The organism is Devosia sp. 2618 (genome assembly GCF_040546815.1).
In the GTDB taxonomy this organism is placed as follows: domain Bacteria; phylum Pseudomonadota; class Alphaproteobacteria; order Rhizobiales; family Devosiaceae; genus Devosia.
Genome location: NZ_JBEPOO010000001.1, coordinates 1517840 through 1573367 on the forward strand (window position 1 = coordinate 1517840; position 55528 = coordinate 1573367).

A 55528-nucleotide genomic window follows, 5' to 3' on the forward strand; every position below is an offset into this window, starting at 1 on the left:
CCAACGCGCCTCCGATGGCTTCACGCATCGCCGGCACGTGTTCAGCGATCCTCGGCGCTTCGCAAACAATTGTCACGTCCAGATTTACTATTCGGCCGCCGATCTTTGAGACGAGTTCGCCGGCATGCTTGAGAAATACTGTAGAGGCGACGCCGCGCCACTGCATATCGGTCGGCGGGAAGTGTGTTCCGATGTCGCCTTCACCGATTGCACCAAGAATAGCGTCGGTCAGCGCATGCAGCGCAACGTCGGCATCGGAGTGCCCCTTGAGGCGGGCATGGTGCGGAATCCGCACGCCAGCCAGCCAGACGGCATCGCCGGGCTCAAGCGGGTGCACGTCGTAACCGGTGCCAATGCGCGTTTCCATCAAGACGTCTCCCTGCAGAATTCGCTCCGCGCGCGCAAAATCCTCGGGATGAGTGATCTTGAAGTTGTAGGGGTCACCCATGACCGTCATGACCTTGAGGCCCGCCCATTCGGCGATCTCGGCGTCATCGGTGAAGTCGCGCCGGATATTGGCGGCGCGCATATGGGCTGAGAAAATCCGCTGGAAGCGGAAGCCCTGGGGTGTCTGTGCGGCGACAAGCTGGCTGCGATCCTCAGTCTCGACGATTTGTCCGTCGCGGAAGCGCTTGATCGTGTCGGTCAGGGGCAGAGCGGGAATCGCGCCGTCACTTTGCGCCAGCGTCGCCACCACATCGCCGATAAGGTTTGGCCGGGAGAACGGGCGGGCCGCATCCTGAATCAGCACGAGGTCGGGCTGGCGGGGGGCGAGTGCCTTGAGGCCTTCCAGCACCGATGCCTGTCGCGAGGCACCGCCGACCACGGGCGGCAGGATGCGCTCATCTGTCAGGTTGAGCGCAGCAAAGCGGTCGGCATGATCTGCATGGATCACCGGCAGAACCAGATCGACATAGGGGAGGTCCAAGAAAGACGAGATGGTCCGCACGGTCACCGGAACGCCGCCGATGGGCCGATACTGTTTGGGATCTGGGGAGCCATCGGCGCTGGCGCGCTCACCTTTACCGGCGGCGACGACGATGACAGCAATTGACTTTTTAGACATGGAGATCAGGGGCACTCGATACTTGAAACCGTCATATCTCCGTGGTCTAGCCCCGGTGCGGTCATGCGGCAAGTGCAGGTCTGCCCAACAGTGGTTTAGGCCAGATAAGCAGTTGCGCCAGCGGTGCTTTTGACTATTGTGCGGGCAGATTTATCAAACTGACCATTTCTGGTGCAATTCGTGTCCGACCCTGCCTGCAAGTTGAGCATCGGTAGCCATTTGGTCCAGAATAACGCCTTTCTGGCGCCGATGGCTGGCATTACCGACCGCCCATTCCGCAAGCTGGCGGAGCGTTTTGGCGCCGGTATGGTGGTGTCCGAGATGATTGCCAGCAATGCATTGGCGGTCGGCAATCAGGATATGGCCCGCAAATTGGGCAGGCCGGGCTTTTTGCCGCATATGGTGCAACTGGCCGGCTGCGAAGCCGAATGGATGACTCGCGGCGCCAAGATTGCCCATGATGCGGGCGCCGATATCATCGACATCAATTTCGGCTGCCCGGCCAAGCGCGTCACCAATGGCTATTCGGGCTCCGCGCTGATGCGCGTGCCTGACCTTGCCATGTCGCTGGTCGATGCCGTGGTCAGTGCTACGCCGCTGCCGGTCACCGTCAAGATGCGGCTCGGCTGGGACGATGACAGCCTCAATGCCGCCGACATGGCGCGCCGCGCAGTCGATGCCGGTGTGAAGATGATTACTGTACACGGCCGCACCCGCCAGCAGTTCTACAAGGGTACCGCGCGCTGGGAACTGGTGCGGGCGGTCGTTGAGGCCGTGGATGTGCCCGTAGTGGTCAATGGCGACATCATCGACCTGGCGACAGCCCGCAAGGCGTTGGCGCAGTCCGGCGCCGCTGCGGTCATGCTCGGCCGTGGTGCGCATGGCCAACCTTGGGTGGTCGGACAGATCGGGGCAGGGCTGGATGGTGAGCAAGGACCCACTGCGCCGACCGGCGACGCGCTGGTTGCCCTGATCAGCGAGCACTACGAAGACATGCTGATCGAGTATGGCGTTGCCGTTGGCCTGCGGGCCGCGCGCAAGCATCTCGACTGGTACATGGAAGCGGCGGGCGTGGCGCTCGATAAGCCCACGCGCAATGGCTTCCTCAACAACGACACTCCTGCCGACGTCCTTCGCCAGATCGCCGTGCACTTTTCCAGCGAACAAAGGACCGCCGCATGAGCGCGAAAGCGTCTGCCGCCGCCATCGACCAAGTGCCGGCCACAGCCGTGCTGCAGGCCCTGCCGCAGCCGATCCTGATCTGTGGCGACAACCGCCAGATCATCTTCGTAAACTACGCCGCCGAGGCTTTCTTTGGTGCTTCGCTGAGCGTGTTGACCCGGCAGCGTCTTGATGACCTGATTGCCTTCGGCTCGCCCATTATCGGCCTGGTTGAAACCGTGGCGATCCGCAAGGCGCCGATGACCGAATACCGCGTCCGGATCGGCTCGTCGCGCTTTGGCGATGAGCGTGTCGCCGACGTCTTCGCCAGCCCGCTTTCCGATAGCGACGATCGTGTGGCCCTGTTGATCCAGGAACGCACCATGGCCGACAAGATCGATCGGCAGATGGTGTCGCGCGGCGCAGCGCGCTCGGTGACGGGCCTCGCCTCGATGCTGGCCCATGAGATCAAGAACCCGCTATCTGGCATCCGTGGGGCGGCTCAGCTGCTGGAACAGACGGTCAGCAGCGACGAAATCCCGCTGGCCCGGTTGATCCGCGAAGAAACCGACCGCATCGTCCATCTGATCGACCGGGTGGAAGTGTTCGGCGACGAGCGTCCGCTGGAGCGTGAGCCGATCAACATTCACGTCGTGCTGGACCGCGTAAAGCTGTTGGCGCGCAACGGTGTAGCGCGCGGCATTGGCTTCTCGGAAGAATACGATCCGTCGCTGCCGCCGGTCTTTGGCAACCGTGACCAACTCATTCAGGTGTTCCTAAATTTGGTGAAGAACGCCTCGGAAGCCCTTGAACGCACACAGAAACCCGAGATCAAGCTATACACCGCCTTCCGCCCCGGCATCCGCATCAGCGTAATGGGTGTGTCCGAGCGCATCTCGCTGCCGCTCGAGATTGTCATTGAGGATAATGGCCCCGGCGTTCCGCCCGATATCCTGCCATTCCTGTTCGATCCGTTCGTCACCACCAAGACCAATGGCTCGGGCCTTGGCCTGGCGCTGGTGGCCAAGATCGTGGGCGACCATGGCGGCGTTATCGACTGCGATAGCCGTCCCGGCCGCACCCGTTTCAGAATTCTCCTCCCCGTCGCGAGTGGGGCCTTCCAAGCACCTATTGAAGAGGAAATGGCACAATGAGCCATGTTGTCCTGCTCGCCGATGACGATGCCGCAATCCGCATGGTGCTCAACCAGGCGCTAACCCGCGCTGGCTACGAGGTGCGCCCGACGGGCAATATCTCGACCATGTGGAACTGGGTCAGCCGTGGGGAAGGCGACATCCTCATCACCGACGTGGCAATGCCCGATGGCAATGCCTTCGAAGTGATGCCCAAGATCAAAAAGCTCCGTCCCGATCTTCCGATGATCGTGATGAGTGCGCAGAACACCTTCATGACGGCCATCAGGGCGTCGGAAGTCGGTGCCTACGAATACCTGCCCAAGCCGTTCGATATCACTGAAGTGCTGTCAGTTGTGGCGCGGGCTTTGGCCGATGCGAAGAAGCCGACCACGGCGGACCGGCGTGCCGAAGAACCGGGCGAGACCATGCCGTTAGTGGGTCGTTCCACCGCCATGCAGGACATCTATCGTGCGCTGGCGCGGCTGATGCAGACCGACCTTACGGTGATGATCACCGGCGAGAGCGGCACCGGCAAGGAACTGGTGGCGCGCGCGCTGCATGACTTCGGCAAGCGCCGCAATGGGCCGTTCGTTGCCATCAACATGGCCGCCATTCCGCGCGACCTGATCGAGGCCGAGCTGTTCGGGCATGAGAAGGGGGCCTTTACCGGCGCCAATACGCGGTCGTCGGGCCGCTTCGAGCAGGCAGAGGGTGGCACGCTGTTCCTCGATGAAATCGGCGACATGCCGATGGATGCCCAGACCCGCCTGCTGCGCGTGTTGCAGGAAGGCGAATATACGATGGTTGGGGGGCGATCCTCGATCAAGACCAATGTGCGCATTGTCGCCGCGACGCACCGGGACCTCAGCCAGATGATCCGGCAGGGTTTGTTCCGCGAGGATCTCTACTACCGCCTCAACGTCGTGCCGATCCGCCTGCCACCCCTGCGTGAGCGCGTCGACGACGTCGGTGATCTGGCGACGCACTTCCTCAAGGCAGCGCAGCGCGAAGGCGAGCCGGTCAAGTCGATCTCGCCCGAAGCCATCCGGCTGATGCAGAACTACTCCTGGCCGGGCAACGTGCGCGAGCTGGAGAACCTGGTTCGGCGTCTGTCAGCGCTCTATGCCGATGAAAGCATTTCGGCCGAGATCGTGCAGAACGAGCTCAATATCACCGAACGCCCGTCATCGAATGGCGCCAGCGGTCCGGTGGATGTGTCGATGGCCGTGGAAACCCATGTCGGGCAGCTGCTGCGCGAATATGAGCCCAACCTGCCGCCGGCGGGGCTCTACCAGCGCGTCATCGACCGGGTGGAAGCGCCACTGATCGCCATGGCGCTCAATGCCTGTGGCGGCAATCAGATCAAGGCGGCGGACCTGTTGGGTCTCAACCGCAATACGCTGCGCAAGAAGATCCGCACGCACAGCATCGAGATCGTCAAGCACAGTCGGCGCAACTAGGGCGCGTCGATGATTTCCCGCCGGTTCCGATGCTCGCTCAAGGCGAGCGTCAGGCCGGCGGCGACGACGAGGAACGCACCGATATAGACGGTGGTGACCGGCATCTCACCCCAGAACAGATAGCCGAACACAAAGCTCCAGATCAGCGCGCCATATTCGACGGTGCCCAAAACGCTGGCGGGCACTGAGCGCGCCGCTTCGACCAGCATGAATTGGGCGATACCGCCCACGAGACCTGCCGCGACGCAGAGCACGACTTCCCGAACGCCCATGCCCTGCCAGAATGGCAGTGCGAAACCGCCCATCACCACGACGTGGATCAGGTTTTGCGCAAAGACCTGCACGATGGTGCGGTCGCTCTTGGAAATGGTGCGCATCAGGATCATCGAGATGGCCCAGAACAGGGCGGCGCTCAGGACCATGATCACCGGCCAGCCAATGGTGAACCCGGTGGGATTTGCCGCCACGACAATGCCGAAAAAGCCGATGGCCGCGCCGCCGATGCGCGCGAGGGTCAGCTGCTCCTTGAGGAAGATGACGGCCAGCACCGTCGTCATCACCGGCGCCACGTAGTAGAGCGTCGTCATTTCGGCCAACTGCAGCTCGCGGCCGGAGCTGTAATACATCACCCAGGCGGCCAGCGTCATGAGCCCGCGCCCAAGGATCAGCGTCCGGTTTTTCGATCGCCACAGATCGACGATAATGCCGGTGCGGCCGATGGCGAGGCAGAGCACGATGACGACCACGCCGCGCACGAACAGAATCTGTGGTGCGGGCAGGGCCATGATCACGCCCTTGATCATGGCGTCATGGGCGGAGAACAGGGAATAGGCACCGATGCCGAGAACCATACCTGTGAGGCTGGCGGATTCGACGCGGGCGGAAGCGGGGGATGACACGGAGGACTCGGAAAATGAGGGTGTAAATGCTGGTGTGCCCGGAGCCGAGAGGGTTGTCTAGTGGGGGAATTTTAGGAGGTTGTGAGGCGAGTGCGCGCTGCACATCTGGGCCCTGCGAGCATAGCTCTTCGGGCGTCCGGGTCTAAAAATGCTCCACCGGAGCATTTTTGCGGCGCAGCCGCCTCGCTGCCCTGCGAGCATAGCTCTTCGTGCCTGATCGCCTGAAAACGCGCCACTGGCGCGTTTGCCCGCCGCAGGCGGCAGCGATCAGTGTCACATTTTGGCAACAATTATCTTGAAGGGTCCGCCAAATTGCGTCAGACTCCGCAGACGTGGCGGAAATGGAGTGCCTCCCGGCATTAATGACTGAGTTAACTGCGGCCAACGAAGAGACCCCACGGGGCATGACAGGTGATGCGGCCAAGCCAGCCAAATCGCTGTTTTCGGCTGTCCATGTTAATCGTCCGCTGCGCGTTCTTGGCTTCATCGTCGTCTTCGCGTCGGTTCTGATGTCGTCACTCTCGTTCCTGATCCTGTCGGGCACGACCAATATCGAGCCATCCACCACCGTCTGGACCGTGATCTGGATCGTCACCGGCGTTCTGGTGTTGCTGGTGATCGCACTGGTCGTCACCGAGGCCGTGCTGCTGATTCAAGCGCGTGTGCAACGGCAGGCTGGCTCGGGCATGCAGATCCGCATGGTGACGATGTTCGCGCTGGTCGCCGCCATTCCGGCCGCGCTGGTTGCCGTTGTGGCCTCGTTCTCGCTCAATCAGGGGCTTGACCAATGGTTCTCCGAGCGGACGCGCGCCATGGTGGAAAGCTCACGTCTCGTGGCGCGCTCCTATATGCTCGAACACGCGCAGGTGCTGCGCGACGATGTCATCTGGGTGGCATCCGAGCTGGAGCAGGCGCGTACAACCTATGATGAGGATAGCGAACGCTTCCAGCGCATCCTGACGGCCCTGGCTGTGACTCGCTCTTTGCCGTTCACCTCGCTGGTCACGGCCGATGGCCACACCATTCTGCGCGCCCAGATCGCGGTGCAGGGCGCCTATCCGCAGCTGCCACCGGGCATCACCGACGGACTGGTCGAAGGCATCCCTGCCGCGATTGCGCCCGGTCGCATCAACCTTGTCGGCTCGGTTATCAAGCTGCGCGGCTACGAGAATACATATCTGTTCGTCGCCCGACCGGTTGAGGCCGAGGTGCTCGAATATATGCAGCTGACCGACGAGAACGTCACCGAGTATCGACAGTATGCGTCGAACCGGCTGGTGTTCCAGATCACCTTCACCATCATGTATGTCGGCCTCGCCGTGGTGCTGCTGCTGGCCGCTTTGTGGATCGGAATTGCGCTCGCCAACCGGTTCGTCGATCCGATCCGAAACCTGATGATTGCCTCGAACCGCGTCAGCGGCGGCGATCTGGATGTGCGCGTGCCAGTGCAGGAGGGCAGGGGCGATCTGCGCGACCTGTCCAACGTGTTCAACCGCATGACGCAGGAACTGAAGACGCAGCGCGAAGCGCTGATTACAGCCAGCGAGATGAACGAAAAGCGCCGCCAGTTCACCGAAGCTGTGGTGGAAGGCGTGTCGGCCGGCATTATCGGGCTGGACCCGTTCGGCGCCGTCACGCTGGTCAATGCGCGGGCCTGTGAAATGCTGGATCGCGATGAAATCGACCTGATGGGCGAGCGCATGGAAAAGGTCATGCCGCTGCTCGAGCCGACGCTGGAGCGTGCGCGCTCGGCAAGGCGCGGCCAGGTCCGCGACCAGATCCAGCTCGGCAACGAAACAGACCGCCGCACCTATCAGGTGCAGGTGACGCGTGAGGGTTCGATCACGGAATCCAAGGGCTACGTGCTGACATTTGACGATATTACCGATCTGGAATCAGCGCAGCGCACCAGCGCCTGGGCCGACGTTGCCCGTCGCATTGCGCATGAAATCAAAAACCCGCTGACGCCGATCCAGCTGTCGGCCGAGCGCCTGCGCCGCCGCTATGGCGCAAAGCTCGAAGATGACCGTGAAGTCTTCGACAAATGCATCAACACCATCGTGCGTCAGGTGGGCGATATCGGCCGCATGGTCGACGAATTCTCGGCTTTTGCCCGCATGCCCGAAGCCGCACCAGAAATGGCCGACCTGTCTGATACTGTGCGTCAGGCAGTGTTCCTTGAAAGCGTGCGCCTGCCTGAAATCACCATCGAGACGACGCTGCCTGATGATGCAATCTATGCCTGGTTCGACAATCGACTGATCGCCCAGTCCCTGACCAACCTGATCAAGAACGCGGTGGAAGCGTTTGAATCGGTCGAAAAGACCGACGACCTTTACCCCTTCATCAAGGTCGAGGCACAGATCGAGGGCAGCCATGCACGCGTGTCCATTTCGGATAATGGCAAGGGCTGGCCCAAGGACAACCGCCAGCGCCTGCTGGAGCCCTATATGACGACGCGCGAGAAGGGCACCGGCCTTGGCCTTGCCATCGTCGCCAAGATCATCGAGCAGCATGGCGGCATCGTCGAGCTGATCGACGCGGAGCCCGACGCCAATGGTCGCGTCGGCGCCTGCGTCACCTTCACACTCCCACTGCAATCCCCCACGACGTCCGCAGCGGCGGAAGGCGCCCCACAAATCGAGCCTACACCCGCCCAACAGGAGGAACCGCTCTACGGAGCGGTCGTTCATAAGTAATGGCACTCGACATTCTCATCATCGACGACGAAGACGACATTCGTGACCTGATCGCGGGCATCCTTGAGGACGAGGGGTTTGAAACCCGTCAGGCTCATGATGCGGATAGCGGCCTCAACGAAATCGCCCGCCGGCGTCCAAGTCTGGTGTTTCTCGACATCTGGATGCAGGGCTCGCGCCTTGACGGGCTGCAGCTGCTCGACGTGTTCCAGAGCCAGCACCCCGACATGCCGGTGGTGATGATTTCGGGGCACGGCAATGTCGAAACCGCCGTCTCGGCTATCCGCCGCGGTGCGTACGACTATATCGAGAAGCCGTTCAAGATCGACCGGCTGTTGCACATCACCCAACGGGCGATGGAAGCGACGCGCCTGCGCAGTGAAGTCGCCGAACTCAAGGAACGCTCGGCGTCCAAGAGCTCCGATATGGTCGGCACCTCGCCAAGCCTGCAGCAAGTGCGCGGTATCATCGAAAAGTCCGCGCCGACCAATTCGCGCATCTTTATCTCGGGTCCATCCGGGTCAGGGAAGGGGCTCGTGGCGCGCCTAGTGCACACGCGCAGCCCACGCGCCGACTCGCCCTTCGTCGAGATCAACGCGTCGCTCTATGCCCCTGATGAAGTGGCCGTGGTGCTGTTCGGCCGCGAGGCCCGCGAAAAGAGCGGCATCCTCAAAGTCGAAGTCGGTGCGCTCGAAAAAGCCCATGGCGGCACTCTCTATCTGTCCGAAGTGACGGCGCTACCGGCTCAGGCTCAGGCAGCCTTGCTGCGCACACTGGTCGAGAACCGCTTCAACCGTGTTGGTGGAACGCAGGCGGTGCCGATTGACGTGCGCATCATATCGTCCAGCTCGCAGAATGTTGCCGCGCAGATCGAGGCGGGCGAGTTCCGCTCTGACCTGTTCCATCGCCTGTCTATAGTGCCGCTGCCTCTGACGCCGCTCAAGGAGCGCCGCGAGGACGTGCCGCCGCTGGTCAATGTGTTCATCGAGCAGGTGTGCCGCATGCACAACCTGCAGCGCGTCACCATTGGCGACGACGCACTGGCTGTGCTCCAGGCGCAGGAATGGCCCGGCAATGCCCGCCAGTTGCGCAATTCCATTGAGCGCCTCCTGATCCTGATGAAGGACCAGCAGCCCGAGGACGGGGTGATCACTGCCGCCATGCTGCCATCCGATATTGGCGAAGTGCTGCCGACGGTTGGTGACACCGACGCATCGGCCCATCTGATGAGTCTGCCGCTTCGCGACGCCCGCGAAGTGTTCGAACGGCAGTATCTGCTGGCCCAGATCGAACGGTTCGGTGGCAATATCTCAAAAACGGCGGAATTCGTCGGCATGGAGCGCAGCGCATTGCACCGCAAGATCAAATCCCTAGGGCTTTGATCCCACCCGGAAAAATCTCACGTGCCATGCAAAGGGCGCGGTAGGCACGAAAAATCATCTGTGCCATAGTGATGACTGCAAGTTGACTTCATGCCCATTCGGACTGTGCGGCAGTTCAACCGGCGAATAGAAGCAAATTGTAATGACAACAGCGACAAGAAATGCCGCGAAAAGAGGCCTGAATGCCCAGCGAAAAGCAACAAAACCTACAAGATTCATTCCTCAACCACGTCCGTAAGCAGAAAGTACCGGTTACGATATTTCTCGTGAACGGCGTCAAATTGCAGGGCGTCATCACCTGGTTCGATAATTTCTGCCTGCTGCTGCGCCGCGATGCTCAATCGCAGCTGGTTTATAAGCATGCTATTTCGACCATTATGCCCGGCGCCCCGATCCAGCTGTTCGATCCCGAACAGAACCAAGACAGCGACTGACGAGCTGCAATGACAGATTTTGACGACGACGAGGTCGCCCACAAAGGCGGCCCAAAGGCGTTTATAGACCAGCGCGAGCACCCAACTCGCGTTGGCCTGGTCGTGCCCGACGTGCGCGGACATTTCTCCCAGCATTCGCTTGATGCGCGACAGGCCGAGTTCGAAGGCCTGGCCGGAGCTATCCATCTCGACATCATTTTTTCCGAAGTGATGAAGGTGCGCGAGATCAAGCCGGCCACCTTCATCGGCGGCGGCCACACCGAAGCGCTCGCTGAGCGCGTCAAGGCCGACAAGATCGACCTTCTGCTGGTCGATGCGGCTCTCTCCGCCATCCAACAGCGCAATCTGGAAACCGAGACCGGGGCCAAGGTGCTCGATCGCACCGCCCTGATCCTTGAGATTTTCGGCGAACGTGCAGCCACCCGCGAAGGCGTGCTGCAGGTTGAGCTGGCGCATCTCAACTATCAGAAGGGGCGTCTCGTGCGCTCCTGGACTCATCTTGAACGCCAGCGCGGCAGCGGTGGCAGCGGTTTCATGGGCGGCCCGGGTGAAACCCAGATCGAAAGCGACCGTCGCCAGATCATGGACCGGATCGTTTTCCTTGAAGACCGGCTCGACAAGGTCAAAAAGACGCGCGCGCAGCAGCGTCAGAAGCGCGATGGCACGCCCATCGTTGCACTTGTCGGCTACACCAATGCCGGTAAATCCAGCATTTTCAACGCCCTGACGGGTTCGGAAGTGTTCGCCAAGGACCTGTTGTTCGCGACTCTCGACACCACGGTCCGCAAGCTGGCACTGCCACACGGCCGCGAAGTCATGCTGAGCGATACGGTGGGTTTCGTCGCCGACTTGCCGACCGATCTCGTGGCCGCCTTCCGCGCCACGCTGGAAGAAGTGCTGGACGCCGACGTGATCCTCCATGCCCGCGACATCGCCAATCCGGACCATCCGGCGCAGGCGCTGGACGTGCTCAAGGTGTTGTCAGAGCTGGGCGTGTCCTCGGAAACCATTCCTGTCATCGAAGTCTGGAACAAGGTTGACCTGGTGCATCAGGACGATCTGGTTGGCACGACGCCGGCCGGCAAGGTGGTCGCCGTGGTGCAGGCGTCGGCGCTGACCGGGCAGGGGCTCGATGAGCTCAAATTGGCCATCGAAAAGGCGCTCGGCGAACAGAGCCGCACCTATCATGTCCATGTGCCGCACACAGCCGGTCAGGATATCGGCTGGCTACACGCCCATTCGGAAGTCATTTCTCGCGACGAGCCCACCGAAGCGGGCTCAGGCTTTGTCGTGCGGGTCGAGCCGCGCCACAAGACGGAGTTCCTCGAACGCTTCAATGGCCGTATCGAAAGCTCGGACGCCTAGGCTTTATCGGCCGCGCGAACTTCATTCCAATAGCCGTCGAGCCTCTCAAGGCCGGCGGCTTTTGGCTCTATACCGTCCTCGCGGCAGCGTTGCTCGACATAGTGGAACCGTCGGGTGAACTTGTAATTGGCATCGCGCAGCGCAGCTTCCGCATCGACACCGGCGTGCCGCGCCAGATTGGTCACGGCAAACAGGAGATCGCCGATTTCTTCCTGAATCGCCGCCTGATCGCCCGACGCCTGCGCCTCGACGACCTCGGCCAATTCCTCATCGACCTTGGCCTTCACGGCCGCAAAGTCCGGCCAATCAAAGCCAACCTTGGCCGCGCGCTTGGTCAGTTTCCCAGCCCGTGCCAGAGCGGGCAAAACACTCGGCACATCATCAAGCAGGGAAGGGGCGGCGTCACCCTTCCGCTCGGCCTTCGCCGCCCGCTCTTCCGCCTTGATGGCCTCCCAGCGGCGTTCACTGGCAACAGAGTCGCCAGCATCGACATCACCAAACACATGCGGGTGACGTCGGATCAACTTGGAGGTAATGGCGAAAATCACATCGCCGATATCGAAGTGTCCGGCCTCGCTGGCCATCTGTGCGTGATAGATGGGCTGCAGCAGCAAATCGCCCAGTTCCTCACGCAAATCCCCAAAATCCTGCCGCTCGATGGCGTCGGCCACCTCATAGGCTTCCTCGATCGTGTAGTGCCGGATCGTCGAAAAATCCTGCTCCAGATCCCACGGACACCCACCATCCGGATTGCGCAGAGCGGCCATGATTTCAATCAACCGGGAGATATCGCGCGAAGGCTGCATGTCGGCTCGCTGGGGTCAGAATCGTGGGGTTGGTGGAGCTTATCAGCTGTGGCATCGATTCCTCCGCCGAATACGGGGTTGGGAACGTCTAACTGAACTGAGTGGCGCTTATAGTTTCGCATAATATATATTATGGAACCGATGGGATTGCCTGTCAGGCGATCCTTATGATTTCCAGCTCGTGCTCGGCCACGCTGGCAAAGTCCCCGACGGCCTTGCCCATCAGCGACCGGGCGATTGGGGACACATAGGAGATAGACCCAGCCTTGGGGTCGGCTTCATCTTCGCCAACGATACGATAGGTCTGCACCCGCCCGTCGTCTCGGCTGAACGTCACCGTGTTGCCGAAGGCGACGATGTCCGTTGCGGTTTGGACCGGAACCAATTGCGCCGTGCGCACGCGTTCGGCGAAGTAGCGCAGGTCACGCAGAGGATTGGCCGCCTGCCGGCGCTTTTCGTTGATGTCTTCGATAATCATCGCCGCATCATAGGCCGTGCGCGCTTCAACCAGTTGCTGCTCCAGCGCATCAAGGCCAGCCTGCGTCACTAGATTGGGTTCGGGCGAAATCGGGCGATCGGGAAGCAGGGTTTCCGAAGCGGTTTCGGCACTGTCTTCCTTGGTGAAAGCGACGCTCACTCAACATCTCCATTTCGGTGCGGGCTTGGGGCATAGCCCCAATCTGTCTATCGTTGCAAATACCTGGCGGCGGTCAGCGGTTTTCAAGGCCGTTGGCCGCCCGTTGCTGCGGGATTTCTTCGCGCTGTGCTTCCACGCTCTGGCGAAAGCTCTCGAGCCCGGCACGTGTCTTGGCGAGAGCCGACGCATACTCGGCCTTCGAGGTTGTGCCGTTGTCGTTGGCCGCGTCCCATTCGAGTGCCCAATCCATGGCGGCGAGCCATTCATCGACATCGCCAGCGATATATTCGTCGATCGGGCGACCCACCTGTTCACTGAGTGCGTCGAATAGCACACGGTCATCGCGTCCAGCCGCTCCTTCGGCTTCGAGCAGGAAACGATACCGCAACTGGCCAGCATACATCCAGTTTGCAGCCCCCTGCCCGTCGCCGCGCTGGAGCAAGCGCGACGCAAGTAGATAGAGGGCTGCCGGGTGGAGATCTGCGGCCTGTTGTTGAAGTTGTTCGACGGTCAGGTTCTCAAAATTTGGGGTCTGCTGCGCCTGCGCTGCGCTCAACAGTGTGGTTGCAAGAAAGACTGCAAAAATCAGGCGTTTCATGTCGACCTCCGGTTTTCCGATACTCCTAAGACGCTGATTGTGAAGGAAAATCTGATCCTCGGCTGCAGACAAAATGCATTGCGGCAGAAAATCCGCTTGCGGGTGTCGAATTGCGGGCGTTCCGTTCGTCATTGGATGAGCAATCTGAGGGAGGGTGGATATGGAAAGGAACTATGGCTGGGTCATCGTCGCTGCGGGCGCCTTGATCACGTGCATCGCGGCCGGGTCGATGTTCGCCTTGCCGGTTTATCTGCAGCCGATCTCCGATGAAACGGGGTGGACGCGCGCTGGTATTTCGGGCGCAATGACGATTGGCTTCATCGTCATGGGGGTTGCCGGGCTCTTCTGGGGCACGATCAGCGACCGCATTGGCGCACGACCGGTCGTTCTCATTGCCGCTGTGATGCTTGGCTTGGGCTTGTTCTTTGCCAGTCGCGCGTCCGATCTCATCCAATTCCAGATGGCTTATGGTGGGCTGATCGGGGCTGCGGGTGGTGCTTTCTTTGCCCCGTTGACCGCGACGACGCTGGCCTGGTTTGACAAGAACCGCAGCCTTGCCGTGTCGTTGGTTTCGATCGGCGGCGGTGTGGCGCCCATGGTGATCACGCCGCTCGCCAGCGTGCTGATCCAGGCTTATGGGTGGCGGAGTGCCATGCTGATTACTGCTATCGGTGCCTGGGCCATCATCATTCCAGCAAGTTTCCTGATACGGCGTGCACCCGCGCTATTTGCGTCCCAGACGGTAGCGGCTGGTCAGCCTATAGTGCCGAGCGCGACGCGACCGTCCACCTTCACTGCCCTGCGTTCACCCAAGTTCTTTGTGCTGGCGGCGGTGTTTTTCCTGTGCTGCGCGGCCCATTCGGGACCGATCTTTCACACCGTAAGCTATGCCATGTTGTGCGGCGCTTCGGCGCTGGCCGCGGCAAGCATTTATAGCGTGGAGGGTGTAGCCGGCTTGTTTGGGCGGTTGCTGTTCGGCGTCGTGGCCGATCGGGTTGGCGTCAAGCGGGTGATTGTGGCGGGGCTGGCGCTGCAAGCGGTCGGGATCTACACCTACATTTACATCACACAGCTCACCGAGTTTTACATGCTCGCCGTGCTGCTGGGCATGGCCTATGGCGGTGTCATGCCGCTCTATTCCGTTCTGGCACGGGAGTATTTCGAGCCCCATGTCATGGGCACCGTGCTGGGCGGCATCACGATGACGTCGTCCATCGGAATGGCATTTGGACCGGTCGGTGGCGGCTGGATTTTCGATACTTTCGGGGACTACCACTGGCTCTATGTCAGCTCCGCCGCCATCGGTATCGCCGCGGCGGCCGTCGCTTTGGCGTTCCCGCCCCCACGCCAGCCCGACGCGTCAGGGCAACTCCAACCGGCATAGTGTCATCAGGCGCGGCTGGCCTGGGGCGCACGATCATGATGACGTTCACGCAATGGCAACCATAATGGCGCATTTTCGGGCGAACAGTCAGCGTGAGGTTACCGATGGAAGACCAGGCGAAACGCCGTGCCTACGAGATGTGGGAGGCCGACGGCCGCCCAGAGGGGTTGGATCAGCAGTATTGGTTCAAGGCAGTGTCGGAGATTGCATCCGCTGCTGCTGCCCAGATCAAGCCGGCCCGCAAGCGCGTTTCGCGGGCCAAGAAGGCTGCGTGAGATTCAATAGCTCGGCGACGCTGTCGTCGGGCTAGAGCAGCCGTGGCCAGTAGACGTCGCTGTCGAAATCGTCCGGGATGGGCGACAGACGGGAGATGGCTTTGGCGGCAAATTCGACCTGAAGCACAAAGTGGCGGATGTCGTCTGGCATGGGGCGACCGGTGATGAATTCGCGCGTACGCCACTCATCGACCTTGCATCCTCGCAGTCGCCGACGGGCTTCAGCTTCAACATCCTCAACGAGAATGGAGGCTGTTGCAGATGCCAACCCATGCCGTGCCGGCTCGGTCCATTCCCTGCTACCCTCGATGATCGCGAAACGCACTTTGATCCCCTATGACTAATAACTTGCCTCAGATTGACACAACTCCCTTACCGAAGCGGTAACGAAGCGGCTTGGCAAGCCGCGCGGCCATGCTAGTTATGCACGCATGACCATCCTCTATGTCATGGCTGCGGCCTCCGAATATGGCCCCCATCTGCGCGCTCGCATCACTCCATTGATGACCGGTATCGGCCCCGTCGAGGCGGCCGTTGCGGTCACGCGGCATTTGGCCGGTATGGCCACCCTGCCCGATCTGGTGGTTTCGCTGGGATCGGCCGGTTCGCGGACGCTGGAACAATGCGGCGTCTATCAGGGCAGCACCGTGTCCTATCGCGACATGGATGCCTCGGCGCTCGGTTTCCCCAAGGGACAGACGCCCCTGCTGGACCTGGCGCCGGTACTGCCGCTTTACACAATAGCCGGGCTGGCATCGGCCACCCTGTCGACGGGCGGCAATGTGGTGTCAGGTTCAGGCTATGACGGGATCGACGCCGATATGGTGGACATGGAAACCTATGCCACCCTGCGGGCCTGTCAGGCTTTTGGCGTTCCACTCATGGCCTTGCGTGGGATATCCGATGGCGCCGACGAGCTGTCCCATGTCGACGACTGGACGCGCTATCTGCACATCATCGATGAAAAGTTGGCGGCGGCTATTGATCTGATCGAGGCTTCTCAGCGGCCTTAGCCGCCTTCTTGTCGCGGCGCGACCGGCTCCAGGTCGTCCACTTGCGGGTGCCGCGCACGACGGCCGAATTGACCGGTCCCTGCAGGAACACCAGATCGAGCGCCAGTAGCAGCAAGCCCAGCGGCAGCATCCACAGGCCAAGCACCGGCAGAAAGCTGAAAATACCGCCAAGGACCAGCAGGATACCAAGCGGAATGCGGATCAGCCGCGCCTCTGGTCGACGGATGCGCTCCAAAAGGTTTGCCGCCGCCGTTGGAACACGACGCTGCAGGCGGTCGAACTGTCGATTGAGGCGGGCGTGGCTCTTTGGTGCCATGGGTCATGTCCCCTCGGATGGCTTGGTCTTAACGTGTATGTGGAGCAGCAATGGCCAAGCTCCAAGGTGTGATCGCGTAAAAACTTACTTTGCGCCCCGAAATCTTGCTTCCCGTTGCATTGTCGGAACTTAGAGCAGGCTGCGGGAGTTGAGGCGGATAACACATTCTCTCGGAGCGTCAAAAATGGCCACTTCTGCCAAGCGTACCCTCAAGACTATCGAACATGCTGGTGACAACGTGTCCGATGCTTTGTTCGACCAGATCGCCAGCCTGCGCAAAGAGATCGCGTCGATCAGCGAAGCCGTCAGCGACTATAGCGGCCACACTTTTGATGACGTGCAGCACAATGCGGTCGCCCTCGCCAAGGAAGTGCGCCATCAGGGCGCCGTGGTGGCGCGGCAGGTGAGCCGCCAGGCCAATGCCGCTGGTAAGGCCGTGCAGGAAAACCCGATCCCGGTGATCGTTGTGCTCGGCACGATCGCTCTGGTTTCTGCACTGATTTTCAGCCGCGACTAACATTGCGCTTTTCAGGGTTTATTAACCCTGCGAGGCAAGCCCGTCTTAAGGCTATTCGGGCATTTTCGGTCAAACTTGCATCAATGCAACAGATCGGAGATGCCCTATGGCGCTTCCAAGCACTTCGCTTTTACGTTTTGCCGCCCTTGCCGTCGTGGCCACCAGCCTCGGTGGCTGCAGCTTTTTGGGCCTCAATTTCGGCATGGCGCAGCTCAGCGAAAAAGAATGCATGATGCGCGCCATGTATTTTGAGTCCAACCGCTCCAGCTCCGAAGGCATGCTTGCCGTCGGTACCGTCGTGATGAACCGGCTCAATGACTCGCGCTATCCAAAGACCGTTTGCGGTGTTGTCGGCCAGAAGAACCAGTTTGCCCAGGGCGTTCTGGTGCGCAAGATGACCGATAGCGGTGCCGTCCTTGCTTCCCAGACGGCCGACCAGGTGCTGCGCGGCGCACGTCATCCCGGCGTGCAGAATGCTCAGCATTTCCACACGGCCGGCCTGCGTTTTCCCTACAACAACATGTATTACGTGCTCGAAGCCGGTGGTAACGAGTTCTACGAGAAGCGGACGCCTGGAACGTTCTAGTTCCAGCGCCCCTTACTTCGCCTCAACCAGTGCGCGGCTCAGGAAGAAACCGTGGCCGTCTTCGCGTGCGCAGCTTAGGCCTCGCCGTTCCGAGAGGCACTGGAATGACCCGAGCTGGACCACATGGCCATATCCAAGCTGTTGATCGAGCGAACAACAACCGGCATCGCCCACATTGCGCTCGATAATGCCCTTGCCCTCACTGCTCAGAATTGCGCGGACATAGTTCGGCTCAACCCGGTCGCACTGGATTTCGGCTAGTGCATTGAGCGTGCTGTAAGTCGATGTGCCGCCTTCAGGGGTATAGATGCAGCCGATATTGCCCGATGGCGTGACGAATGCCGTCTGGCCGTCGTCATCGGGATAAAGCTGTTGCATTTCGAAGGCTTTGGCGGGTACTCCCAGCAACACCGCTACGGCGGCGACTGCGACGAGGATGAGCGAGTTGCGGACGAAAGTGCGACGTTGGCGATTGGTGGTGTGCATATCCATGGCCCTCATTGGCATTGCGATAGGCATGGTATGACGGGTGGGCGCTGAACGACCTCGGAGTGGGCCGTTCAGCTACGGTTTAGAAATCGCCGCCAATATCGAAGCCGCCGTCGAAGTCACCGCCGTTGTCGACGTCCTGATCCGTGTCTTGATCGGCGTTATCGAAAGGCGTGATTTCTTCGGCGTTGGCGCCGGTGGTGAACATGCCGGCTATGGCGCTGCCGAGCAGCATGCCACCGGTTACGCCCAGAGCGGTCTGGGCAGCACCGGCGAGAAAACCGCCGCCCTGGCCACGTTGCTGTGGTTGCTCTTGGCGGTCCCAAGGGCCGCGAGTGCGGGTTTGCTGCGTCGGAGCGGCGTCACCGAAGAGGCCGCCGAGAAATCCACCGGAGGGACGCGTGCTCGCCTGCAGCTGCTCAATGCGTTCCTGCGCCTGCCGAAGGGCTTCTTCCTGAACCAAAATAGTCTGGGCCATATAGTATGGAGCGGGTGGATAATCGCGCAACCGCTGCTGAATCTGCGCCTCGGCATCACGGTCCCGTGGAGAGCTGTTTTGAGCGACTTCCTCTATGCGATCGAACAGGCTATCTATCGCGCGTTGGTCCTGAGAGTTCGGCATGTGTCCACTCCTTGATCCGCTAGTATTCTCAGGAAATGGGAATCTAAGCACATCGTTGCAATAGTAAAACGACGCACAACACCAGTCTTCAATAACTGCCTCAATATTGCCACGAAGCGGACAAAACTTTGCCGCCTCTCGTGGGTGTAACGAGACCGTGAACGTCGGCATAAGTCGACGCCATTACAGGGAAAATTTTTCATGAACGCCAAGTTCCTGCTGCCGCTCGCTGCTGTTTCCATGCTTGCCCTTGCGGCCTGCAGCAATCCCGAAACACCGGCAGAGCCAGCAGCGCCAACCACGCCTGCTGCTGAAACCGCGCCAGCGGCCGCGCCGGCTGCACCAGCCGCAACGCCAGCAGCGCCTGCTGCGACCCCAGCCGCTCCAGCTGCTGAAGCCGTCCCATCGGCACCAGCCATGGCCCCTGCTCCGGGCGCTGCAATGACCCCAGAACAGGCCATGCAGGCCATCCAGGCCCAGACGGCCAACATGACGCCAGAGCAGAAGACCGAAGCTGTCGCCGCTGCTCGTAAGGCCGCTGAAGACATGGGCAAGGCACAGGGCCTGACCGACGCGCAGATCGCACAGGCAGCCGACGCTGCTGAGCAGGCTGCAAAGCAGATGTTCGGCCTCTAATTTCTAGCGTTCAAAGAATCACAGGGCCTCGCAGCAATGCGGGGTCCTATTTGTTTGTCTGCGACCCGACGCGCAGCACAAAGCCGATGACGATGGCCACGGCTTCGTAGAGTTCGAGCGGAATGGTTTCGTCGAGTTCGACGCCGCTGAGGGCTTCCGCCAACACTGGATTGGCTTCGATGACGATGCCGTTCTCCTCGGCCAGCGCGACGATCTTGTCGGCCAGGTGGCCTCGCCCTTTGGCGACGACGCGTGGAGCAGCGCGACTGCCCTTTTCGTATTGCAGGGCGACGGCCACATCGCGCTTTTTCGGATCGTCGGTCATGTGCTTGCATCGATGAAATGGCCGGATCGCGCGGGCTGTGGTTCGGGTGGCGCACCGTGACGCACGACGACGGCCCCTGGCTTCAGGCCAGCTGCCGCGAGCGTTTCCCGCAGTGCCATAGCCTCAGCCTCAAGCGCCTGCGATGCAGCAGGGTCCGTGGCCCACAGCATCACGCCCGTTGTCCCACCGCGCAGCGACACCTGCGCGCCGACCTCACCCAGCGTCGGCAGGTTGAGCGCAAACCGCATCTGCCAACCGGTTTCGGCCCCTCCGTCACCCTCGCGATGTTCGTCCCGGTGAATCTGTAATTGCATCAGGGCCTGTTGCGTGCCGATCAGCACGGGCAGGTCCAAGCTCCAATCGCCTGTTTTGCCCTGCGGATCGGGCAGCGAGGCATGTTGATGGAGGCGCACGCGGGACAGTGCCCAATCCGTGCGCTCCAGCAATTGTCGGCCAACTTCTTCGGGCTGGCTCGCCGGATCAATCGCCCGCGTGTCCGGGGTGCGAGATCGTGGCGTAGTGCCGCGCAGCGGCGGCGGTACGGCAGATGCGGGAGCCACGGGAGCCTGTTGGCCGACCCATTGGGTCAGCGTTTGCCGAAGGGCCAACAGTGCGGATTTGAGGTCCGCCGATGGTAGTGGCAATTGCCCCTTTGCCAGACCGGCCTCCTGAAAAATGCCCGAACCGCGCACCGCAGCCTGTAGCTGACCACCGTCGAACTTGGGGCTATCAATCATCACGCGTCCCGCCAGGACTTGCTGTGCCGCTTTGGTGACGGCTTCGGGCAGCACGACCTTGCCCGCAATGCTGGTCAGCGCGGCCGTCAATTCAGTCACGGGCGCCTGTCGCGGGAGAGAGGCGTTGGCCATCTGGGCCAGTGCTGAGCGAGGTGTGTCGGCGGGAGCCGAGGTGGTGCCTTGAGCGGGCACGGATGAGTTTGAATTGCCCTTGGACTGCGGATAGGCCGCCACCTGTGACGACACCGGCGCTACGGGCGCGGCGGTCGTGGGCGTTGCGCTGTTTTGTGCGGATACCGCCGCTGGCCTTGTAGTTGTCGCAGTCACTGCCACCTGAACAGCCATCTGGCTCGAAGTGGGGGGCGCCGAACTTCCAGCGCCTACCTGTACTGGAGTTGAGCCGGTGGCGGGCGCGGAACCCCTCGTCGATACTGCTGCAGTAGGCGCTTGAGCATCTGGTGTCGGACTGGGTGGCGCCGAGGCACCCGGCTTTCCCGAGGTGACGCGCACCGTCTGCAGCAGCAAGCGCAATTGCGGCCCGTTGGCCTGCACTTCGAGGCGCAGGGCGTCACCAGCTTTGGTGGCGAGCGGTAGAGCGAGGTTCAACATCTGGCCGCGAATTTCGACCTGGGTGCCGCCATTGGGCGCGGGGCCGACCACCTTGGCGTCGACAACCTGTCCAACCTGCAACGCCAAAGTCTGCAGCGCGCCGGAGCGGGCCGCAACCACGATGGCAGGCATTTGCGATGGGATCGACACGCAACCCAATCCTCGGCCGCACCATGCGGCAGCGCACCTTAGCGCAAACCGATCATCCTATGATTCCCGACGGCAGGGAAACTTAACGCGACATCACTTTAGCCGCGCAAAATGCTGGGGCGTCAGTCCGGGCGAATGTCGGTGTATTTCTTGGTCGCCGGCTTACCGCGGAAGGTGACCCAGAAGAAGTTGAGCGTGTAGGTGCCGGCAGTCCGGAACACGCCTTCTTTTTCGAGACGACGACCTGAGGTCTTCATCTTGAGTGCAAAGGTCCATTTGACGGCGCCGACCTTGGAGAGCCGCACGGCAACGTCGGTATCTTCGCCAAAGAAATCGATGGACCGGTCATAGCCGCCAACCTGCTGCCAGGCCGCGCGCTTGAAGACGAAATTGCCGCCCTGCACCACCGACCCGACGCGCAGCACGAAGCGGTTCAGCACATAGATCAGATAGGTCAGGCCATAGAACATGTTCACGAGGAACCTGCTCCAGGCGCTCATGTCGTAATAGACATAAGGTCCGCTCAGGCAGACCAGCTTGGCGTCGCGGTTGAATTCGCTGAACACCGTATCGAGCCAGCCCACCGGCACGATGGTGTCGCTATCGATATTGGCGATGAGATCAAAACCTTCGCTGGCCGCAAAGCCGGCATCGCGGGCATTGACCAGCCCCTTCTTGGGCTCATCGACAACCCGCACGGTTGGGAAGCTGCGGGCAATCTCGCCGGTCCGGTCGGTGGAGGCATTGTTGACGACGATGATCTCGGCATCGACGCGGGCACGCGCAATTTCGGCCACCACGGATTCGAGGCACTTACCGATCAGTGCTTCTTCATTGTAGGCGGGGATGACGAATGCCAGTCTCATTGCGGCCTCTTTCGGGGGCTTGCGCGCATCTGCGCGTTTCGCTGCCAATAGCCTTTGCCCGCCATATCTGCAACTCAAGCGCGGGGTTTTCCGAAAGTGCGGTCGAATTGTAGCTCATTTGATCCCCAAAGACGCCATTTGGATTGTGTCTACCGGCTGAGGCTCAATTACTGTAACGTTGGGCAACCAAAGCGCGTTTTCAGAAACGTAGGGCACAATGAAACAGTTGTTTTTTACTCCGCTACTGGCGTTGTTTTTAATGATCTGCGTGCCGAACGCGTTTGCGGCAAATGAGGGCAAGGCCGTCGGGGTGAACCCGGATGCGGTCGCCCGGGTCACTTCCAAGGATAGAATCCTACAGGCAGGCTCGGACGTTTCGGTCGGCGAGACGATTGTCACGGGCTCATCGGGCACGGTTCAGATCGTATTCGCTGATCAGACGCGGCTAGTTGTCGGCCCCGGCAGCGCGCTGCGCATCGAAACCTATCTGCTCGCGAGCAACAATCGGGCGCAAAAGCTGGCTATCGATGCGCTGGGTGGCACCTTCCGCTTCGTCAGCGGCAATAGCGCCAAGTCCGCCTATTCGATCAATACGCCAACGGCAGCGATTGCGGTGCGCGGCACCAAGTTCGATTTCATCGTGCAACCGCGAAGTACGCGGGTGATGCTCTATGAAGGCGCTCTGCAGCTTTGTGCCAGCGGACGGAACTGTGCCGACCTCACAAAACGCTGTGAGATCGGCGTGGCTTCTGGCGGTCAGTCCGTGCTCTATCGGCGCGATGCGCCCGAGCGTCTGCCCCTGAGCCTTGATTTCCGCTATGCGCGCTTCCAGGCGGGGTTGCTCAGCGCGTTCCGCGTCAATGGTGCAGCGAGTTGCGCCGAGGGTCCAAGCTCAGCAGAATCGTTGAGCACGATGGAGGGTAGCCCCGGCGAGAGAGACACCGGGCAAACCACCCCCTAGCGATCAGCCGATATAGTCGCGCTTGCCCACTGGAACGCCGCTGTGGCGCAGAATGGCGTAGGCCGTGGTGATGTGGAAAAAGAAGTTCGGCAGTGCCCGCTCGGTCAGATAGGCGAGGCCAGACATCTGCACGTCCTTGCCGCCCAGCTTGAGGGTGATCTCGCGATCCTCGCCACCAGCCAGCTCTTCCGGCTTTGCCGCTGCAAGCAGATCCAGTGCCTTGCGGATGCGGGCGCGCAGTTCGTCGAAGCTTTCTTCGGTATCTGGCCAGGATGGGATGTCCTTGCCGGACAGGCGCGAAACGCAGCCCTTCACATGGTCGGTGGCGATCATCACCTGACCACGGAATGGGATCATGTCAGGGGCAAGCCGGGTGTTCGACAGCACCCGCGTGTCGAAGTTGCGCTCCGCCGCATTGGCCTCCGCCTTGTCCATGATCGCCAGAAGATTGTTCAGCATGCGGGTGAAGATCGGCACGGTCATGTCGTAAGCGGAGATCGTCATAGCAATGTACCTTGATTGTCTTGTCCCGAACGGGAAGAGTTCTTTTGCGCCCGCATTTTCGGGCTGACAAGGCATCTGGTTATGAGCGCTAAGAAAGACAAGCCGGCGGACAACGTCGCAGAGCCAGAGATGAGCGGATTTCAAAAGCTGCGCTGGAAACTGCGGCTGCTTTATCACAGCCAGGCGCCCGGCGCGCAGCGCTTCCAGTTCGCGGTGCTGGTCGTTGATCTGGCGATCATCGTTTTCTTCATCGCCACACCGCTGCTGCGCGACAATCCATCGTTCTTGTGGATCGACTACTCCATCGCGGCGCTTCTGGCCTTCGACTTCATCGCGCGCGCTTTGGCCTCAACCGATATCTGGCGCTGGTTGCGACAGTTGCCGGTGATCATCGACGTCTTCATTCTGGCGACGCTGCTGGCTCCGACCTGGCTGATCAATCTGGGCTTCTTGCGTATTTTGCGGCTGTGGACGATGACGCGCGGCAGCACGTTCTGGCGGCCGCTGCGCAAGCATGGCCTGGGGGTCTATCAGGAACCAGTGCAGGCGGTGATCAACCTGCTGGTGTTCCTGTTCGTCGTTACAGGCTTTGTCTACACCGCCTTCGCCAATCGAGGACACGACGAGATCGCCAGCTATGTCGATGCGCTCTATTTCACCGTGGCGACGGTGACGACGACCGGCTTTGGCGACATCACCCTGCCCGGCACCTGGGGCAAGCTGGCGTCCATTGTCATCATGATCGTGGGCATTTCGCTGTTCGTGCGACTAGCGCAGTCGATCTTCCGTCCGGCCAAGGTGCATTTCCCCTGCCCGCAATGCGGCTTGCAAAAGCACGAACCGGACGCAGTGCACTGTAAGGCCTGCGGGCACCTGCTCAACATCCCCGATCAAGGCACCGACTAGCGGCGCAGCGCCAGTCTGATCCGGAAGCACGCGCCGGGCAGCGAACCCTGCACAAGGTCGAGCGAACCATTCATCCGAGTCACGATCTGCCGGGAGATGGCAAGGCCTAGCCCTGCCCCGCTCTGGTCGCCGACGGCGCGCTGGCCGCGTGAGAACTTTTCAAAGATCAGCTTGCGCTCTTGCCTCGCAATGCCGGGGCCATTGTCGGCGATTTCGACGATGTATTTCCCGGCCCTGATCGACGAGGTGACGGCCAGAACCGGCGTGTCGGAGTCGTTGTATTTGATAGCGTTGGAAATGACGTTGATGAACACCTGACACAGGCGGTCGGCGTCGCCCTCGACGATAGATGGCGCTGCCCGCTGGCCCCGCCGCAGCACGACGCCGCGTTGGCGCAATAGCGCTTCGCAGACGGTGAGAGCGCGGTCTAGCGCGGCCTCGGGGTCGACGGGCAGGTTTTCCCAACTGCGTTCACCGCGCTCCAGAGCCGAAAGATCCAAAATCTCGTCGAGCAGCTTGGTGAGGCGCAGGCTTTCCTGATGGATTGTCGAAACGAAATGGCGCCGCTGGCCGTCGGGTAGATCACCGGTTTCGAGCAATATCTCGGAGAACGAGCGGATCGAGGTCATGGGTGTGCGCACCTCATGGCTGACCTGGCTGAGGAACTCGTCCTTCTGGCTATCGAGCTCGCGCAATTGCGCATTGGCGTCTTCAAGCTGCTGGGCAGTTGAGCGCAGTTCGGCCGAGGTCTTTTCCAGCTGCTGGGAGTATTCGATGACCTGCTGCGTCTCGTCGGCCATCTGCATCATTTCCTCGAGCGACACATCGCTACCGGACACGACCTTTGACAGCATGACGTGCGCCGACGCGGCGCCGATGGAACCCGCCAGTTCGCGCTCGAGGCGTCCTATGAAGTCCTGCGATGGCTCAAGCATGTCCGGATCGACGCCCGCATCATAGGCTTCAGCGGCAAAGACTGCGGCGGCGCGGCGCTCGCCGAGGACACGTTCGGCCACGAAATAGAGGTCGTTGGCTGTGGCCGAACCGAGCACAAAATTGCCGCGCGTCACCTGACCGCGCCGGAACACGTCGACGAAAACGCTGGCCTGAATGCGCTCCAGCGCGGATTGGGAGGTCAGCAGCGAGCCGACGGTCAGAATGAGGATGTTGACCGAGAGGCTCCAGAACGCAGCGTGGGCGAGTTGGTCCATGCCATCAAGACCAAACATGGCTTCGGGCCGAAGCCATGAAATGCCCCACGGGCCGTGCTGCAGTAGCCAGGCAACATGGGGCGAGACGGACTCGAACGACGGTAGGAAGCTGCACCAGACCCAAAACACGAAACCGGCTGCAATCGCGGCTGTCGCTGCCTTGAGCGAGGCCTCGCGCCAAAACAGGGCGGCGATTACGGCCGGGAAAAACTGGGCGATTGCGGTGAAGGAAATCAGGCCAATGGGCGCCAGCGCGTTGGAATCGCGCGTGAAGAAAAAATAGAAAAAGCCGAGCGACAGGATGAGTACGATGGAGAAGCGCCGGGCCATCAGCACCATGCTGGTGACGCCCTGCCCGTCTCCGGTGCCGGCGGAACTGAAGCGCAGCACCAGCGGCATGACTATGTGGTTGGACACCATGATCGAGAGCGCGATGGACTCAAGGATGATCATTGAAGTCGCCGACGAAAAGCCGCCGATAAAAGCAAACAACGCCAAGGCGTCCTGACCGAAGGCCATGGGCAGGGTCAGCGCGAACATGTCGGGGTTTGAGCCTGCGGGCATGGTGGTCAACCCGAACACTGCTATGGGCAGGATGAAAAGGCTCATCAGCAGCATGTAGGCGGGGAAGGCCCAGCTGGCGACCTTGAGGTAGTTCTCGTTGGAATTTTCGACCACCGTCACCTGAAACTGGCGCGGCAGGCAGACGATGGCGGCGACGGAAAGCGCCATCGTGGTCAGCCAGCGGGCGTCGAAGGTGTTCTCGGAGTCGACGGTGATGCCCGCTTCGGCGGCGCGGCTAAAGATGTTCTCAAAGCCGCCACCGACGAAGACGACGAAAATGCCCACGGCCAAAAGCGCCGCGAGTTTGACAACGGCTTCAAAGGCGATGGCGGCTACGACGCCATGGTGCTGCTCCTTGGCATCGACGTGGCGCGTGCCAAAGAGAATGGTGAACAGTGCCATGCCGGCGGCCACGCCGAAGGCGAGGCCCACATCGTCGATCCCCTTGAGGCTCCCCTGCCCGAATTCGGACGAACCGGCGACGGCCTGGATGGAAGACGTCACCGCCTTGAGCTGCAGCGCGATATAGGGCGCGATGCCGATGACGGCGATGCAGGTGATCAGCACGGCAAGGCGGCTCGATTTTCCGAAACGCGACGACAACAGGTCGGCGACCGAGGTGATGCGCTGATTATGACTGATCCGAACCAGGCGGCGCAGCAAGAACCACCAGCCGACGAAAACCAGCGTCGGGCCGAGGTAGATGGTGAGGAATTCAAGGCCACTGCGCGCGGCATTGCCGACGGCGCCATAGAAGGTCCAACTGGTGCAATAGACCGAGATGGACAGCGTATAGACCGCTGGCGAGTGGAGGAACGACTTCTTGTTGCTGCGCGCCCGGCGGTCGCCGAGATAGGCGAGCACAAACAGCAGGCCGACATAGCCGACAGCGGTGGCGATGACGAAGTCGGCCGACAGCATCAGCGGTCACCGTCACCGGAATCGGTGGAGTCATCATTTGGTAAGGCGCGCGCGAGCAAAGCCGTGCCGATGATTAGCAGCAGCCACAGCACGAACAGGTAAAACACGATCTGCGGGATGCCGAAGTGGAAGATAGGCTGATCGAAAACGTAGACCAGCGGTGGCATCATGAGCAGCGCGCCGAGCACCGTCAGCAGCAACATGCCACCCTTGAGTCTACGCAGCTCCGGCATGGCCAGCCATCAGTTGCCGTACCGCGCCGACAACGTCGGCGTTGGCATATGGCTTGGTGACGAAAATATCGGCGCCGAACTCCTCGGCGATGCGCCGGTCCTGCTGCTGGCCCTTTGCGGTCAGGATCAGCACCGGCAATGAGCGCGTGTCGGCGCTGGCGCGAATGAGTTTGAGCACCTCAAAGCCACTGCGCTTGGGCAGCATGACGTCGAGTACGAGGACGCGTGGCTTCAGGCGTCGCACAGCCTCCAGCGCGGCGTCGCCATCGGTGACCGCGCTGATGGTCCAGCCGGCGCGTCTAAGAATAAAATCCAGCGATTCGAGAATGCTGGGCTCATCCTCGGCGATGAGTATGTCGATTGCCAATTTCCCCCCTTTGGCACCCGCGGTCTCCCGTCCGCAGATCTCAACACTAAATCGCAATCAGCTCCGATCGCCAAGGCCGAAATCGTCGGGGAGCAAAGGCGCTCGCACTTCAGCACTGGATTCGCCTGGCGACAGCGCCTCTTCCTGTCGGCTGGCGCAGGCGCGCCTCGTACAGAGGCGACAGCTTGGACCGACGGGAATGTCGGCAGAGACGTCGGACAGATCGAGCCCGGAGCCGTAAACCGTGCGGTCGGCGTGGAGCGCGTCGCAGGCCAGCATGACCGAGGAGAGCACCGGCTGTTCGCGAAACGATCCGGCGCGGCGCTGAACCGTGCGGGCCAGAAACAGGTAACGGGAGCCATCCGAAAACCGGACCACCTGTCGTTGCACCGTTTCCGGCGTGCGGAACGCGCCATAAATGGCCCAGAGCGGACAGGCGTGGCCACTATTGGGCAGCAGCAGGCCGGGCAACGGAAAGTGCTTGGTAAGGCGCCCTGCGGGATCGGAACGGAGGAATCCGAAAGGAATTCCTTCCTCGCCCGATCGGCGCAGCGTCACCAGCCGATGGGCCACCTGCTCAAAGCTGGCGTGATACATCTGCCGGAGGTGATCAATGTCATACGCGGAGGCCTCGGCATCGGCCAGCATGCGCGCATATGGGAAGACGATGGCGCCGGCGAGATAGGAGCCGAGTGCTCTCGATGCGAGGCGTTGTGCGGTTGGCGTGGAGAGCGACGCTTTGTTGAGTGTGCCCTTGATGGCGTCAGATGCGGCCAGTTCGCCGTAGAGACGCGCCAGCTGGAACTGGCGGGTGGCCAGCGTTGCCGAGCCTTGAAACCACATGCTGCGGCGAGACGGGTCGAAGCGATATGGCCCGGGGAAACCGGCATCTGCTGGCTTGCCGCCGATCACCACGCTGACGCCGAACTTGCTGTCCAGCAACTCACCCAGCGTGGCGATGCTGAAGCCCCCGGCCCGATCAATCTCGGCGCGCAGGGCGTCGGCGGCGGTTTCCAGTGCGGGAAAATGGTTCTGCTGGTCGATGATCAGGTCGTCGATTTCGCGGGCCGGCGAGCCGCTGCGGCGGGTTTCGTTTGAGGTCTCGAACTGGCCGATCAGATTGCGGGCAACGTCAGATAAAGTGCGGGCTTCACGCCCAATCGCCGCCAGAAACTGCCGCCGTTCGGCGTCATCGAGATCAGGCACGTCCTCAAGGATTTCAGCGCTGGAGCGGACGGCCGTGATTCCGGAAAGGACCTGGTGCAGCAGTTGCGACAGCAGTGGGTCGGAGCGTAACCGGTCGGCATAGGCATCAGCATTGGCAACCGCTCCGGCATAGGCGCGGTGCATGCGCGCCAGGGCCGTGGCGCTCGCTGGATATTGCGCCACCAGTTCCCGCCGCTCATCGGACCTAAACGGTAGCGACTCAACCATGGGGTCGGCGAAGGCTTCTTCGAGATCCTGCAGCAGTTTCTGTTCGGTTAGGCCGGCCAGTTCGTCGATATCGATTTCGAGTTGGGCCGCAACACGGTTCAGCAGCGCGCCGCCGATATCGCGTTTGTTGTTCTCGATCAGGTTGAGATAGCTCGGCGAAATACCCACCATGCGGGCCAGCGCCGCCTGTGAAATTCGCAGCGATTTCCGCCTGTTGCTGATGCGAAAGCCGATGGGCGCGCGCATGCTGTGACCCTCCCCCAGCGCCGCATCCGTCAATTCATTGACTATTGTAACGACACCTCAGAACAACAATTTACAGAATTTTCCTTTGATTACAACGCTCTATTGCCCTCGTTTTCTACCAAAGGTCATAATCCCCCTGCGGTGAGCTGCTGGCTAAGTATCAGTCGCCCCGCGCCACAGGAGGAATCAATGACACTTTTGAAGCGTGGCTTGTCCCGTCGCAGGGTCCTGCAGACTGGCATGGCCGGCATTATCGGTACGGGCGTAGCACCACTCATTTTCACCAAGGGCGCTTGGGCGCAGGAGTTCTGCAACAACCCAACCGGCGACACCGTAACCTTTGGCCTCAACCTGCCCCTGACCGGCGCTTATGCCGAAGAAGGCGCTGACGAGCAGAAGGCCTACGAACTCGCCGTAAAGCACCTCAATGGTGAAGGTGATGGCGGGCTGATCAACATGCTGCAGCCGACGGCCCTCAAGGGCAATGGCGTGCTGGGCAAGAAAGTGGTTTTCGTAACCTCCGACAGCCAGACCAAGGCCGACGTGGCCCGCGCTGGCGCGACCCGCATGATCGAGCGCGATGGCGCCATCATGGTGACGGGCGGCTCATCCTCGGCCGAAGCCATTGCCGTGCAGAGCCTCTGCCAGGAAATGGGCGTCATCTTCATGGCGGGCCTCACCCACTCCAACGACACCACCGGCAAGGACAAGCGTCGCTACGGTTTCCGCCACTTCTTCAACGCCTACCAGTCTGGCGTGGGCCTCGCGCCCGTGCTTGGCAAGGAATATGGCAACGACCGCCGCGCCTATCACCTCACCGCAGACTACACTTGGGGCTGGACGCAGGAAGAGTCGATCAAGAACGCCACCGAAGCACTCGGTTGGCAGACCGTTGAAGCCGTCCGCACGCCACTCGGCGCGGCCGATTTCAGCCAGTATCTGACGCCAATCCTGAACTCTGGTGCGGACGTTCTGATCCTCAACCACTACGGCACCGACATGGTCAACTCGCTGACTCAGGCCGTGCAGTTCGGCATGCGCGACCGCCAGGCCAACGGCAAGGATTTCCAGATCGTCACGCCACTGATCTCCGAACTGATGGCCAAGGGCGCCGGCGAAAACGTCAAGGGCATCTTCGGCACCTCGAACTGGCACTGGAACCTGCAGGACCCCGGCACCATCGCCTTCACCAAGTCGTTCGGCGCCGCCTATGGTAGCCCGCCATCGCAGGCCGCGCACACCGCCTATGTCCAGGCACTGCTCTACGCAGATGCCGTGGAACGCGCTGGCACCTTCTATCCGCCTGAAGTCATCAAGGCGCTGGAAGGCCACGAATTCGACGGCATGGGCAATGGCGCAACGCTGTATCGCGCCGAGGATCACCAGTGCATCAAGGACGTGCTGGTCGTTCAGGGCAACGAAAACCCGTCCAGCGAATATGACGTGCTGAACGTGGTGCAGAACGTTGATCGCGAACTGGTCGCCTACGATCCAGCGATCTTTGGCGGCGACCTCGGCCCCGCAGAACCCGCACCCATGTGCTGATCGTGCCTTGAGGCACTTGAGCGGGCCGCTTCTTCACCTCTCCCTTTGGGGGAGAGGTCGACCCTCTTGGGTCGGGTGAGGGGGCCTTTAGAGGGTGTGGTGCTGATAGGCCCCCTCACCCGTCGCTGCGCGCCGACCTCTCCCCCACAGGGAGAGGTCAGGAACCGGAGCCACCTATGTTCGAAGTCATCTTTCTGCAATTTCTCAACGGGCTGGATAAGGGCGCGGCCTATGCGCTGATCGCCTTGGGTTTGACCCTGGTTTTCGGCACCCTTGGCGTGGTCAATTTTGCCCACGGCGCGCTGTTCATGCTGGGAGCATTCTGTGCGGTATTGTTCCGCCAGTTCCTGACCATGGAAACCGTCACACTCGACCCGACCAAACTGTCGCCTTGGGGTACACCGCTCGAAGTGCGCGAACCGCTGGTGCAAGCCTGGTTCGGCGATTTCGGCGCGGTGCTGGTCAATTACTCGGTTCCCGCCTCGATCATCATCACCATTCCGATCATGCTGCTGGTCGGCATTGCGCTTGAACGCGGCATCATCAAACACTTTTACAAACGCCCGCATGCCGAGCAAATCCTTGTGACTTTCGGTCTGGCTATTGTAGCGCAGGAAGTGATCAAGTCGGTCTTTGGGCCCAATCCTATCCCACAGCCGATGCCGACCGATCTGCGCGGCGCCGCCGATATCGGCGCGTGGTTGGGCATGCAGGCCAACATCATCACCTACCCGATCTGGCGCCTGATCTATTTCCTGTTCGCCGGAGCGATCATTGGTGGCGTGTTCGCATTCCTGCAATTCACGACGTTCGGCATGGTGGTTCGCGCCGGCATGGCCGACCGCGAAACCGTGGGTCTGCTCGGCATCAATATCGATCGCCGCTTCACCATCATGTTCGGCCTCGCCGCTGTCGTCGCGGGGCTGGCTGGGGTGATGTACACGCCCATCCTGCCGCCGAACTATCACATCGGCATGGACTTCCTAGTGCTCAGCTTTGTGGTGGTCGTGGTGGGCGGCATGGGCTCCCTGCCCGGCGCCGTCGCGGCTGGGTTCCTGCTCGGAGTCCTCCAGTCCTTTGCCTCCATGACGCAGGTGAAAGCGCTCGTTCCCGGCATCGACCAGATCATCATCTATCTCGTCGCCGTCATCATTTTGTTGGTTCGTCCACGTGGCCTGTTTGGTCGCCGTGGCGTGATGGAGGCCTGAGATGCTTGCTATGTCTCGCAACGACCTTCTGCTTCTGCTTGGCTTCGCACTTGTCGTGCTGGCCATGCCGATCTGGCTACAGCCCTTCGGGGCGGCCTATCCCGACCTGCTGCAACGCTTCATGATCTTTGGCATTTTCGCAGTTGGCTTCAACATCCTGTTTGGCCTGACGGGCTATCTCAGCTTTGGCCATGCGGCGTTCTTTGGCGTCGGCTCCTATGCTGCCGTCTGGTCGCTCAAGCTACTCAGCCTCGACGCTATCCCGGCCATGCTCTTCGCGGTCGCCATATCGGGCGTCTTCGCGCTGATCATCGGCTTTGTGTGCCTGCGCCGGTCCGGCATCTACTTCTCTATCCTCACGCTCGCCTTTGCGCAGATGAGCTATAACCTTGCTTATTCGGTGCTGACGCCGATCACCAATGGTGAAACCGGCTTGCAGGTGACGCGCAACGATCCGCGTTATCTAGACCAGATGATGAATGTCGAACCCGGCCAGCCGATTCCGACGCTGTTCGGCCAGGCGCTCAACGGGTTCACCGGCTTCTACTTCTGCGCCGTGTTCCTGATCTTGGCATTCTTCCTCGCCCAGCGCATTGCCGGCTCGCCCTTCGGCATGATGCTCAAGGGCATCAAGTCCAACCAGACGCGCATGCACTACACAGGCTTCAACACCAAGCCCTACACCCTCGCCGCCTTCGTCATCTCCGGCATGTATGCCGGTCTCGCCGGCGCCTTGCTGGCCATCACCGACCCACTGGCAGGCGCGGAGCGCATGCAGTGGACGGCGTCGGGCGAAGTCGTTCTGATGACGATTCTGGGTGGTGCCGGCACGCTGGTCGGTCCGGTGATTGGCGCCTGGCTGATCAAGTATTTCGAGAACATTTTCTCGGCCATCAATGACGGCATACTGCGTCGGTTCTGGGACTTCCTGCCCGATGGCGTCGACAGCGTGTTTGTCACCGTCTCGAGCAAGTTCGTCGGCGAGGGCTGGTTCCTCACCCTCGGCCTGGTGTTCGTCCTGATCGTGGTCTTCTTGCCCGGTGGCATCATGGAAGGCGTGCGCCGCATCGCGCAGATGTTTGATCGCTCTAAGAAATCGCCGACGACGCCCGACAAGGCCGAGCCGCAACCACAACCTGCCGAATAGGACGACACAGCCATGACCACACCCAATGTCGTCCTGCACGTTGCCGACGTCCACAAGCGCTTCGGCGGCCTGCACGCCCTCGCCGACATCGACCTTCAGGTCGAAGAAGGCCAGACCCACGCGATTATCGGCCCGAACGGGGCCGGTAAATCCACGCTGCTCAACGTCATCATTGGCAAGCTGGCGCCGACCAGTGGCCAGGTGGTGTTTGACGGAACGATCCTGACCGGTCGCAAGCCCTATCAGATCAACCAGCTCGGCATTGCACGCGTGTTCCAGACGCCCGAGATTTTTGCCGATCTTAGCGTGCTGCACAATGTCATGATCCCCGCCTTCGCCAAGCGCGACGGGGCATTCAAGCTCAACATGCTGAAGGCCCTCGAAAGCGAAACGAGCATCCGCCAGGAGGCAGAGGCCATGCTGGAGGATGTCGGCATGCTCGGTCGTCGGGAAATGGCGGCGGGCAGTCTCAGCCGCGGGGACAAACGCCGCATGGAACTCGCCATGTGCCTGATCCAGCATCCGCGTCTGCTGCTGCTCGATGAGCCCACCGCGGGCATGAGCCGGCACGACACCAACACCACGATCGAGCTGCTCAAGAAGATCAAAAGTCGCGGCATGACCAAGGTGATCATCGAGCACGACATGCATGTGGTGTTCTCGCTGGCCGACAAGATTTCGGTGCTGGCGCAGGGCCGGATCATTGCCGACGGCACTCCCGATCAGGTGCGCGGCAATTCCAAAGTGCAGGAAGCCTATCTCGGAGGGGCACACGAATGAGTGCTATTGCCATGGAAACCCAAATCCTCAGCACCAGCCACGCCGCGTCGGTTGAGACCACCCGCCCGTTCTTCTCGATCCGCGACATGCATGCCTATTACGGCGAAAGCTACATCGTGCAGGGCGTGTCGTTGGATGTGCGACAGGGCGAAATCCTTGCGCTGCTCGGGCGCAATGGCGCCGGCAAGACCTCGACGCTGCGCACCATCGCTCGCACCGATGATCCGCAATTGCGGCAAGGCGAAATCTGGCTGGACGGGAAACCCATCCATCAGATGAAGTCGTTCGAGGCGGCACGCGCCGGCATCCAGCTGGTGCCGGAAGATCGGCGCATCATTGCTGGCCTCACGGTCGAGGAAAACATCGCTCTGGCCAAAGTCGCGCCGGGCAATGGCTGGAGCCTTGAGCAGATCTATCAGAGCTTTCCGCGCCTTGCCGAGCGGCGCAAGCAGGAGGGCGTGACGCTTTCCGGCGGCGAGCAGCAGATGCTGGCGATTGCCCGGGCGCTGGCCCGAGACCTCAAGCTCCTCCTGCTGGACGAGCCCTATGAGGGGCTGGCACCGGTCATCGTGCATGAGATCGAGCGCATTCTCCACTCGATCAAGCCGCTCGGCATCACCACCATCATCGTCGAGCAGAACGCGGTCGCCGCGCTGAAGCTGGCCGATCGCGCCGTCATCCTCGACACGGGCGAAGTGGCCTTTTCCGGCACCGCCAAAGACGTGCTCGATAACACAGAGCTTCGCCACGAATATCTGGCGATCTGAGTTTCGGTCCTCGGACCGATATCCCCTACCCTGGGCTTTTCGACCCAAGGCATTCCGCCAATCTCACCTCTCCCATTCGAGAGGCCCAGGGTAAGTTCTAGGCTTCAGTCTGTTCAACTTCGGGTTCGCCCGCGCCGATGGTGACACCCTCGCCCTCAAGCGCATCGCGGACATCGCGCGCCAGTTCGACCGCACCGGGTGTATCGCCGTGTACACAGATCGAGCGGGCGTCTGACTTCAGCACAGTTCCATCAATAGCGACGATCTCGCCGTCCTTTGCCAGCCGCAGGCAGCGCTCGATGACCAGTTCGGCGTCGTGGATAACGGCCCCCTCCTGCGTCCTGGGCACTAGCAGCCCCTCTGCCGTATAGGCGCGGTCAGCATACGCCTCGCGGATCAGCGGCATGCCAACGGCCTTGGCGGCCCGAACCTGTTCGCTGTTATCGAGCGCCAGCACCGCCATCTGGCCATCCATGGCCTGCACCGTTGCGAAAATGCCAATCGCGAAAGCCAGTTCCTCAGCGGTCTGATTGGCCAATGCGCCGTGCAGTTTGACATAGGCCAGCGGCACGCCAACCTCGTCGGCAATGAAGCGCACGAGGAACATCTGGCTGCGGATTTGCCCCAAAAGTTTATCCAGCGGCATGACCAGCCGAAAGCGCCCGAACCGGGCCGGATCGACATAGCCAGGATGCGCGCCAGCCCGAACGCCCCGCGCCTTACACACCTTGAGGATATGCCGAATGGTTGCCGCATCGCCGGCATGTCCACCGCAGGCAATCGAGGCACTGGAGACAATCTCGAGCAAATCCTCATCGGTCCCCATGCCTTCGCCAAGGTCGGCATTGAGATCAATGGATGTCATGTCCGCAGCCCCCGCAACAATCGCTGCGCATGATCGACGGTAACCGGCACAAAGGCAACGGCAGCGCCCGGCCGAAGCTGAGCGAAACGATCGAGATCGGCAGAAATAACCGTGGCGATCCGCGGATAGCCGCCAGTCGGCTGATGGTCGCGCATCAACACTATTGGCGTGCCATCGCCCAGGATCTGGATATCGCCGGGAACAATGGCGTCCGACACCAGCGACAGGATTTTGGCATCGGCAAAGACGCCGGTTTTGTCGTCAAGCCGGACGCCCATTCGGTCCAGTCTTGGCGAGACTATAAAGCTACCCTCAATGAATCGTAGCCGCGTGTCGTTCGAAAATAGATCGGCGTGCAGGCCCCAGGTCACTCGGATCGGACCGACTTCAGCGCTGCTGTTTGCTGTGGTGTGCGCAGACCCTTGGGGTTTCTTGGCGTTGAGGTTGATGACGTCCCCGGCCCGCAATGATTGCCCGCCGAGTCCGCCTATACCGGCGCGGCTGCTCGTGGCTATGCTCCCCATCATAGGCGTCGCCACTACATCGCCGTCAAACCGCAGATAGCCGTAATTTCCTGAAGGTCCCGGCGTTATGGCCAGCACGTCGCCGGTTCTGAGCTTTGCCGCTCCAGGCCAGATCTTCGCCTTGCCATTCACGCTGACACGAAACGCACCGCCAGCGAAACCAACTGCAGGCGATCCGGCCGTGACGGTTATCTCCAAGCCTGCTGCCGTAAATTCGATCGCGCCATAACCATTGCCTGCCAAATTCCCAGCTTCGGCAAACCCAGCCCGATCCATTGGTCCAGAGGCGCCGATGCCGTAGCGGAGCATGCCGAAGCGACCGTCATCCTGAATACTGGTCAGCGGTCCAGCGCGCTTGATCGTCAGTGTCGCTGTCATGGTTTCACCGAGAAAGACACCGCATCGCCTGCGCTCAAACGTGTTGGCGGGTCGCGCAGGGGATCGAAATTGCTGAAGTCGGTATGCCCGATCACGTGCCAGCCGGTGGGCATTTCCGTTGCGGTGATAGCTGTCTGCCCTGCCGCAAACAACACGCTGCCGGCGGGAACGGCTGTCCGCACGGTTTGACGCCGTGGCACAACCAGCTCCTGCGGATGCAAGCCGAGGTAGACGAATCCCGGTGCGAAACCGGTGGCCAGAGCCCGCAACGGACTAGCGTTGTGCGCCTCAATAAAACTATCGCTACTCTTGCCGAGCAATGCAGCAACCTCGTCAAGATCTGGGCCGGTGAACGCAACAGGTATCGTCCAGTTCGCGGGCGGAGGTAGTTCTACCTGCGGCCCGGAAAGCAACAGACGCAGTTCACCCGCGATCGCAGCATAAGAGCTTGTGATCGGATCATAGCGCAGCAACACAGAGACGAGGCTCGGGGCCACTTCCAAAACGCCTGTAATACCGGCGCTATCAAGCGCCGCTGCAAAGGCTATCGCGGCCTTGTTGGCAGCGTCGGTCAGACTCGTTTCAAAGCGCACGACGATAGCACTATCGCCCAGTGGAACGATGGCCGGCGTGGGCAGTGCTCTTGGTTGGGTAGAACCAGCCATGGTGCAGCCTCCTTGGCTGAAACATGGGCTCGTCCTGTCGGACCCGCCCGGAACAGTCAACCCGGTCCATATGCCAAGAGGAACTCTGCCTCGCTCGTAAGACCGTTCATCGCTACCGATACTGTATAAGGCGTATCGGCCGGAATTGACCTGCCGGGACGGAAATTGTCCGGTCAGTTGGGTTCTTTGCCGTCCTGGTCGACCACAGCGTCGAACAGCTCTCTGGCTTGCCCGACACCGATCGCCTCGATGGCGACCGCTGCAATGGCAGCAAAAAGCTCTGCGATTTCTTGGGGATCGGTGATTTCGGCGTCGTCGTCTTCAGCGTCGGCGTTGATCAGAGTGAACACAATAACGCGCCTCCAAAGTTAGCCAATGGAGAGAGTGTGCGACGATTCCTGTTACGGAATAAATAATGGAAATCGACTCAGCGGCCGCGATAGGGCGATTGCCACTTAGGTCAGGCGCGCTTACTCTTCCCCCGCCTCGAGTTTATCGAGATAGGATTCGATTTCGTCGATCGTGGCCGAGAACGGCTGAGGCACATTCCCGTAAATTACCTTGAAGTCAGCATCGCGGAGAGCATGCCCGCCTTTGCCGCCCTGCACCTTGATTTTCTCTGCGGTCAGGATCGTCAGGTTGTGGCGCGCTGCGATCCGCTTCATCCGGCGCATACGCGACGCGTCAAATTCTTTGCGGCTCACGAGACTTCCTCTGCATTGGTGGCGCATCGACCGGAACCCAGCCGACGTGAAACAGCCCAATACCCCGACACATCCCTGTAAGGCAAGCGCTGCGGCCATCCGGTTCAGTTGGAGGCCAAGGTCTTTCTAAGCCGAGACAGGCGATTGAGCGACGCAGTTGCCGCTGGCGCATCCATAAGCGACAGTGCCACGACCAGTGTCTCGCCCCACACCATCGTGCTGCCATGCAGTGCCATCCCGCGGGCTTCGCCGCGAGGCACTTCGACAACCATTTCCATGTTTCGCGCTTTTCGTGCCGATGCCTTGTCCGTGACGAGGATGATCGGCACGCCGACGACAGCGGCCTCATTCATCACGGCCTCGACTTCGGGATAGGTCCGGCCATAGGAAAAGGCGAGTACGGTGTCGCCTTGGCGGAGGCCCAGCAGTTGGTCAGCCAAGGCACTGCCAGCCGTATCGAGGAGAGCGGTTTCCCGCCCATGCCGGGCGAGCAGATGCGACAGATATCCCACGATATGCGCAGTCGGGCCGATACCGAACAGCACGATGCGCCTGGCAGCGTGTAATTTCGTCGCCACCGCCATCAGATTTTCAAGCTGCGCATCGCTGTCCAACTCATCGATCTGGCGCTTCTGCAAAGCGAGGATCTGAACGGCGGCGCGGCGCGCATCGGCATTGGATGCTTTGGCGGTTTGGCTGAAGCCTTCGGCCGGCGAGGTTTCCGTCATGAGGTCGGCGAGTGTGCGCTTGAGCTGCGGCAGGCCCGAATACCCCAGTGCCTTGGCGGTGCGGATGATGGTCGCGTCTGACGTTCTGGCGGCGTGGGCCAGCTCGTTTGCCGAGCGCGACATCACCTCGGCGCGGTTGTGATCGAAATAGATGGCAATGCGCCGCATGGTCGTTGGCAGTTCTGCCATGCGGGCCTGCAGTCTTGCCGAAAACGCGTCGATACCGGCCAAAACCACACCTCAAAACTCTGTAGTAAACACTACATCTTGCTACACTGGGCGGTCAATGTGATGGCTGAGGCCGGAGGGTGCATGAGCAATCGACTAACGGCTACCGCGCTACAATGCCTTGATATCGGGCCCATCGACCTCGTGGTCGAAGGCGGACAATGCCTGGCGGTTGTCGGGCCATCGGGTAGCGGCAAGAGCCTGATATTGCGCATGATTGCGGACCTGATCCCGCATCAGGGCGAGTGCAGCCTGGATGGCGTTTTGGCCAACGCAATGCCGTCCCCTCAATGGCGCAAGCATGTGCGTTATGTGTCCTCGGAGCCCGGCTGGTGGGCGACGACTGTGGCTGAACACTTCGCTGATCTCGCAACGCTCGTCCGATGTACGACCTCCCTTGGCCTGCCGACCGACCTAGGGAGCGCCGCACCGGAGCGCCTCTCGACTGGCGAGCGGCAGCGCGTTGCCCTGCTGCGCGCAATCGAGCAGCGGCCGCAGGTCTTGCTGCTCGACGAGCCGACCTCCGCGCTCGATACGGCTGGCACATTACTTGTGGAAGCACTGGTGCGCGACCTGATGGCGTCGGGAATGGCGATCATCCTTGTCTCCCACAACCCCGAGCAGGTCGCTCGGCTAGCCAGCGCTACCCTCTCGCTGGGGCAAAGGCCATGAACAGCCTGATCTTCAGCACCACGGAACTGCTGCTGGCCAGCGGACTGATCGTTGCGAGCGCCGGGCTGTCGCTGCTGCTGAGCCTTAGTATCCATCGGCAGTTGCTGATTTCCGGCGTGCGCATGGTGGTCCAACTGCTGCTGGTGGGGCTGGTGCTGCGGTTCATCTTCGAGAGTGGTAGCCCGTGGCTGACACTGGCGCTGCTGATCGCCATGCTGACGGCCGCCTCTTATGAAGTTGGCGCGCGTCAGAAATGGCGGCTGAGCGGCGGCTGGCATTTTGCCCTCAGCGGGGTGGCAGTCAGCACGGCGACAATCCTTGTCGCAGGATTCGCGCTCTCGACGCTCGCATCAACGTCGGATTGGACGGCGCCACGCGTTGTTATTCCCATCGCGGGCATCGTGCTTGGCACCGCCATGAGTGCCACCAGCGTTGCGCTCAATGCCCTGCTCGATGGCATTTCATCGGCCCGCAACGGCATTGAGGCGCAACTGGCGCTGGGCCGCACCCGCAACGAGGCCATGCGGCCCATGTTGCGCAAGGCCATTCACGCTGGCACCATCCCGGTCATCAACCAGATGGCAGGCGCCGGCATCATCACCCTGCCCGGTATCATGAGCGGGCAAATCCTTGCCGGTCAGGATCCGCTGACCGCCGCACAGTCGCAGATTTTTCTGATGTTCCTGCTCAGCGGCGCGGCCATCGCCAGCATCGTCATCGCTGTCTGGCTGGCCATTCTCCGACTGACAGATGACCGTCACCGTCTACGGCTGGACCGCCTGAAGCCCCATTCGTGACCGCCTTCAAGCATCGACAGGGTATGCCGCGCATAAATTGAAGCATGGCGCATGAATCGGTTGAACCTTTTGTTCGCCAGGCGGTTTTCATAGAAAATGGAGACCCGTCATGACTTACGAAGATCCTAGCCGCCGGCAGCCCAAGGGCGACCACAACCGCCGGATTTCTTTGGGAGTGGACCCAGATCACTTCGCCGCTGAAGCGGGTATCACTGTCGATGAACTCCATGAATACGAAACCAGTGCGCCAGACCATGGCTTTGACGTCTATGTCGCCGAGCGCGTCGGCGAGACACTACAGCGTCTTGAGGCGGTGCTGCCAAATTCACAGACCGGCCGCCAGCATGCGGTTCCCGGTGCCCGTGTCGAAGACGTCGGCGTTATTGATGACACTACGGAAGACGTGGTCTTGGTCGTCACCACGTTCGAGGTCGACGAGGTTGACGTGCCGCTGACCGAGATCGGCGAAGATGGCCGGGTTCATGCGGTGTCCGACTACGAGCGAGCTGACAACCGCCGTGCGGGCGAAGACGAGTTGCCGCCAACCGCGCCATTCATTCGGTCCAACCCGGACTGAAGCTCTGATGCCGCAGCGTCGCAAATCAACAAAACCCGCTCGCAAGCGGGTTTTCATTCTTAAGGCATGACGAAGTCGGCGAACGCATCGCCAACCTGTTCAAAAACCAAGCAAAAGGAGCAATGGCGGGTAGGGAGGGATTCGAACCCCCGGAACGCTTTCACGTTCGCCGGTTTTCAAGACCGGAGCAATCAACCGCTCTGCCACCTACCCGTTATCTGAGCGTTTAGCGGCAGAGCGCGAAGCTGTCCAGTGCGGCGCGCGACTTCCTTACGGGACGAGGATCACCGAACCGGTGGTTTCACGGCCTTCGAGCGCGCGATGGGCGTCTGCGGCCTGATCGAGCGGGAATGTTCGACCGATTTCCACCTTGATGGCGCCGGATTTGACCGCCTCGAACAGGTGCCTGGCACCCTCGACCAATTCTTCGCGCTTGGCAAAGTAATGCACGCTGGTCGGCCGGGTCACGTAAAGCGAGCCTTTGCGCGCCAGCACGGTGATGTCCGGGACGCTGACAACGCCCGAAGCATTGCCGAAGCTGACCATCAGGCCGCGCGGGCGCAGGCAATCAAGTGACTTTTCAAAGGTCGACTTGCCGACCCCGTCATAGACGACATCGACGCCCTTGCCGTCGGTCAGTTCGCGAACGCGGGTAGCGAAATCTTCGGTGTTGTAATTGATGACGTGATCGCAGCCATGCGTTAGCGCCATGGCCACCTTGTCGGCGCTGCCTGCGGTACCAATCACGGTGGCGCCGAGGGCCTTGGCCCACTGCGTCGCGATCAGGCCGGTACCGCCAGCGGCGGCGTGCCACAGGATGGTCTGGCCCTTGGCCACTTCCCAGGTCTTGAACAGCAGATAGAACGCCGTCAGGCCCTTGAGCATGATGGCCGCAGCCGTGCGGTCCTCGATGCCGTCGGGGATAGTGACAAGGCCGCTGGCGTTTAGCAGCCGTTCTGTGGCGTAGGCGCCGAGCTGGCCCTGATAGGCGACACGGTCACCAATCTTGAAGTCGGTCACGCCCTCGCCCAGGGCGGTGATCACCCCTGCCCCTTCGTTGCCGGCAACGAAGGGGGTCGGCACCGGATAAAGGCCCGAGCGCTGATAGGTGTCGATGAAATTGAGGCCAATTGCCGTCTGACGCACAGCGACATGTCCTGGGCCGGGACTGGCCAGCGGCCGATCCTCGACGGTTAGAACTTCAGGACCGCCGGTGCGGTTGACGACAATAGCCTTGGTCATTTGGGAGCCTTCGGTTTGCGGGGCGCAGATTTTGGTCGCGATTGCGCCCGCGCCGTTGGGGTGGACTTGGTGCTGGGCTTTTTAACCGCAGCAACGCCGGCAGTGGCAGTCACCGATCCGGCAGCGCCGGTGAAGGGAGCGACAGGCCCCCTCGCCTTGCCGCCCAGTCTACGCTGTTTTGCGAAGATGTTGACAGCCTCGACCAGCACCGAAAAGGCCATGGCGGAGTAAATGTAGCCCTTGGGAATGTGGAAACCGAGGCCATCGGCGACCAGTGTCACCCCGATCAGAAGCAGGAATGCCAGCGCCAGCATCTTGGTGGTCGGGTGGTCCGCAACGAACTTGGCGATGGGGCCGGACGCGATAAACATCACGCCGACGGCGACGAGAACGGCCGCCACCATGATCGAGATGCGCGCGGTGTATTCGAGCGTGGTCGGCACCATGCCGACGGCGGTGATGATCGAATCGATCGAGAAGACCATGTCGATGACGACGATCTGGATAATAATGGCCTGCAGCGTTGCCTTGGCCTTTTCGGCGAGGTCCAGCTCGTGCGGCTCCTCGATGGCCGCGTGCATTTCATGCGTGGCCTTGTAGACGAGGAACACGCCACCGGCGATCAGGATGATGTCTTTCCAGGAGAGATCAAATCCGGCAACCGACAGCACGGTCTGGTTGAGGCTGATGATCCAGCTGATCAGCAGCAGCAGGACGATGCGGAAGGCCAGCGCCAGGCCAATGCCGAGCTTTCTGGCGAACTCGGCCTGCTCGCGCGGAAGGCGCGACACGAGGACCGAGATGAAAACAATATTGTCGATGCCGAGCACGATCTCCATGATCGTCAGGGTTCCAAAGGCAAGCCAAACAGTAGGATCGGCCAAAAACTCAAACATCCGTCGACTCCATAGCGGGTACGCCTATCTAAGCACGGCTATTTTGCCGCGATAGCTGGCACAGCAGAGTTTTCCTCGTCCTGCGGCATTGCCAGCACACACAATGCGCTTCGCCGCTGGCTTCGAGCGATGGCGGGGTGGTATTCTCGTGCCACAACAACGCCGAGTGTTCACATGGAATCGTTCACGCCACTTTCTGCCGCCATCGGTGGCAGCCTCATTGGCCTTGCCGCCGCCGTGCTGTGGCTCGGCAATGGTCGCATCGCTGGTATATCCGGCATTTTCGGCAATGTGCTGCCACCTATGCGCTCCGCCGTTTGGCGGGTGGTGTTTCTAGTGGCGCTGGTCGCTGCGACCTTTGTTGCGGCAAAGCTGTTTCCGGGCCTTGGCGCAGGCGGCGACGAACCAGCGCAGCTGGTCGAAGCCCCGGCCGCCTGGGGCATTTCCACCCCAGTCTGGCTGGCCATTGCTGGCCTGCTGACCGGGCTCGGCACCCGAATTGGCAATGGCTGCACCTCCGGGCACGGCGTGTGCGGGCTGGCGCGGCTGTCCTTGCGGTCGTTGGTGGCTGTCATCGTGTTTTTCGGCGTCGCGATCCTCACCGTTGCCGTAACGGGGGTGGTGTGATGGACAACCTCAAGCTCCCCTATCTCGCCACGGCCGCCGTCAGCGGCGCGCTGTTTGGCACCGGGCTCTACGTTTCGCAGATGGTCGATGCCTTCAAGGTGCTGCGCTTTCTCGATTTTGGCGCCATCCCCACGGGCGGCTGGGACCCGAGCCTAGCTTTTGTCATCGGGCCCGCGATTATCGTCATGTTTATCGTGGTACAGTTCAGCCGCCGTCGCGCTGCACCGCTGTTCGACACACGCTTTCATGAGCCACAGTCCAAGGTCATCGATGCGAGGCTGATTGGCGGCGCGGCCTTGTTCGGCATTGGTTGGGGCATGGCCGGGATTTGCCCCGGCCCCGCCATCTCGCTGATCGCTTTCATGCCGGACAATCTCTGGATATTCCTCATTGCCATGTTCATCGGTTCGGCGGCTGGCAGCCTGATCATTCCGAGCGGCAGCTCGGCCAAACTGGCGAATGCACAATGATTTCATACGACGCAGACGCCATTGTTGTTGGCGGCGGACTGGCTGGCGTTGCGGCGGCGATTGCCGTCGCCAAGGCGGGCCTCAAGACTATTCATCTGGCGCCAGCCGGGCCACCGGATCGGCGCACCTCAGCGCTGATGATGCCGAGCGTCGACTATCTGTCGGGCGCCGGCCTGATCGATGATCCGGCCGAGATCGGTCACGCGCTGACGCAGATCCGCATCATTGACGCGACCAACCGCCTGATCCGTGCGCCAGAAACACTGTTTGATTCCAAAGAGGTTGGCCTCGCGGCCTTCGGCTGGAACTTTGCCAATACCAAGCTGCTGGAACGCTTTCACACCGTCGCAGCGGAACTACCGAATCTTGAAACCCGCAACCTCGGTGTTACGGCATTGAATGCCGAACACACGGTCACGCTGACAGATGGTACCACCCTGCGCGCGCCTTTGATCGTCGGCGCGGACGGCAAGAAGTCGCTCATCCGTGGTGCGGCCGGTATCCACGCGCGCGAAACGGCGTTCTCACAGGCTGCTCTCGTCTGTGATCTCGATCTGGGGCGGCCCATCGGTGGCGCGTCGATTGAGTTCCACTATCCGCAGGGCCCCTTCACGCTGGTTCCGGCGGGCGGCAATCGCGCCAATCTGGTTTGGATCGATGATCGTGCCGTTTTGACAGCTGCACAGGCTGGCGGGCCGGACGCTCTGCTCAAAATCTTTGCTGAGAAATCTCAGCGCCTGTTCGGCAACATAGCGCTGGCAACACCCGCCCATGTGTTTCCGCTCAGCACGCTCAGCGTTGATCGCGCCGGTGTCGATGGCGTGGTGCTGGTTGGTGAAGCGGCACACGCCTTCCCGCCCATTGGGGCGCAGGGGCTTAATCTCGGCCTTCGCGATGTGGCCGATCTGGCGGCAGCGCTCGCCGTAGCTGATCGTCGTGCCGATGACTGGGCCGTCAAGGTCAGCCAGGACTATTCTGCGCGGCGCGCTGCCGATCTGGTGCGCACGGGCGGCGTCGTGGACACGCTGTTTCGGTCACTACTCGCCGAGATGATCCCGACGCAGGCTTTGCGTGCTAGTGGGCTCTGGGCACTCAAGCTCGCCCCTGCTTTGCGGCGGCGAGCTTTTGCGGTCGGCATGGGTGAACGCTAGAACGCAGACAACAAAAAAGGCGCGGTCTCCCGCGCCTTTTTCGTATCAATTTTTGGTCGCCGCTTACTGCGCAGCAGGTGCAGCTGGCGTTTCACCGGCAGCCGGGGCAGCAGCGCCACCATCGAGCTGGCGACGGAGTTCTTCAGCGCGATCCTGCAGAACCTGCTCAAGGGCGTTTTCGCCCGAAGTTTCCTGACGGAACTGGTCGAAGGTCAGCGCAGCTTCGCCATCATAGGTGGCGGTGAACCCAGCGAGAGTGATCTCGATGGTCAGATCCTGATTCTGGCGGTTCTTGGCGGTCAGCTTGAGCACGCCACCACGCTTGAGCGAATTGACATACTGCTCATTGATCACGAGCTGAGTTGCGCACGACGTTGGGTCGCACAGCATGTAGGGAACGCGCACTGGCTTGGCGCCATCGATCTGCCAGGTCAGGCCGAACGGCAGCAGCACGCCGAGTGGCACGGCAGCAACGGCCAGCAGGCGGCTTTCCTGGCCTGGATCGTCACGCAGCAGGAAAGAGCCGAGGAACTGGCCATTTGCCAGAACGACCTGGCGCATGATGCAGGCCTTCTGGCCATCTGGAAGCGGATCGCAGACCTTGAGCCAATTGTTGCTGGCAACACCGGGTATGGCCGGAGCTGCACCAGCGGCTGGCGCGGCAGCAGCGGGTGCTTCAACAGCAGGAGCTGCTGCAGGTGCTGCTTCCTGAGCGAAGGCCGTGAGAGGGGACAGCATGAGCGCGGCCACCGCAAATCCGGCGACGAGGGGTTTCCTGAACTTCATAGAATTTCCTTGGCTTCTTTGGCGGTCCCGGTGGCCTAGCGCCACCTTCAAAACTGAACTGCCCTTCAAGTGCTGAATTCGGGCAATAACATGACCGACAGACCTTGCCAAAGGATTATGGCAAGACAGGGTTATCGGCAGGGCCTCAAGCGGCATTTTCTGCCAGTTTTGCTAGGCGTGACAGGATTGCGGCTGCGCCCTTGAGCCGATCATTCGGCGTCGGCCAGTTGCGGGCGAACACGAGTTTCTGATCGGGTTTGATGCGAACCTGGCTCGCCGGATCGCTGACCATGCGCACCAGAGCGGCCGGATTGGGGAACTCGTTGTGGCGCAGCGAAATGACCGCACCCTTTGGACCAGCATCGACTTTTTCGACATTGGCCTGGCGGCATAGCGCCTTGACGAGGATCACCTTGAGCAGCGCTTCGACCTCTTCCGGCAGCGGGCCGAAGCGGTCGATCAGCTCGGCGCCAGCGGCGTCAATATCCCGGATATCGGTCAAATCGCCCAGTCGGCGGTACAGTTGCATGCGCAATTGCAGGTCGGGAACGTAGTGCTCGGGGATCATCACCGGCATGCCCAGCGAGATTTGCGGGCTCCACTCGTTCTTGTCCTCGTAGTCCTCTTCGCCATTCTTGAGGTTGGCCACGGCCTCTTCAAGCATGGCCTGATACAGCTCGAATCCGACTTCACGGATATGGCCGGACTGCTCGTCGCCGAGCAGGTTCCCTGCCCCGCGAATATCAAGATCGTGGCTGGCCAGCTGGAAACCGGCGCCGAGGCTTTCGAGCGATTGCAGCACGCCGAGGCGCCGTTCGGCCGTGTCGGTCAATTTTCTGTCAGCAGGCACCGTGAACAGCGCATAGGCACGCGCCTTGGCGCGGCCGATACGACCACGGATCTGATAGAGCTGCGCCAGGCCGAAATGATCGGCCCGATGTACGATCAGCGTGTTGGCATTTGGAATGTCGAGACCTGATTCGACGATGGTGGTGGCCACCAGCACGTCGAACTTGTTGTCGTAGAAGGCATTCATGATGTCGTCGAGTTCGCCCGGCGCCATCTGGCCATTGGCGACGACATAGGACACCTCGGGCACCTGCGCCTTGAGGAACTCGGCGATCTCGTGCTGATCTTTGATGCGCGGCACGACATAAAAGCTCTGCCCGCCGCGATACTTTTCGCGCAGCAGCGCCTCGCGCACCGACAGCGCATCGAAGGGCGAAATGAATGTGCGAATCGCCAGACGGTCGACGGGCGGCGTTGCCAGCAGCGACAGGTCCCGCACGCCGGTCAGCGCCAGCTGCAGCGTGCGCGGGATCGGTGTCGCGGTCAGCGTCAGAACGTGCACATTAGCCTTGAGCTCCTTGAGGCGCTCCTTGTGGCCAACGCCGAAGTGCTGCTCTTCGTCCACGATCACCATGCCAAGGTCTTTGAACTTGATGGTCTTGGACAGGAGGGCATGGGTGCCGACGACGATATCGACCTGACCATCGGCCAGACCTTCTTTGGTCGCCTTGAGCTCGGCCGAACCGACCATGCGCGAGGCCTGACGGACGCGCACCGGCAGTCCGTTAAAGCGCTCGGAGAAGGTCTTGAAGTGCTGACGCGACAAGAGCGTCGTTGGCACGACGACTGCCACCTGCTTGCCGCTGAGTGCCACGGCAAAGGCCGCGCGCAGCGCAACTTCGGTCTTGCCGAAGCCCACGTCACCACAGACCAGACGATCCATGACGCGGCCCGAGGTCACGTCATCGAACACCGCTTCGATAGCGGCCATCTGGTCTTCGGTTTCCTCATAGGGGAAGCGCGCGGCGAATTCGTCATAGGCGCCCGGATTGATCTCGACCACGTCCGCTTTGGTAAGCAGGCGCGCCGCCGCGATCTTGATGAGCTGCTCCGCCATTTCGCGGATTCGCTGCTTGAGCTTGCCCTTCTTGGCTTGCCAGGCGACGCCGCCCAGCTTGTCGAGGGTCACGTGACCATCGTCCGAGCCATAGCGGGTCAGCAATTCGATGTTTTCGACCGGCAGATAGAGCTTGGTGTCGCCACCATATTCGAGCTCGACGCATTCATGCGGTGCGCCACCGGCCTGGATCACCTTGAGGCCGAGGAAGCGTCCGATACCGTGATCGACGTGGACCACCAGATCGCCGGCAGCGAGGCTCGCCGCTTCGGTCAGCGCGTCGCTGGCCTTCTTCTTGCGCTGCGGTCGCAGGATGCGTTCGCCCAGAATATCCTGCTCCGAAAGGACCAGCAGGTCCTTGGTTTCAAAGCCGGTTTCGAGCGGCAGCACGACCAGCGAGGTGGTCGCGGCGCTTGTGGTTTCCGCGTCGCGCCAGTTTTCGGCGAGGCGCGGATTGGTGAGGCCATGGTCTTTGAGCACCTGCACCATGCGGTCACGGGTGCCCGTGCTCCAGCAGGCGACCACGGCGCGACGGCCATTGCGGCGTTCGGCGAGCAGTCGATCGACAACGGACTGGAACAGATTGGTGTCGGTCGCCTGCCGTTCAGCGGCAAAGCTGGGGGCGATGTGCCCACCCGCGTCATCCGACGCCTTGGTCTCGGGCGACAGGAACTGCGTCAGTTGCACCACGGATGCGCCAGCCAGTGCATAGGGATGCTGGTCGACGGCATAGAGCAGGTCAGGCTTGATCGGCTTGTAGGGCGCGCCGGAACCAGCGACGACCGGCAGCAGCCGCGCGGCTTCACGCGCGTCGTAGTAATCGCGGATCTGCGCAACGCGGTCGGCATAGGCCTCGCTGGCCTGCTCGTCGAACACGAATGGTGCATCGCCGACATAGCTCGCCAGCGTATCCATGTGATCGTAGAAAAACGGCAGCCAGTGCTCGGTGCCCGAATAGCGCGAACCGCCACTGACCGAGGCATAGAGGGTGTCATCGACGGTATTGCCGCCGAAGGTCGCCGTGTAATTCTGCCGAAACCGCTTGATGGTTTCGTCGGTCAGCACCACTTCGCTCATTGGCGTCAGGTCAACGCGCTTCAGCGTGCCTGTGGTGCGCTGGCTGTCGGGATCAAAAGTGCGGATGGATTCGAGCTGGCTGCCGAAGAAATCAAAGCGCAACGGTGCTTCGGCGCTGGCCGGGAACAGATCGACCAGACCGCCGCGCACGGCATATTCGCCGCTTTCGCGCACCGTCGGCACGCGCAGATAGCCGTTATTGGACGCCCAGCTGATCAGCTTGTTGCTGTCGACCACGCGGCTGGTCACCGCCGAAAACGACATGGTTTCCACCACATCGCGTGGCGGCAATCTCTGGATCAGCGCGTTGACCGCGGTCAGAACGACAGCGCCCTTGCCGCCGCTGGTCAGCGCCGCCAACGTGTTCATCCGCGCGGCAATGGTGACGTTGTTGGGGGAGACGCGATCGTAAGGCAGGCAGTCCCAGGCGGGCAACGTCAGCACAGTGTGCCCCGGCAGCATGGCCGTCAGAATATCGGCCATGCGCTGCAGGCGACGACCGTCGCGCGCCACGAACACAACACTCGCCGCATCGTCCGGGGCAGCCTCGATGCGCTGCTGCACGAGGCGCGCCAGCACCATTGGCTGCATGCCATCGGGCACATTGGCGATGGTGCGGGTTGGACGCTGCGCGACGATCTCGTTCATTTTGCCAACCGGGCCTGATGGTCTGCAATCACCTCGGCAAGAAACACCCGGTCGACATGGGCCGGTGGCTCCTCCTGCCCCATCACCCAGGTCAGCAATGGCGGATCTTCTTCGCTCATCAACGCTTCGAGCCGATCAAGCTGGGCCTGGTCATAGTCATGGATATTGGCGTCAGCAAACGGCCCCAGAATGAGGTCCATCTCCTTGGTCCCACGGTGCCAAGCCCGATACCGCAACTTCTTGCGGCGCATGGAAATATCTTCACCGGCAGTCATTTGACGCACCATGATCCCGCGTTTGTTCTCGCTTTGGACGCTTGTTTACGCGGATTAACCGAGATTGTCAGCCCTCGAATCCGTATCGAACCACGCGGGCGTGGCACGATGTGCATTTCGTATCACCAGCTCATTCGGTGAGGGTTCTTGCAGAAGATCACTTGTGGCATTTTCCTCCCAAGGAGAATCGCCCTGCCCCGTCCCGAAGCCCTATCGCCGCTGTTTGCCTCGCTGCATTCCATCAAGGGTGTCGGCGACAAGCTGGCTGTGCTGTTGACCCGGTTTTTCGGGGCGCCGGATGGGCAGGAAGCGATTGCGCTCGATATCCTGATGCATATGCCGTCCGGTGTGGTCGACCGACGCCGCCAGGTTGGCATTGCCGAGGCCTATCTCAACCAGATCGTGACGCTGAAACTTCACGTCGACCGCCACCTGCCGCCGCCGCGCGGCAAGCTGCATATCCCTCATCGCGTCTTTGCCCATGACGATACTGGCGATGTGCAGCTGGTGTTTTTCCGCGCCCAGGGTGGTTGGGTGGAAAAGGCGTTGCCGGTTGGCGAGGAACGTTTCGTTTCCGGCAAGATCGACTTCTTCAACGGCGAAAAGCAGATCACCCATCCCGACTATATTGTCGAGCCGGAGCGCTTCGCCACACTGCCGCTGGTCGAGCCGGTCTATCCGCTGACGCAGGGGCTGAGTTCCAAGGCGTTGGCCAAGCTGGTGCGGCAGGTGGTCGATAGCGTGCCCGAACTGCCTGAATGGGTCGCGCCGGCCACAATGGCGGAGCGCAAATGGCCCAGCTTTGCCGACGCGATGCGCGTGGTGCATTTTCCGACCAATCCCGCCGAGGCCGAGTTGTGGGCCCCTGCCCGCATGCGGCTGGCCTATGACGAGTATCTCGCCGGGCAAATCACCCTGCAGTTGATCCGCTCCACCATGGTCGCCGCGCGCGGTATTGCACGCCAGTTCACTGGCGAAGTCACGCAACGTGTAACGGAGGCGCTACCATTCTCACTGACCCAAGGCCAGCAACAGGCTGTCGACGAAATTCGCGCCGACCTGGCTTCGCCCGACCGCATGTCACGATTGCTGCAAGGCGATGTCGGCGCCGGCAAGACCGTTGTGGCTCTGATGGCCATGGCGGCGATTGCCGAAGGCGGCGCGCAGTCAGCCATCATGGCGCCGACGGAAATCCTCGCCACGCAGCACTACAAGACACTCAAGCCACTCTGCGACGCGGTCGGCCTCGGATGCGAGCTACTGACCGGCAAGATGGGCGCCGCCGAACGCCGCGCAAAGCTGGCGTCCATCGCAAGTGGCGAAACCGATATCGTCGTGGGCACCCATGCCCTGTTCCAGTCGGGCGTCGAATTCCACAATCTGGGCCTCACCGTGGTCGACGAACAGCACCGCTTCGGCGTGCACCAGCGTCTGGCGCTATCCGACAAGGGCAAGCACACCGATCTGCTGGTGATGACCGCCACGCCGATCCCGCGCACGCTGGTCCTCACCCACTTCGGCGACATGGCCGTCAGCGTGCTGCGCGAAAAGCCGCGCGGGCGTCAGCCGATCGATACGGCCGTGCTCTCCATCGGCGACTATGACCGTGTCATCGCCCGCCTGCGAGCGCGGCTGGACGAAGGGGCGCAAGCGTTCTGGGTTTGCCCTTTGGTCGAGGAGAGCGAGCATCTCGACGTCATGGCCGCCGAAGATCGTTTTGCCGAACTGCAAAAGGTGTTCGGCGACAAGGTCGCGCTGGTGCATGGCCGCATGAGCGCCGCCGCCAAGCAGGCTGTCATGCAGCGCTTTTCAGCCAATGAGTTGAAGCTGCTGGTGGCCACGACCGTGATTGAAGTCGGCGTCGACGTGCCCAATGCCTCGATCATGATCATCGAACATGCCGAACGCTTTGGTCTGGCCCAGCTGCATCAGTTGCGCGGCCGCGTCGGCCGTGGCTCGGTTCGCTCGGCCTGCTTGCTGCTCTACAAAGACCCACTGAGCGAAACCGCCAAAGCGCGGCTCGATACCATCAAATCGACCGAAGACGGCTTCGTCATCGCCGAGCGCGATCTTGAGCTACGCGGTCAGGGCGACGTGCTGGGTACGCGCCAGTCCGGCATGCCGGGATACCGGCTGGCCGTTCCGGACGTGCATCGGCATCTACTCGATTTCGCGCATGACGAGGCCAAGGAACTGTTGGCGCGCAATCCGGGGCTGGCGGGACCGGAAGGTGAAGCAGCGCGGACGCTGCTCTATCTGTTCCGGAAAGATCTGGCGATTCCGCTGATCCGGGCGGGGTAACGCCACGCCCTCGTGGTTCGAGGCTTTGCTATGCAAAGCACCTCACCATGAGGACTACTGGAACATCAAGCCGACGGTAGCCCTCATGGTGAGGTGCGAGCTTTTCGCGAGCCTCGAACCACGAGGGCGTAGCACAGAGCCCTACTCCACCGTCACCGACTTCGCCAAATTCCGCGGCTGGTCGACGTCCGTGCCCATGAACACTGCCGTGTGATACGCCAACAACTGCACCGGAATACACGCCAGGATCGGCGCGACGAAGCTCGACACATGCGGGATCACGATAATGTCCGCCACGCCATGGCCCACGGTTTCGGCGCCTTCGGCATCGGTGATCAGAATGATCTTGCCGCCACGGGCCGCCACTTCCTGCATGTTGCTCAGCGTCTTGTCGACCAGCTCGTCCGATGGCGCGACGACGATCACCGGCATGTCTTCGTCGACCAGCGCGATCGGCCCATGCTTGAGCTCGCCAGCGGCATAGCCCTCGGCGTGGATATAGCTGATTTCCTTGAGCTTGAGTGCGCCTTCCATGGCGATGGGGAACATCGGGCCACGGCCGAGATAGAGCACGTCCTTGGCTTTGGACAGGCGCTTGGCGATGTCAACGATCTGACCTTCGGTTGCCAAAGCCGCCGAGACTGCGGTCGGGAGGCCGACCAGCGAGCGAACAAATTCGGTCTCCTGCTCAGCGCTCAGTACGCCACGCGCCCGACCGGCGGCAATCGCCAGACTGGCCAAAGCGGTCAGCTGCGCGGTCAGCGCCTTGGTGGAGGCAACGCCGATTTCTGGTCCGCAGAGGATCGGGAACACCACATTGGATTCGCGCGCAATGGTCGATTCCAGCGTGTTGACCAGCGAGGCGACGTGCTGGCCCTGGCTGGCGCAATAGCGCAGCGCCGCCAGTGTGTCGGCGGTTTCGCCGGACTGCGAAATGAATAGCGACAGCCCGCCCTTTTCAAGCGGCGGCTCGCGGTAGCGGAATTCAGACGCCACATCGATATCGACAGGCAGCCGCGCATAGCGCTCGAACCAGTATTTGGCCACGGCGCCTGCCAGATAGGCCGTGCCGCAGGCGCTGATGGTCAAGCGGCTGAGATCGGCGAAATCAAACGGCAGGTTTTCGCGAATGGCGACCTTTTCGGCGCCCATATCCACATAGTGGCTCAGCGTGTGCGAAATGGTTTCGGGCTGTTCGTAAATTTCCTTGGCCATGAAATGGCGATGGTTGCCTTTGTCGACGAGTAGCGCTGAAGCGTGCGACACCTGCTGCTCGCGCTGCACGATGGCGTCCTTGCCGTCGCGGATGGTGACGCCAGCCGGCGTGATCACCGCCCAGTCGCCATCTTCGAGATAGGTCAGGCGCGAGGTGAACGGCGCCAGCGCCATGGCGTCGGAGCCGAGATACATTTCGGTCGTGCCGTAGCCGATGGCGAGCGGCGCACCGTGGCGCGCGGCGATCAGCAGGCCCTCTTCGCCCTTGAACAGGAACGCCAGGGCAAATGCACCCTTGAGCTTTTTCAGCGTGCGGGCAACGGCCAGTTCGGGATCGGCGCCATTGGCCAGTTCGCGCGACACCCAGAGCGCCACCGATTCCGTATCGGTCTGCGTTTTGGGCAGGTAGCCGTCCTTGGCCAAATCAGCCAGCATTTCGCGGTAGTTCTCGATGATGCCGTTGTGCACCACGGCCACGCGGTCGGTCGCATGAGGGTGCGCATTGAGTTCGGTTGGCGCGCCGTGCGTCGCCCAGCGGGTGTGGCCGATGCCAACCTGACCGCCGAGCGGTTCAAAACTCAGCTTCTGCGCCAGGTTGCCCAGCTTGCCCTCGGCCCGGCGACGCGCGATGGCACCACCATCGAGCGTTGCCACGCCCGCGCTGTCATAGCCGCGATATTCGAGGCGTTTCAGCGCATCCACGAGGCGCCCGGCAACGGGCTCAGTTCCGACAATACCGACGATACCGCACATGATGTTAGACCTTCTTGGCCTGCTTGGAGGCGAGTTTCTTGGCTTTGGCCTGCTCGAAAAATTCCTTGGCGCGACCGGGTTTATTGGTCTGCCGGCTGCGGGCAAACGCCATGGCGTCGGCCTCGACATCCTCGGTGATGACGCTTCCAGTCACCACAAAGCCGCCTGCGCCCACGTTCACCGGTGCCACCAGCGACGAGTTCGAACCGATGAATGCACCGTCGCCGACGACGGTCTGGTATTTGTTGAACCCGTCATAGTTCACCGTGATCACGCCCGCGCCGATATTGACGTTAGCGCCGATCGTGGCGTCTCCGACATAGCTCAAGTGGCTTACCTTGGCCCCCACCCCGATATCGGCTTTCTTGATTTCGACGAAATTGCCGACCTTGGCATCGGCGCCTATATTGGCCGCCGGCCGCAGCCGGGCAAACGGCCCGATGGAGGCGTTTCGTCCAATATGGGCGCCTTCGATATGGCTGAACGCGTGAATGACCGCGCCCTCTTCGATGGTCACCCCTGGCCCGAACACCACATTGGGCTCGATGGTCACATCGCGCGCGATCTGCGTGTCATAGGAGAACCAGACGCTCTTGGGGTCCTTGAGCGTCACCCCGGCCTTCATGAAGTCGTCGCGGCGCAGTTCCTGAAAGGTCGCCTCGGCCTGTGCCAGCTTGCTGCGGTCGTCGACGCCGATCAATTCATTGGCGTTGACCTCGATATAGTCGATCCGTTTGCCGTCGCCTGCCGCCAGCTCGACGGCGTCGGTCAGATAGTATTCGCCCTTGGCATTGCTATTGCCGATCCGCTCGATGACCGAGCGCAGTGTGTCGCCGCGAAATCCAAGAATGCCGGAATTGCAGAGGCCAATTTTGCGCTCTTCCTCGCTCGCGTCCTTGTGCTCACGAATGGCGTATACGCGGCCATCTTTTGTTAAAAGTCGGCCGTAGCCAGTCGGGTCCTTGGGACGGAATCCCAACACCACCATGTCGGCGCCGCCGTCGAGGCGCGCCACGATTTCGGCGAGTGTCTGGGCCGTTACCAGCGGTGTATCTGCATAAAGCACTATCACGTGGCCGCT

The 55528-nt window shown here is 61.4% G+C and carries 56 protein-coding genes, 1 tRNA gene and 1 pseudogene (2 of these 58 cut by a window edge); 27 read left to right on the forward strand and 31 right to left on the reverse strand.

Annotated features, from left to right (window positions below):
• A protein-coding gene (locus tag ABIE28_RS07555; RefSeq protein WP_354061588.1) for a bifunctional 2-C-methyl-D-erythritol 4-phosphate cytidylyltransferase/2-C-methyl-D-erythritol 2,4-cyclodiphosphate synthase crosses the window boundary here: on the reverse strand, nucleotides 1-1066 show its 5' portion. Its footprint begins 122 nt before the window's first position; only the first 1066 of its 1188 coding nucleotides appear in the window; its start codon is at nucleotides 1064-1066; its stop codon lies off the left edge, out of view.
• Between the two features lie 180 nt (nucleotides 1067-1246).
• Between ABIE28_RS07555 and dusB the strand changes: the two genes are divergently transcribed.
• Genes dusB through ntrC form a run of 3 tightly spaced genes read left to right on the forward strand, consistent with a single transcriptional unit; the run spans nucleotide 1247 to nucleotide 4823 of the window.
• Nucleotides 1247-2248 carry a tRNA dihydrouridine synthase DusB gene (gene dusB, locus ABIE28_RS07560; RefSeq protein ID WP_354061590.1) on the forward strand — a complete coding sequence of 334 codons (1002 nt, stop codon included), beginning with the start codon at nucleotides 1247-1249 and terminating at the stop codon, nucleotides 2246-2248.
• Nucleotides 2245-3381 (forward strand): two-component system sensor histidine kinase NtrB, encoded by a 1137-nt coding sequence (locus ABIE28_RS07565; protein ID WP_354061592.1) that lies wholly within the window; start codon nucleotides 2245-2247, stop codon nucleotides 3379-3381. Before dusB ends, ABIE28_RS07565 begins: the two co-directional genes overlap by 4 nt.
• The gene (gene ntrC, locus ABIE28_RS07570; protein ID WP_354061594.1) at nucleotides 3378-4823 is read left to right on the forward strand and encodes a nitrogen regulation protein NR(I); all 1446 of its coding nucleotides are present in this window, start codon (nucleotides 3378-3380) and stop codon (nucleotides 4821-4823) included. The genes ABIE28_RS07565 and ntrC overlap by 4 nt, the downstream gene beginning before the upstream one ends.
• On the opposite strand, the gene ABIE28_RS07575 is transcribed toward ntrC, so the two are convergent.
• Entirely contained in the window at nucleotides 4820-5722 is a 903-nt protein-coding gene (locus ABIE28_RS07575; protein WP_354061595.1) for a DMT family transporter, read from the reverse strand. The genes ntrC and ABIE28_RS07575 overlap by 4 nt on opposite strands.
• A gap of 362 nt (nucleotides 5723-6084) precedes the next feature.
• On the opposite strand from ABIE28_RS07575, the gene ABIE28_RS07580 reads away from it, so the two are divergent.
• The 4 genes from ABIE28_RS07580 to hflX all read left to right on the forward strand — a co-directional run bounded on the left by ABIE28_RS07580 (nucleotide 6085) and on the right by hflX (nucleotide 11602).
• Nucleotides 6085-8421: a sensor histidine kinase NtrY-like gene (locus tag ABIE28_RS07580; protein ID WP_354061597.1), complete on the forward strand. Its 2337-nt coding sequence runs from the start codon at nucleotides 6085-6087 to the stop codon at nucleotides 8419-8421.
• Entirely contained in the window at nucleotides 8421-9803 is a 1383-nt protein-coding gene (gene ntrX, locus ABIE28_RS07585) for a nitrogen assimilation response regulator NtrX (protein WP_354061599.1), read from the forward strand. The genes ABIE28_RS07580 and ntrX overlap by 1 nt, the downstream gene beginning before the upstream one ends.
• Nucleotides 9804-9985: 182 nt before the next feature.
• The gene (hfq, locus tag ABIE28_RS07590) at nucleotides 9986-10237 is read left to right on the forward strand and encodes an RNA chaperone Hfq (RefSeq protein WP_046138466.1); all 252 of its coding nucleotides are present in this window, start codon (nucleotides 9986-9988) and stop codon (nucleotides 10235-10237) included.
• Between the two features lie 9 nt (nucleotides 10238-10246).
• Complete coding sequence (gene hflX, locus ABIE28_RS07595; RefSeq protein ID WP_354061601.1) at nucleotides 10247-11602, forward strand: GTPase HflX; 1356 nt, start codon at nucleotides 10247-10249, stop codon at nucleotides 11600-11602.
• On the opposite strand, the gene mazG is transcribed toward hflX, so the two are convergent.
• The 3 genes from mazG to ABIE28_RS07610 form a co-directional block, all read right to left on the reverse strand.
• Nucleotides 11599-12408 carry a nucleoside triphosphate pyrophosphohydrolase gene (mazG, locus tag ABIE28_RS07600; protein WP_354061603.1) on the reverse strand — a complete coding sequence of 270 codons (810 nt, stop codon included), beginning with the start codon at nucleotides 12406-12408 and terminating at the stop codon, nucleotides 11599-11601. The genes hflX and mazG overlap by 4 nt on opposite strands.
• Nucleotides 12409-12562: 154 nt before the next feature.
• Nucleotides 12563-13045: a transcription elongation factor GreA gene (gene greA, locus ABIE28_RS07605; RefSeq protein WP_354061605.1), complete on the reverse strand. Its 483-nt coding sequence runs from the start codon at nucleotides 13043-13045 to the stop codon at nucleotides 12563-12565.
• Between the two features lie 73 nt (nucleotides 13046-13118).
• Nucleotides 13119-13643 carry a hypothetical protein gene (locus tag ABIE28_RS07610; RefSeq protein ID WP_354061607.1) on the reverse strand — a complete coding sequence of 175 codons (525 nt, stop codon included), beginning with the start codon at nucleotides 13641-13643 and terminating at the stop codon, nucleotides 13119-13121.
• Between the two features lie 160 nt (nucleotides 13644-13803).
• Between ABIE28_RS07610 and ABIE28_RS07615 the strand changes: the two genes are divergently transcribed.
• Together ABIE28_RS07615 and ABIE28_RS07620 are read left to right on the forward strand one after the other, a co-directional pair.
• Nucleotides 13804-15027 carry an MFS transporter gene (locus ABIE28_RS07615; protein WP_354061609.1) on the forward strand — a complete coding sequence of 408 codons (1224 nt, stop codon included), beginning with the start codon at nucleotides 13804-13806 and terminating at the stop codon, nucleotides 15025-15027.
• Between the two features lie 104 nt (nucleotides 15028-15131).
• Complete coding sequence (locus ABIE28_RS07620) at nucleotides 15132-15302, forward strand: DUF2934 domain-containing protein (RefSeq protein ID WP_354061611.1); 171 nt, start codon at nucleotides 15132-15134, stop codon at nucleotides 15300-15302.
• Nucleotides 15303-15333: 31 nt separating this feature from the next.
• Here the strand turns inward: ABIE28_RS07620 and ABIE28_RS07625 are convergent, their stop codons facing one another.
• Nucleotides 15334-15627 carry a hypothetical protein gene (locus tag ABIE28_RS07625; protein WP_354061613.1) on the reverse strand — a complete coding sequence of 98 codons (294 nt, stop codon included), beginning with the start codon at nucleotides 15625-15627 and terminating at the stop codon, nucleotides 15334-15336.
• A gap of 106 nt (nucleotides 15628-15733) precedes the next feature.
• Between ABIE28_RS07625 and ABIE28_RS07630 the strand changes: the two genes are divergently transcribed.
• The gene (locus ABIE28_RS07630) at nucleotides 15734-16315 is read left to right on the forward strand and encodes a 5'-methylthioadenosine/S-adenosylhomocysteine nucleosidase (RefSeq protein ID WP_354061614.1); all 582 of its coding nucleotides are present in this window, start codon (nucleotides 15734-15736) and stop codon (nucleotides 16313-16315) included.
• Here ABIE28_RS07630 and ABIE28_RS07635 read toward each other — a convergent pair.
• Nucleotides 16281-16631 (reverse strand): hypothetical protein, encoded by a 351-nt coding sequence (locus ABIE28_RS07635; protein ID WP_354061616.1) that lies wholly within the window; start codon nucleotides 16629-16631, stop codon nucleotides 16281-16283. The genes ABIE28_RS07630 and ABIE28_RS07635 overlap by 35 nt on opposite strands.
• A gap of 184 nt (nucleotides 16632-16815) precedes the next feature.
• Here ABIE28_RS07635 and ABIE28_RS07640 point away from each other — a divergent pair, with 184 nt between their 5' ends.
• Nucleotides 16816-17148, forward strand: a complete 333-nt coding sequence (locus tag ABIE28_RS07640) for a hypothetical protein (RefSeq protein WP_354061618.1) — start codon at nucleotides 16816-16818, stop codon at nucleotides 17146-17148.
• A 106-nt stretch (nucleotides 17149-17254) separates the two neighbouring features.
• Nucleotides 17255-17716 (forward strand): annotated as a pseudogene (locus ABIE28_RS07645) (cell wall hydrolase); the annotation flags it as partial.
• Between the two features lie 30 nt (nucleotides 17717-17746).
• On the opposite strand, the gene ABIE28_RS07650 reads toward ABIE28_RS07645, so the two are convergent.
• A complete protein-coding gene (locus ABIE28_RS07650) occupies nucleotides 17747-18220 on the reverse strand; it encodes a hypothetical protein (RefSeq protein ID WP_354061620.1) in 474 nt (157 codons plus the stop codon).
• 85 nt (nucleotides 18221-18305) lie between these two features.
• Nucleotides 18306-18845 (reverse strand): DUF2076 domain-containing protein, encoded by a 540-nt coding sequence (locus ABIE28_RS07655; RefSeq protein ID WP_354061622.1) that lies wholly within the window; start codon nucleotides 18843-18845, stop codon nucleotides 18306-18308.
• Between the two features lie 201 nt (nucleotides 18846-19046).
• Here ABIE28_RS07655 and ABIE28_RS07660 point away from each other — a divergent pair, with 201 nt between their 5' ends.
• Complete coding sequence (locus ABIE28_RS07660) at nucleotides 19047-19481, forward strand: hypothetical protein (protein WP_354061624.1); 435 nt, start codon at nucleotides 19047-19049, stop codon at nucleotides 19479-19481.
• 46 nt (nucleotides 19482-19527) lie between these two features.
• On the opposite strand, the gene ABIE28_RS07665 is transcribed toward ABIE28_RS07660, so the two are convergent.
• The 3 genes from ABIE28_RS07665 to ABIE28_RS07675 form a co-directional block, all read right to left on the reverse strand.
• Nucleotides 19528-19806, reverse strand: coding sequence for an EscU/YscU/HrcU family type III secretion system export apparatus switch protein (locus ABIE28_RS07665; protein WP_354061626.1), 279 nt, complete (start codon nucleotides 19804-19806; stop codon nucleotides 19528-19530).
• On the reverse strand, nucleotides 19803-21302 hold the full coding sequence (gene fliK, locus ABIE28_RS07670) for a flagellar hook-length control protein FliK (RefSeq protein WP_354061628.1): 1500 nt from the start codon (nucleotides 21300-21302) through the stop codon (nucleotides 19803-19805). Before fliK ends, ABIE28_RS07665 begins: the two co-directional genes overlap by 4 nt.
• A 122-nt stretch (nucleotides 21303-21424) precedes the next feature.
• The gene (locus ABIE28_RS07675; RefSeq protein ID WP_354061629.1) at nucleotides 21425-22168 is read right to left on the reverse strand and encodes a glycosyltransferase family 2 protein; all 744 of its coding nucleotides are present in this window, start codon (nucleotides 22166-22168) and stop codon (nucleotides 21425-21427) included.
• Between the two features lie 217 nt (nucleotides 22169-22385).
• Between ABIE28_RS07675 and ABIE28_RS07680 the strand changes: the two genes are divergently transcribed.
• Entirely contained in the window at nucleotides 22386-23129 is a 744-nt protein-coding gene (locus tag ABIE28_RS07680) for a FecR family protein (RefSeq protein ID WP_354061631.1), read from the forward strand.
• Nucleotides 23130-23132: 3 nt separating this feature from the next.
• Here the strand turns inward: ABIE28_RS07680 and ABIE28_RS07685 are convergent, their stop codons facing one another.
• Nucleotides 23133-23633 carry a DUF1993 domain-containing protein gene (locus ABIE28_RS07685; protein WP_354061633.1) on the reverse strand — a complete coding sequence of 167 codons (501 nt, stop codon included), beginning with the start codon at nucleotides 23631-23633 and terminating at the stop codon, nucleotides 23133-23135.
• A gap of 81 nt (nucleotides 23634-23714) precedes the next feature.
• On the opposite strand from ABIE28_RS07685, the gene ABIE28_RS07690 reads away from it, so the two are divergent.
• Nucleotides 23715-24539, forward strand: coding sequence for an ion channel (locus tag ABIE28_RS07690; RefSeq protein WP_502913371.1), 825 nt, complete (start codon nucleotides 23715-23717; stop codon nucleotides 24537-24539).
• On the opposite strand, the gene ABIE28_RS07695 is transcribed toward ABIE28_RS07690, so the two are convergent.
• The 4 genes from ABIE28_RS07695 to ABIE28_RS07710 are packed head-to-tail and all read right to left on the reverse strand — an operon-like array spanning nucleotide 24536 to nucleotide 29515.
• Nucleotides 24536-27235: an ATP-binding protein gene (locus ABIE28_RS07695; protein ID WP_354061635.1), complete on the reverse strand. Its 2700-nt coding sequence runs from the start codon at nucleotides 27233-27235 to the stop codon at nucleotides 24536-24538. The genes ABIE28_RS07690 and ABIE28_RS07695 overlap by 4 nt on opposite strands.
• The gene (locus tag ABIE28_RS07700) at nucleotides 27235-27438 is read right to left on the reverse strand and encodes a hypothetical protein (protein WP_354061637.1); all 204 of its coding nucleotides are present in this window, start codon (nucleotides 27436-27438) and stop codon (nucleotides 27235-27237) included. The genes ABIE28_RS07695 and ABIE28_RS07700 overlap by 1 nt, the downstream gene beginning before the upstream one ends.
• Nucleotides 27439-27451: 13 nt before the next feature.
• The gene (locus ABIE28_RS07705; RefSeq protein ID WP_354061639.1) at nucleotides 27452-27835 is read right to left on the reverse strand and encodes a response regulator transcription factor; all 384 of its coding nucleotides are present in this window, start codon (nucleotides 27833-27835) and stop codon (nucleotides 27452-27454) included.
• A 57-nt stretch (nucleotides 27836-27892) separates the two neighbouring features.
• Nucleotides 27893-29515 carry a helix-turn-helix domain-containing protein gene (locus ABIE28_RS07710; RefSeq protein WP_354061640.1) on the reverse strand — a complete coding sequence of 541 codons (1623 nt, stop codon included), beginning with the start codon at nucleotides 29513-29515 and terminating at the stop codon, nucleotides 27893-27895.
• Nucleotides 29516-29704: 189 nt separating this feature from the next.
• Here ABIE28_RS07710 and ABIE28_RS07715 point away from each other — a divergent pair, with 189 nt between their 5' ends.
• The 5 genes from ABIE28_RS07715 to ABIE28_RS07735 all read left to right on the forward strand — a co-directional run bounded on the left by ABIE28_RS07715 (nucleotide 29705) and on the right by ABIE28_RS07735 (nucleotide 34962).
• Complete coding sequence (locus tag ABIE28_RS07715) at nucleotides 29705-31060, forward strand: substrate-binding protein (RefSeq protein WP_354061641.1); 1356 nt, start codon at nucleotides 29705-29707, stop codon at nucleotides 31058-31060.
• 176 nt (nucleotides 31061-31236) lie between these two features.
• Entirely contained in the window at nucleotides 31237-32268 is a 1032-nt protein-coding gene (locus ABIE28_RS07720; protein ID WP_354061643.1) for a branched-chain amino acid ABC transporter permease, read from the forward strand.
• A 1-nt stretch (nucleotide 32269) separates the two neighbouring features.
• A complete protein-coding gene (locus ABIE28_RS07725) occupies nucleotides 32270-33415 on the forward strand; it encodes a branched-chain amino acid ABC transporter permease (RefSeq protein ID WP_354061645.1) in 1146 nt (381 codons plus the stop codon).
• A gap of 12 nt (nucleotides 33416-33427) precedes the next feature.
• Nucleotides 33428-34195 carry an ABC transporter ATP-binding protein gene (locus ABIE28_RS07730; RefSeq protein ID WP_354061647.1) on the forward strand — a complete coding sequence of 256 codons (768 nt, stop codon included), beginning with the start codon at nucleotides 33428-33430 and terminating at the stop codon, nucleotides 34193-34195.
• Nucleotides 34196-34206: 11 nt separating this feature from the next.
• Nucleotides 34207-34962 (forward strand): ABC transporter ATP-binding protein, encoded by a 756-nt coding sequence (locus tag ABIE28_RS07735; RefSeq protein ID WP_354066424.1) that lies wholly within the window; start codon nucleotides 34207-34209, stop codon nucleotides 34960-34962.
• Nucleotides 34963-35059: 97 nt separating this feature from the next.
• Here ABIE28_RS07735 and ABIE28_RS07740 read toward each other — a convergent pair whose 3' ends face one another.
• From ABIE28_RS07740 to ABIE28_RS07765, 6 genes are all read right to left on the reverse strand, one after another.
• Nucleotides 35060-35827: a 5-oxoprolinase subunit PxpA gene (locus ABIE28_RS07740; protein WP_354061649.1), complete on the reverse strand. Its 768-nt coding sequence runs from the start codon at nucleotides 35825-35827 to the stop codon at nucleotides 35060-35062.
• A complete protein-coding gene (locus tag ABIE28_RS07745) occupies nucleotides 35824-36660 on the reverse strand; it encodes a 5-oxoprolinase subunit C family protein (protein ID WP_354061651.1) in 837 nt (278 codons plus the stop codon). The genes ABIE28_RS07740 and ABIE28_RS07745 overlap by 4 nt, the downstream gene beginning before the upstream one ends.
• Nucleotides 36661-36725: 65 nt before the next feature.
• Entirely contained in the window at nucleotides 36726-37394 is a 669-nt protein-coding gene (locus ABIE28_RS07750; RefSeq protein WP_354061653.1) for a 5-oxoprolinase subunit B family protein, read from the reverse strand.
• A gap of 173 nt (nucleotides 37395-37567) precedes the next feature.
• On the reverse strand, nucleotides 37568-37744 hold the full coding sequence (locus ABIE28_RS07755) for a hypothetical protein (RefSeq protein ID WP_354061655.1): 177 nt from the start codon (nucleotides 37742-37744) through the stop codon (nucleotides 37568-37570).
• Nucleotides 37745-37864: 120 nt separating this feature from the next.
• Complete coding sequence (locus ABIE28_RS07760; protein WP_354061657.1) at nucleotides 37865-38098, reverse strand: hypothetical protein; 234 nt, start codon at nucleotides 38096-38098, stop codon at nucleotides 37865-37867.
• A 104-nt stretch (nucleotides 38099-38202) separates the two neighbouring features.
• Nucleotides 38203-39063, reverse strand: a complete 861-nt coding sequence (locus tag ABIE28_RS07765; protein WP_354061659.1) for a MurR/RpiR family transcriptional regulator — start codon at nucleotides 39061-39063, stop codon at nucleotides 38203-38205.
• A gap of 75 nt (nucleotides 39064-39138) precedes the next feature.
• Between ABIE28_RS07765 and ABIE28_RS07770 the strand changes: the two genes are divergently transcribed.
• The 3 genes from ABIE28_RS07770 (at nucleotide 39139) to ABIE28_RS07780 (ending at nucleotide 41100) form a co-directional block, all read left to right on the forward strand.
• Entirely contained in the window at nucleotides 39139-39726 is a 588-nt protein-coding gene (locus ABIE28_RS07770; protein ID WP_354061661.1) for an ABC transporter ATP-binding protein, read from the forward strand.
• Nucleotides 39723-40523 carry an ABC transporter permease gene (locus tag ABIE28_RS07775; RefSeq protein WP_354061663.1) on the forward strand — a complete coding sequence of 267 codons (801 nt, stop codon included), beginning with the start codon at nucleotides 39723-39725 and terminating at the stop codon, nucleotides 40521-40523. The genes ABIE28_RS07770 and ABIE28_RS07775 overlap by 4 nt, the downstream gene beginning before the upstream one ends.
• A 109-nt stretch (nucleotides 40524-40632) precedes the next feature.
• On the forward strand, nucleotides 40633-41100 hold the full coding sequence (locus ABIE28_RS07780; RefSeq protein WP_354061665.1) for a hypothetical protein: 468 nt from the start codon (nucleotides 40633-40635) through the stop codon (nucleotides 41098-41100).
• 123 nt (nucleotides 41101-41223) lie between these two features.
• Here ABIE28_RS07780 and ABIE28_RS07785 read toward each other — a convergent pair.
• The 3 genes from ABIE28_RS07785 to ABIE28_RS07795 form a co-directional block, all read right to left on the reverse strand.
• Nucleotides 41224-41313: transfer RNA gene (locus tag ABIE28_RS07785), tRNA-Ser, on the reverse strand.
• Between the two features lie 57 nt (nucleotides 41314-41370).
• The gene (locus ABIE28_RS07790) at nucleotides 41371-42342 is read right to left on the reverse strand and encodes a quinone oxidoreductase family protein (protein WP_354061667.1); all 972 of its coding nucleotides are present in this window, start codon (nucleotides 42340-42342) and stop codon (nucleotides 41371-41373) included.
• Nucleotides 42339-43238 (reverse strand): TerC family protein, encoded by a 900-nt coding sequence (locus ABIE28_RS07795; RefSeq protein ID WP_354061669.1) that lies wholly within the window; start codon nucleotides 43236-43238, stop codon nucleotides 42339-42341. The genes ABIE28_RS07790 and ABIE28_RS07795 overlap by 4 nt, the downstream gene beginning before the upstream one ends.
• A 174-nt stretch (nucleotides 43239-43412) precedes the next feature.
• Between ABIE28_RS07795 and ABIE28_RS07800 the strand changes: the two genes are divergently transcribed.
• The 3 genes from ABIE28_RS07800 to ABIE28_RS07810 are packed head-to-tail and all read left to right on the forward strand — an operon-like array spanning nucleotide 43413 to nucleotide 45486.
• Nucleotides 43413-43865 (forward strand): YeeE/YedE family protein, encoded by a 453-nt coding sequence (locus tag ABIE28_RS07800; protein ID WP_354061671.1) that lies wholly within the window; start codon nucleotides 43413-43415, stop codon nucleotides 43863-43865.
• Nucleotides 43865-44335: a DUF6691 family protein gene (locus ABIE28_RS07805; RefSeq protein WP_354061673.1), complete on the forward strand. Its 471-nt coding sequence runs from the start codon at nucleotides 43865-43867 to the stop codon at nucleotides 44333-44335. The genes ABIE28_RS07800 and ABIE28_RS07805 overlap by 1 nt, the downstream gene beginning before the upstream one ends.
• Entirely contained in the window at nucleotides 44332-45486 is a 1155-nt protein-coding gene (locus tag ABIE28_RS07810) for an FAD-dependent monooxygenase (protein WP_354061675.1), read from the forward strand. Before ABIE28_RS07805 ends, ABIE28_RS07810 begins: the two co-directional genes overlap by 4 nt.
• A 63-nt stretch (nucleotides 45487-45549) precedes the next feature.
• Here the strand turns inward: ABIE28_RS07810 and ABIE28_RS07815 are convergent, their stop codons facing one another.
• The 3 genes from ABIE28_RS07815 to ABIE28_RS07825 form a co-directional block, all read right to left on the reverse strand.
• Nucleotides 45550-46272 (reverse strand): invasion associated locus B family protein, encoded by a 723-nt coding sequence (locus ABIE28_RS07815; protein WP_354061677.1) that lies wholly within the window; start codon nucleotides 46270-46272, stop codon nucleotides 45550-45552.
• Between the two features lie 145 nt (nucleotides 46273-46417).
• Nucleotides 46418-49903 carry a transcription-repair coupling factor gene (mfd, locus tag ABIE28_RS07820; protein WP_354061679.1) on the reverse strand — a complete coding sequence of 1162 codons (3486 nt, stop codon included), beginning with the start codon at nucleotides 49901-49903 and terminating at the stop codon, nucleotides 46418-46420.
• Nucleotides 49900-50178: an FAD assembly factor SdhE gene (locus ABIE28_RS07825; protein ID WP_354061681.1), complete on the reverse strand. Its 279-nt coding sequence runs from the start codon at nucleotides 50176-50178 to the stop codon at nucleotides 49900-49902. The genes mfd and ABIE28_RS07825 overlap by 4 nt, the downstream gene beginning before the upstream one ends.
• Before the next feature lie 147 nt (nucleotides 50179-50325).
• Between ABIE28_RS07825 and recG the strand changes: the two genes are divergently transcribed.
• Nucleotides 50326-52479, forward strand: a complete 2154-nt coding sequence (recG, locus tag ABIE28_RS07830) for an ATP-dependent DNA helicase RecG (protein ID WP_354061682.1) — start codon at nucleotides 50326-50328, stop codon at nucleotides 52477-52479.
• 141 nt (nucleotides 52480-52620) lie between these two features.
• Here recG and glmS read toward each other — a convergent pair whose 3' ends face one another.
• A complete protein-coding gene (gene glmS, locus ABIE28_RS07835; protein ID WP_354061683.1) occupies nucleotides 52621-54447 on the reverse strand; it encodes a glutamine--fructose-6-phosphate transaminase (isomerizing) in 1827 nt (608 codons plus the stop codon).
• Nucleotides 54448-54451: 4 nt separating this feature from the next.
• Nucleotides 54452-55528, reverse strand: the 3' portion of a protein-coding gene (gene glmU, locus ABIE28_RS07840; RefSeq protein WP_354061685.1) for a bifunctional UDP-N-acetylglucosamine diphosphorylase/glucosamine-1-phosphate N-acetyltransferase GlmU. It continues 285 nt past the right edge of the window; only the last 1077 of its 1362 coding nucleotides appear in the window; the start codon falls outside the window, past its right edge; its stop codon occupies nucleotides 54452-54454.

Coding starts and splice junctions, on each gene's coding strand:
- ABIE28_RS07565 (WP_354061592.1), top strand. CDS start 2,245: ATGAGCGCGAAAGCGTCTGCCGCCGCCATCGACCAAGTGCCGGCCACA.
- ntrC (WP_354061594.1), top strand. CDS start 3,378: ATGAGCCATGTTGTCCTGCTCGCCGATGACGATGCCGCAATCCGCATG.
- ABIE28_RS07580 (WP_354061597.1), top strand. CDS start 6,085: ATGACTGAGTTAACTGCGGCCAACGAAGAGACCCCACGGGGCATGACA.
- ntrX (WP_354061599.1), top strand. CDS start 8,421: ATGGCACTCGACATTCTCATCATCGACGACGAAGACGACATTCGTGAC.
- hfq (WP_046138466.1), top strand. CDS start 9,986: ATGCCCAGCGAAAAGCAACAAAACCTACAAGATTCATTCCTCAACCAC.
- hflX (WP_354061601.1), top strand. CDS start 10,247: ATGACAGATTTTGACGACGACGAGGTCGCCCACAAAGGCGGCCCAAAG.
- mazG (WP_354061603.1), bottom strand. CDS start 12,408: ATGCAGCCTTCGCGCGATATCTCCCGGTTGATTGAAATCATGGCCGCT.
- ABIE28_RS07610 (WP_354061607.1), bottom strand. CDS start 13,643: ATGAAACGCCTGATTTTTGCAGTCTTTCTTGCAACCACACTGTTGAGC.
- ABIE28_RS07615 (WP_354061609.1), top strand. CDS start 13,804: ATGGAAAGGAACTATGGCTGGGTCATCGTCGCTGCGGGCGCCTTGATC.
- ABIE28_RS07620 (WP_354061611.1), top strand. CDS start 15,132: ATGGAAGACCAGGCGAAACGCCGTGCCTACGAGATGTGGGAGGCCGAC.
- ABIE28_RS07630 (WP_354061614.1), top strand. CDS start 15,734: ATGACCATCCTCTATGTCATGGCTGCGGCCTCCGAATATGGCCCCCAT.
- ABIE28_RS07635 (WP_354061616.1), bottom strand. CDS start 16,631: ATGGCACCAAAGAGCCACGCCCGCCTCAATCGACAGTTCGACCGCCTG.
- ABIE28_RS07640 (WP_354061618.1), top strand. CDS start 16,816: ATGGCCACTTCTGCCAAGCGTACCCTCAAGACTATCGAACATGCTGGT.
- ABIE28_RS07650 (WP_354061620.1), bottom strand. CDS start 18,220: ATGCACACCACCAATCGCCAACGTCGCACTTTCGTCCGCAACTCGCTC.
- ABIE28_RS07655 (WP_354061622.1), bottom strand. CDS start 18,845: ATGCCGAACTCTCAGGACCAACGCGCGATAGATAGCCTGTTCGATCGC.
- ABIE28_RS07660 (WP_354061624.1), top strand. CDS start 19,047: ATGAACGCCAAGTTCCTGCTGCCGCTCGCTGCTGTTTCCATGCTTGCC.
- ABIE28_RS07665 (WP_354061626.1), bottom strand. CDS start 19,806: ATGACCGACGATCCGAAAAAGCGCGATGTGGCCGTCGCCCTGCAATAC.
- ABIE28_RS07675 (WP_354061629.1), bottom strand. CDS start 22,168: ATGAGACTGGCATTCGTCATCCCCGCCTACAATGAAGAAGCACTGATC.
- ABIE28_RS07680 (WP_354061631.1), top strand. CDS start 22,386: ATGAAACAGTTGTTTTTTACTCCGCTACTGGCGTTGTTTTTAATGATC.
- ABIE28_RS07685 (WP_354061633.1), bottom strand. CDS start 23,633: ATGACGATCTCCGCTTACGACATGACCGTGCCGATCTTCACCCGCATG.
- ABIE28_RS07690 (WP_502913371.1), top strand. CDS start 23,715: ATGAGCGCTAAGAAAGACAAGCCGGCGGACAACGTCGCAGAGCCAGAG.
- ABIE28_RS07695 (WP_354061635.1), bottom strand. CDS start 27,235: ATGCTGTCGGCCGACTTCGTCATCGCCACCGCTGTCGGCTATGTCGGC.
- ABIE28_RS07700 (WP_354061637.1), bottom strand. CDS start 27,438: ATGTTGCTGCTGACGGTGCTCGGCGCGCTGCTCATGATGCCACCGCTG.
- ABIE28_RS07710 (WP_354061640.1), bottom strand. CDS start 29,515: ATGCGCGCGCCCATCGGCTTTCGCATCAGCAACAGGCGGAAATCGCTG.
- ABIE28_RS07715 (WP_354061641.1), top strand. CDS start 29,705: ATGACACTTTTGAAGCGTGGCTTGTCCCGTCGCAGGGTCCTGCAGACT.
- ABIE28_RS07720 (WP_354061643.1), top strand. CDS start 31,237: ATGTTCGAAGTCATCTTTCTGCAATTTCTCAACGGGCTGGATAAGGGC.
- ABIE28_RS07725 (WP_354061645.1), top strand. CDS start 32,270: ATGCTTGCTATGTCTCGCAACGACCTTCTGCTTCTGCTTGGCTTCGCA.
- ABIE28_RS07730 (WP_354061647.1), top strand. CDS start 33,428: ATGACCACACCCAATGTCGTCCTGCACGTTGCCGACGTCCACAAGCGC.
- ABIE28_RS07735 (WP_354066424.1), top strand. CDS start 34,207: ATGGAAACCCAAATCCTCAGCACCAGCCACGCCGCGTCGGTTGAGACC.
- ABIE28_RS07740 (WP_354061649.1), bottom strand. CDS start 35,827: ATGACATCCATTGATCTCAATGCCGACCTTGGCGAAGGCATGGGGACC.
- ABIE28_RS07745 (WP_354061651.1), bottom strand. CDS start 36,660: ATGCTCCGCTACGGCATCGGCGCCTCTGGACCAATGGATCGGGCTGGG.
- ABIE28_RS07750 (WP_354061653.1), bottom strand. CDS start 37,394: ATGGCTGGTTCTACCCAACCAAGAGCACTGCCCACGCCGGCCATCGTT.
- ABIE28_RS07770 (WP_354061661.1), top strand. CDS start 39,139: ATGAGCAATCGACTAACGGCTACCGCGCTACAATGCCTTGATATCGGG.
- ABIE28_RS07775 (WP_354061663.1), top strand. CDS start 39,723: ATGAACAGCCTGATCTTCAGCACCACGGAACTGCTGCTGGCCAGCGGA.
- ABIE28_RS07780 (WP_354061665.1), top strand. CDS start 40,633: ATGACTTACGAAGATCCTAGCCGCCGGCAGCCCAAGGGCGACCACAAC.
- ABIE28_RS07790 (WP_354061667.1), bottom strand. CDS start 42,342: ATGACCAAGGCTATTGTCGTCAACCGCACCGGCGGTCCTGAAGTTCTA.
- ABIE28_RS07795 (WP_354061669.1), bottom strand. CDS start 43,238: ATGTTTGAGTTTTTGGCCGATCCTACTGTTTGGCTTGCCTTTGGAACC.
- ABIE28_RS07800 (WP_354061671.1), top strand. CDS start 43,413: ATGGAATCGTTCACGCCACTTTCTGCCGCCATCGGTGGCAGCCTCATT.
- ABIE28_RS07805 (WP_354061673.1), top strand. CDS start 43,865: ATGGACAACCTCAAGCTCCCCTATCTCGCCACGGCCGCCGTCAGCGGC.
- ABIE28_RS07810 (WP_354061675.1), top strand. CDS start 44,332: ATGATTTCATACGACGCAGACGCCATTGTTGTTGGCGGCGGACTGGCT.
- ABIE28_RS07815 (WP_354061677.1), bottom strand. CDS start 46,272: ATGAAGTTCAGGAAACCCCTCGTCGCCGGATTTGCGGTGGCCGCGCTC.
- mfd (WP_354061679.1), bottom strand. CDS start 49,903: ATGAACGAGATCGTCGCGCAGCGTCCAACCCGCACCATCGCCAATGTG.
- ABIE28_RS07825 (WP_354061681.1), bottom strand. CDS start 50,178: ATGACTGCCGGTGAAGATATTTCCATGCGCCGCAAGAAGTTGCGGTAT.
- glmS (WP_354061683.1), bottom strand. CDS start 54,447: ATGTGCGGTATCGTCGGTATTGTCGGAACTGAGCCCGTTGCCGGGCGC.